Origin of the sequence: Halopseudomonas salegens, from assembly GCF_900105655.1 — a bacterium.
In the GTDB taxonomy this organism is placed as follows: Bacteria; Pseudomonadota; Gammaproteobacteria; order Pseudomonadales; family Pseudomonadaceae; genus Halopseudomonas; species Halopseudomonas salegens.
In genome coordinates, this window is the sequence record NZ_LT629787.1 from 3,618,266 (window position 1) to 3,675,936 (window position 57,671).

At 57.8% G+C, this 57,671-nt stretch carries 49 protein-coding genes (2 of these 49 running past the window's edge); 26 read left to right on the forward strand and 23 right to left on the reverse strand.

The window, feature by feature from the left end; all coding sequences use genetic code 11:
• The 4 genes from BLU07_RS16730 to trkA form a co-directional block, all read left to right on the forward strand.
• Positions 1-1,162, forward strand: partial view of a TrkH family potassium uptake protein gene (locus tag BLU07_RS16730; protein WP_092389181.1) — the 3' portion only. It extends 287 nt beyond the left edge of the window; only the last 1,162 of its 1,449 coding nucleotides appear in the window; the start codon falls outside the window, past its left edge; its stop codon occupies positions 1,160-1,162.
• Positions 1,159-2,616: a sensor histidine kinase gene (locus BLU07_RS16735; protein ID WP_092389183.1), complete on the forward strand. Its 1,458-nt coding sequence runs from the start codon at positions 1,159-1,161 to the stop codon at positions 2,614-2,616. Before BLU07_RS16730 ends, BLU07_RS16735 begins: the two co-directional genes overlap by 4 nt.
• Entirely contained in the window at positions 2,613-3,299 is a 687-nt protein-coding gene (locus BLU07_RS16740) for a response regulator (protein ID WP_092389185.1), read from the forward strand. The genes BLU07_RS16735 and BLU07_RS16740 overlap by 4 nt, the downstream gene beginning before the upstream one ends.
• Positions 3,300-3,401: 102 nt before the next feature.
• Positions 3,402-4,778, forward strand: coding sequence for a Trk system potassium transporter TrkA (gene trkA / locus BLU07_RS16745; protein WP_092389187.1), 1,377 nt, complete (start codon positions 3,402-3,404; stop codon positions 4,776-4,778).
• On the opposite strand, the gene BLU07_RS16750 is transcribed toward trkA, so the two are convergent.
• Genes BLU07_RS16750 through BLU07_RS16785 form a run of 8 tightly spaced genes read right to left on the reverse strand, consistent with a single transcriptional unit; the run spans position 4,769 to position 12,485 of the window.
• Complete coding sequence (locus BLU07_RS16750; protein ID WP_092389189.1) at positions 4,769-5,488, reverse strand: HAD family hydrolase; 720 nt, start codon at positions 5,486-5,488, stop codon at positions 4,769-4,771. The genes trkA and BLU07_RS16750 overlap by 10 nt on opposite strands.
• Positions 5,485-6,402 carry a tyrosine recombinase XerC gene (gene xerC, locus BLU07_RS16755; RefSeq protein WP_157719240.1) on the reverse strand — a complete coding sequence of 306 codons (918 nt, stop codon included), beginning with the start codon at positions 6,400-6,402 and terminating at the stop codon, positions 5,485-5,487. Before xerC ends, BLU07_RS16750 begins: the two co-directional genes overlap by 4 nt.
• Positions 6,392-7,108, reverse strand: a complete 717-nt coding sequence (locus BLU07_RS16760; protein ID WP_092389191.1) for a DUF484 family protein — start codon at positions 7,106-7,108, stop codon at positions 6,392-6,394. Before BLU07_RS16760 ends, xerC begins: the two co-directional genes overlap by 11 nt.
• On the reverse strand, positions 7,105-7,935 hold the full coding sequence (gene dapF / locus BLU07_RS16765) for a diaminopimelate epimerase (RefSeq protein WP_092389193.1): 831 nt from the start codon (positions 7,933-7,935) through the stop codon (positions 7,105-7,107). Before dapF ends, BLU07_RS16760 begins: the two co-directional genes overlap by 4 nt.
• A 1-nt stretch (position 7,936) precedes the next feature.
• Positions 7,937-9,190 carry a diaminopimelate decarboxylase gene (lysA, locus tag BLU07_RS16770; protein WP_092389968.1) on the reverse strand — a complete coding sequence of 418 codons (1,254 nt, stop codon included), beginning with the start codon at positions 9,188-9,190 and terminating at the stop codon, positions 7,937-7,939.
• 8 nt (positions 9,191-9,198) lie between these two features.
• On the reverse strand, positions 9,199-9,342 hold the full coding sequence (lptM, locus tag BLU07_RS16775; protein ID WP_092389195.1) for an LPS translocon maturation chaperone LptM: 144 nt from the start codon (positions 9,340-9,342) through the stop codon (positions 9,199-9,201).
• Between the two features lie 55 nt (positions 9,343-9,397).
• Positions 9,398-12,238 carry a class I adenylate cyclase gene (locus BLU07_RS16780; protein ID WP_092389197.1) on the reverse strand — a complete coding sequence of 947 codons (2,841 nt, stop codon included), beginning with the start codon at positions 12,236-12,238 and terminating at the stop codon, positions 9,398-9,400.
• Positions 12,239-12,248: 10 nt separating this feature from the next.
• Positions 12,249-12,485: a TIGR02647 family protein gene (locus BLU07_RS16785; RefSeq protein WP_092389199.1), complete on the reverse strand. Its 237-nt coding sequence runs from the start codon at positions 12,483-12,485 to the stop codon at positions 12,249-12,251.
• Positions 12,486-12,698: 213 nt separating this feature from the next.
• Between BLU07_RS16785 and BLU07_RS16790 the strand changes: the two genes are divergently transcribed.
• Positions 12,699-13,364: a glutathione S-transferase gene (locus BLU07_RS16790; RefSeq protein ID WP_092389970.1), complete on the forward strand. Its 666-nt coding sequence runs from the start codon at positions 12,699-12,701 to the stop codon at positions 13,362-13,364.
• A gap of 247 nt (positions 13,365-13,611) precedes the next feature.
• On the opposite strand, the gene BLU07_RS16795 is transcribed toward BLU07_RS16790, so the two are convergent.
• From BLU07_RS16795 to BLU07_RS16805, 3 genes are all read right to left on the reverse strand, one after another.
• Positions 13,612-15,513: a beta-ketoacyl synthase gene (locus BLU07_RS16795; protein ID WP_092389201.1), complete on the reverse strand. Its 1,902-nt coding sequence runs from the start codon at positions 15,511-15,513 to the stop codon at positions 13,612-13,614.
• A gap of 155 nt (positions 15,514-15,668) precedes the next feature.
• Positions 15,669-17,165: a CoA-acylating methylmalonate-semialdehyde dehydrogenase gene (locus BLU07_RS16800; RefSeq protein WP_092389203.1), complete on the reverse strand. Its 1,497-nt coding sequence runs from the start codon at positions 17,163-17,165 to the stop codon at positions 15,669-15,671.
• A 209-nt stretch (positions 17,166-17,374) separates the two neighbouring features.
• Positions 17,375-18,712 (reverse strand): aspartate aminotransferase family protein, encoded by a 1,338-nt coding sequence (locus BLU07_RS16805; RefSeq protein WP_092389204.1) that lies wholly within the window; start codon positions 18,710-18,712, stop codon positions 17,375-17,377.
• Positions 18,713-19,025: 313 nt separating this feature from the next.
• Here BLU07_RS16805 and BLU07_RS16810 point away from each other — a divergent pair, with 313 nt between their 5' ends.
• Positions 19,026-20,669, forward strand: a complete 1,644-nt coding sequence (locus BLU07_RS16810) for a methyl-accepting chemotaxis protein (RefSeq protein WP_092389206.1) — start codon at positions 19,026-19,028, stop codon at positions 20,667-20,669.
• 78 nt (positions 20,670-20,747) lie between these two features.
• Positions 20,748-22,013 (forward strand): dicarboxylate/amino acid:cation symporter, encoded by a 1,266-nt coding sequence (locus tag BLU07_RS16815; protein WP_092389208.1) that lies wholly within the window; start codon positions 20,748-20,750, stop codon positions 22,011-22,013.
• Positions 22,014-22,060: 47 nt separating this feature from the next.
• On the opposite strand, the gene BLU07_RS16820 is transcribed toward BLU07_RS16815, so the two are convergent.
• Positions 22,061-22,528, reverse strand: coding sequence for an ion channel (locus BLU07_RS16820; RefSeq protein ID WP_157719241.1), 468 nt, complete (start codon positions 22,526-22,528; stop codon positions 22,061-22,063).
• 557 nt (positions 22,529-23,085) lie between these two features.
• On the opposite strand from BLU07_RS16820, the gene BLU07_RS16825 reads away from it, so the two are divergent.
• Entirely contained in the window at positions 23,086-23,502 is a 417-nt protein-coding gene (locus tag BLU07_RS16825; RefSeq protein ID WP_092389212.1) for a lysozyme inhibitor LprI family protein, read from the forward strand.
• Positions 23,503-23,715: 213 nt separating this feature from the next.
• Here the strand turns inward: BLU07_RS16825 and BLU07_RS16830 are convergent, their stop codons facing one another.
• From BLU07_RS16830 to BLU07_RS16850, 5 genes are all read right to left on the reverse strand, one after another.
• Positions 23,716-24,246 (reverse strand): IPTL-CTERM sorting domain-containing protein, encoded by a 531-nt coding sequence (locus BLU07_RS16830; protein WP_092389972.1) that lies wholly within the window; start codon positions 24,244-24,246, stop codon positions 23,716-23,718.
• Between the two features lie 146 nt (positions 24,247-24,392).
• A complete protein-coding gene (locus tag BLU07_RS16835; protein WP_092389214.1) occupies positions 24,393-25,778 on the reverse strand; it encodes a GGDEF domain-containing protein in 1,386 nt (461 codons plus the stop codon).
• A 170-nt stretch (positions 25,779-25,948) separates the two neighbouring features.
• Entirely contained in the window at positions 25,949-27,586 is a 1,638-nt protein-coding gene (locus BLU07_RS16840) for a methyl-accepting chemotaxis protein (RefSeq protein ID WP_092389216.1), read from the reverse strand.
• Positions 27,587-27,862: 276 nt separating this feature from the next.
• Positions 27,863-28,618, reverse strand: a complete 756-nt coding sequence (locus BLU07_RS16845) for an IPTL-CTERM sorting domain-containing protein (protein ID WP_092389218.1) — start codon at positions 28,616-28,618, stop codon at positions 27,863-27,865.
• A gap of 69 nt (positions 28,619-28,687) precedes the next feature.
• Complete coding sequence (locus BLU07_RS16850; protein ID WP_092389220.1) at positions 28,688-29,875, reverse strand: Kelch repeat-containing protein; 1,188 nt, start codon at positions 29,873-29,875, stop codon at positions 28,688-28,690.
• 375 nt (positions 29,876-30,250) lie between these two features.
• Between BLU07_RS16850 and BLU07_RS16855 the strand changes: the two genes are divergently transcribed.
• The gene (locus BLU07_RS16855; RefSeq protein WP_092389222.1) at positions 30,251-31,171 is read left to right on the forward strand and encodes a VOC family protein; all 921 of its coding nucleotides are present in this window, start codon (positions 30,251-30,253) and stop codon (positions 31,169-31,171) included.
• Here the strand turns inward: BLU07_RS16855 and BLU07_RS16860 are convergent.
• On the reverse strand, positions 31,168-32,313 hold the full coding sequence (locus BLU07_RS16860; protein WP_092389224.1) for a sensor histidine kinase: 1,146 nt from the start codon (positions 32,311-32,313) through the stop codon (positions 31,168-31,170). The genes BLU07_RS16855 and BLU07_RS16860 overlap by 4 nt on opposite strands.
• Before the next feature lie 281 nt (positions 32,314-32,594).
• Here BLU07_RS16860 and BLU07_RS16865 point away from each other — a divergent pair, with 281 nt between their 5' ends.
• The 3 genes from BLU07_RS16865 (at position 32,595) to BLU07_RS16875 (ending at position 36,876) form a co-directional block, all read left to right on the forward strand.
• Positions 32,595-32,831 carry a hypothetical protein gene (locus tag BLU07_RS16865; protein ID WP_092389226.1) on the forward strand — a complete coding sequence of 79 codons (237 nt, stop codon included), beginning with the start codon at positions 32,595-32,597 and terminating at the stop codon, positions 32,829-32,831.
• A 100-nt stretch (positions 32,832-32,931) separates the two neighbouring features.
• Positions 32,932-33,471: a zf-TFIIB domain-containing protein gene (locus BLU07_RS16870; protein WP_092389228.1), complete on the forward strand. Its 540-nt coding sequence runs from the start codon at positions 32,932-32,934 to the stop codon at positions 33,469-33,471.
• 198 nt (positions 33,472-33,669) lie between these two features.
• The gene (locus BLU07_RS16875; RefSeq protein WP_092389230.1) at positions 33,670-36,876 is read left to right on the forward strand and encodes a toxin-antitoxin system YwqK family antitoxin; all 3,207 of its coding nucleotides are present in this window, start codon (positions 33,670-33,672) and stop codon (positions 36,874-36,876) included.
• A 148-nt stretch (positions 36,877-37,024) separates the two neighbouring features.
• Here BLU07_RS16875 and BLU07_RS16880 read toward each other — a convergent pair whose 3' ends face one another.
• The gene (locus BLU07_RS16880) at positions 37,025-37,306 is read right to left on the reverse strand and encodes a hypothetical protein (protein WP_092389232.1); all 282 of its coding nucleotides are present in this window, start codon (positions 37,304-37,306) and stop codon (positions 37,025-37,027) included.
• A 172-nt stretch (positions 37,307-37,478) separates the two neighbouring features.
• Between BLU07_RS16880 and BLU07_RS16885 the strand changes: the two genes are divergently transcribed.
• The 3 genes from BLU07_RS16885 to BLU07_RS16900 all read left to right on the forward strand — a co-directional run bounded on the left by BLU07_RS16885 (position 37,479) and on the right by BLU07_RS16900 (position 40,203).
• On the forward strand, positions 37,479-38,006 hold the full coding sequence (locus BLU07_RS16885; RefSeq protein ID WP_197675034.1) for a L,D-transpeptidase family protein: 528 nt from the start codon (positions 37,479-37,481) through the stop codon (positions 38,004-38,006).
• A gap of 170 nt (positions 38,007-38,176) precedes the next feature.
• Positions 38,177-39,097, forward strand: a complete 921-nt coding sequence (locus BLU07_RS16890) for a restriction endonuclease (RefSeq protein ID WP_092389234.1) — start codon at positions 38,177-38,179, stop codon at positions 39,095-39,097.
• Positions 39,098-39,753: 656 nt separating this feature from the next.
• On the forward strand, positions 39,754-40,203 hold the full coding sequence (locus BLU07_RS16900; protein ID WP_092389238.1) for an RDD family protein: 450 nt from the start codon (positions 39,754-39,756) through the stop codon (positions 40,201-40,203).
• A gap of 117 nt (positions 40,204-40,320) precedes the next feature.
• Here BLU07_RS16900 and BLU07_RS16905 read toward each other — a convergent pair whose 3' ends face one another.
• The 3 genes from BLU07_RS16905 to BLU07_RS16915 form a co-directional block, all read right to left on the reverse strand.
• Positions 40,321-41,343 carry an NADP-dependent oxidoreductase gene (locus BLU07_RS16905; protein WP_092389976.1) on the reverse strand — a complete coding sequence of 341 codons (1,023 nt, stop codon included), beginning with the start codon at positions 41,341-41,343 and terminating at the stop codon, positions 40,321-40,323.
• 155 nt (positions 41,344-41,498) lie between these two features.
• The gene (locus tag BLU07_RS16910) at positions 41,499-43,568 is read right to left on the reverse strand and encodes a TonB-dependent receptor family protein (RefSeq protein WP_092389240.1); all 2,070 of its coding nucleotides are present in this window, start codon (positions 43,566-43,568) and stop codon (positions 41,499-41,501) included.
• Positions 43,568-44,119 carry a gamma carbonic anhydrase family protein gene (locus tag BLU07_RS16915; RefSeq protein ID WP_092389242.1) on the reverse strand — a complete coding sequence of 184 codons (552 nt, stop codon included), beginning with the start codon at positions 44,117-44,119 and terminating at the stop codon, positions 43,568-43,570. Before BLU07_RS16915 ends, BLU07_RS16910 begins: the two co-directional genes overlap by 1 nt.
• Before the next feature lie 121 nt (positions 44,120-44,240).
• Between BLU07_RS16915 and prlC the strand changes: the two genes are divergently transcribed.
• The 7 genes from prlC (at position 44,241) to arcC (ending at position 52,535) form a co-directional block, all read left to right on the forward strand.
• Positions 44,241-46,289: an oligopeptidase A gene (gene prlC / locus BLU07_RS16920; protein WP_092389244.1), complete on the forward strand. Its 2,049-nt coding sequence runs from the start codon at positions 44,241-44,243 to the stop codon at positions 46,287-46,289.
• The gene (locus BLU07_RS16925) at positions 46,286-46,555 is read left to right on the forward strand and encodes a YheV family putative zinc ribbon protein (protein WP_092389246.1); all 270 of its coding nucleotides are present in this window, start codon (positions 46,286-46,288) and stop codon (positions 46,553-46,555) included. The genes prlC and BLU07_RS16925 overlap by 4 nt, the downstream gene beginning before the upstream one ends.
• A 35-nt stretch (positions 46,556-46,590) precedes the next feature.
• Positions 46,591-47,487: a hypothetical protein gene (locus BLU07_RS16930; RefSeq protein ID WP_092389248.1), complete on the forward strand. Its 897-nt coding sequence runs from the start codon at positions 46,591-46,593 to the stop codon at positions 47,485-47,487.
• A 421-nt stretch (positions 47,488-47,908) separates the two neighbouring features.
• A complete protein-coding gene (locus BLU07_RS16935) occupies positions 47,909-49,354 on the forward strand; it encodes a YfcC family protein (protein WP_092389250.1) in 1,446 nt (481 codons plus the stop codon).
• 23 nt (positions 49,355-49,377) lie between these two features.
• Positions 49,378-50,607, forward strand: a complete 1,230-nt coding sequence (locus BLU07_RS16940) for an arginine deiminase (protein ID WP_092389252.1) — start codon at positions 49,378-49,380, stop codon at positions 50,605-50,607.
• Positions 50,608-50,626: 19 nt separating this feature from the next.
• Positions 50,627-51,628 (forward strand): ornithine carbamoyltransferase, encoded by a 1,002-nt coding sequence (locus tag BLU07_RS16945; RefSeq protein WP_092389254.1) that lies wholly within the window; start codon positions 50,627-50,629, stop codon positions 51,626-51,628.
• Position 51,629: 1 nt separating this feature from the next.
• The gene (gene arcC / locus BLU07_RS16950) at positions 51,630-52,535 is read left to right on the forward strand and encodes a carbamate kinase (protein ID WP_092389256.1); all 906 of its coding nucleotides are present in this window, start codon (positions 51,630-51,632) and stop codon (positions 52,533-52,535) included.
• Positions 52,536-52,583: 48 nt separating this feature from the next.
• Here the strand turns inward: arcC and BLU07_RS16955 are convergent, their stop codons facing one another.
• Positions 52,584-53,222, reverse strand: a complete 639-nt coding sequence (locus tag BLU07_RS16955; RefSeq protein WP_092389258.1) for a hypothetical protein — start codon at positions 53,220-53,222, stop codon at positions 52,584-52,586.
• A gap of 463 nt (positions 53,223-53,685) precedes the next feature.
• Between BLU07_RS16955 and coxB the strand changes: the two genes are divergently transcribed.
• The 4 genes from coxB to BLU07_RS16975 all read left to right on the forward strand — a co-directional run.
• A complete protein-coding gene (coxB, locus tag BLU07_RS16960; protein ID WP_092389260.1) occupies positions 53,686-54,813 on the forward strand; it encodes a cytochrome c oxidase subunit II in 1,128 nt (375 codons plus the stop codon).
• A gap of 10 nt (positions 54,814-54,823) precedes the next feature.
• Entirely contained in the window at positions 54,824-56,407 is a 1,584-nt protein-coding gene (ctaD, locus tag BLU07_RS16965; protein ID WP_092389262.1) for a cytochrome c oxidase subunit I, read from the forward strand.
• Positions 56,408-56,423: 16 nt separating this feature from the next.
• Positions 56,424-56,990, forward strand: coding sequence for a cytochrome c oxidase assembly protein (locus BLU07_RS16970; protein ID WP_092389264.1), 567 nt, complete (start codon positions 56,424-56,426; stop codon positions 56,988-56,990).
• 69 nt (positions 56,991-57,059) lie between these two features.
• Positions 57,060-57,671: the 5' portion of a cytochrome c oxidase subunit 3 gene (locus BLU07_RS16975; RefSeq protein ID WP_092389266.1), read on the forward strand. The gene runs 291 nt beyond the window's last position; only the first 612 of its 903 coding nucleotides appear in the window; it begins with the start codon at positions 57,060-57,062; its stop codon lies off the right edge, out of view.

Genomic DNA, 57,671 nt, shown 5'->3' on the forward strand with positions numbered 1-57,671 from the left:
GCTGAGCTTTACCGATGCGCTGTTCGAGGCGGTTTCCGGTATTACCACGACCGGCTCAACGGTGCTCAGTGGTATCGAGCAGCTGTCACCCAGTCTGCTGCTGTGGCGTTCGATGCTGCAGTGGTTGGGCGGGTTGGGGGTTATCGGCATGGCAGTGTCGATTCTGCCATTTCTGCGGATTGGGGGTATGCGCCTGTTTCATACCGAATCATCCGATTGGTCGGATAAGTCGATGCCGCGACTGCAAAGTCTGGCCAGGTTGCTGGTGCTGACCTATCTGGGGTTGTCGCTGGCTTGTACCGCAGCCTACTGGTTGGCAGGGATGTCAGTTTTTGACGCCGTGAACCATGCCATGACGACGGTATCCACCGGTGGGTATGCTACCGATGACCGCTCAATGGGTCGCTTTGGCGCGCCGATACTGTGGATTGCGATTGCCTTCATGTTGTTGGGGGCTATGCCATTTACCTTGATCATCAGCTTTCTGCGCCGGCCCCGCTGGCATCTTTTGCTGAACTCGCAGGTACTGACCCTGCTTGGTATCGTTGCTGCGGTGAGTCTGCTGCTCAGCAGTTTTCTGATTCTGGGTAACGATCAAAAACCGTTTCATGCCCTGACCCACGCCACCTTCAATCTGGTCTCGGTTATTACCACCACAGGCTATGCGTCCAGCGATTACACGCAGTGGGGCAACGTCAGTATCGCGTTGTTCTTCTTCGTGATGTTTATTGGCGGCTGCTCGGGTTCGACCAGTGGCGGCATGAAAATCTTTCGCTTTGAACTGAGTTACCGTTTTCTGCGCTCCCAGGTGCGCAAGCTGATTCATCCCAATGGGGTATTTACCACGCAGTACAACGGACGCACAGTGGATGACGACATCATGCATTCAGCGGTCGCGTTTTCCTTTCTGTTCTTCATTTGCCTGGCAGTTTTGACCCTGTTCCTGGCAGCGCTCGGGCTGGATCTGGTGACCAGTCTAAGCTCTGCTGCAACCGCCTTGACCAACGTGGGCCCGGGGCTGGGCGATATCGTCGGCCCTGCGGGCAATTTTGCGCCATTGCCTGACGCGGCTAAATGGCTGTTATGCTTCGGCATGCTGCTTGGGCGGCTTGAGCTGCTTACTTTGATGGTTCTATTGACCCCGGTGTTCTGGCGCGGATGAAAATACCTGACATGCACTCGTTTACTCGCCAGGATATTCTGGCATTCAGTTTGCCCTGGGTGGTGCCGCTGATCGCTACTGCGGTGGTTCTATCCTTGTTACCGGTGTTGCCGATTGCCAACCTGGTCATGGTCTACCTCGCTGGCGTTTTGCTGACTGCGGTTACCACGCGTATCAGACCGGCGCTGGTCTGTGCCGTGCTGAGCTTTCTGGCCTTCAACTTCTTTTTTACCGAGCCGCGCTTCAGTCTGCGGATGCTGCACCATGAGGATATTCTCACTGGCGCCCTCATGGTATTGATTGCCCTGGTAACCGGTCACGCGGCGGCGCGCCTGAACGAGAAGGTCAATGCACTGCGCGACAGCGAGCGCTGGAATGAACTGCAAATGGGCTGTGCGCGTGAGTTATCCGGGTGCATTGATGGGGCTGCCGTGGTTCTGTGTATGCGCGAGCAATTGGCGGAGTGTCTGGGCTGGCATGCGCGGATAAATCCCGCTGAGGTGAGCGGTCGCTTGCGCGGTCATCCGCGTGAAGCCAATTGGCAGGAAGACGAAGCCGGCATCAACGTCATTTTTGCTGATCAAACAGGCGCGGTGAGCGACAGTATCCGCTTGTCAGCCATGCAGCGTGTGTCGGACTGGCATCGTAGCCGCCTCGATGTGCTGGTCAGTCTGGGTAGCCTGGCGTGGGCGCGTGTGCAGTTGGCCGACTCGCTGAAACAGGAAACCCTCGACAAGGAGCGAGAGCAGTTGCGGTCTGCCCTGTTGTCATCGGTATCCCACGATTTGCGTACACCGTTGGCCACCATGATCGGTTCGGTAACCAGCCTGATTGACCTGGCTGATGCCCTCAGCGAGGCCCAGCGTGCCGAACTGCTGGCGAATACACTGACGGAAGCGCAACGGCTGGATCGTTATATCCAGAAGCTGCTGGATATGACCCGTTTGGGCCATGGAGAGTTGAGCCTGGACCGGGACTGGGTTGGGGTGGATGACATTGTCAGTGTGGTCATCAAGCGGATATCTCCCCTGCTGGGGTCGGTGCATTTGCATACCGATGTGCCTGACGGATTGCCCTTGCTGAATGTGCATGCGGCGCTGATCGAGCAGGCGCTGTTCAATGTGCTGGAAAATGCCCTGCGTTTTTCTCCACCCGATGGTGAAGTCTGGCTGGAAGCCTGCCATGAAGGGGAGTGGGTTTACCTCAGGGTGCGTGATAGTGGCCCGGGCATCGTCCCGGAAAAACGGGAACAAATCTTTGATATGTTCCATACCTTCAGTCACGGTGATCAGTACGCCGCCGGGACCGGATTGGGCCTGGCGATTTGCCGCAGTATTCTGGCAGCTCATGGTGGTCAGGTGACTGCGCTTGAGACTGAACCGGGGCATGGCGCTTTGCTGCAGTTGGCTTTGCCGGTCACGCTGCCGGAAGAACGCGGGGAGGGGAGTGAATGACCCGAATTCTGGTGGTGGATGATGAGCCGCAAATCCGGCGCTTTCTGCATATCTGTCTCGGCTCCCAGGGCTATGAGATGAGCGAGGCGGATACGGCGGCGACTGGATTGCAGGCGGCGGCACTCACTCAGCCTGATCTGGTCGTCATGGATCTGGGGCTGCCCGATATGGACGGTCAGCTGATGCTGCAACAGCTGCGCGAATTCTTTCAGGGGCCGGTGATCGTGCTGTCGGTACGCAATGGCGAGAAAGACAAGGTCCAGGCGCTGGATTCCGGCGCCAATGATTATGTCGAAAAGCCCTTTGGTGCCAATGAGTTGCTGGCGCGTATTCGCTCGGTATTGCGGACTTTTGGGGCGCTTGAAGTACCGGCAACCGGCTATGACGACGGTCATTTGCAGGTGGATTTGCGTGATCGGCGGGTGCGGCTGGCAGGTGAAGAAGTGCACTTGTCGAAGAAAGAGTTTGAATTGCTGCGCAACCTGTTGGCCCATCCCGGGCGCATCATTACCCAGCAGCAATTGCTGAAATCGATCTGGGGCCCCCACCACACGCACGACACGCACTACCTGAGAGTGTTCATCGGGCGCTTGCGCAGCAAGCTGGGTGAAGATCCCACGGCCCCCCGCTATATCGAGACGGAAGCTGGCGTCGGCTACCGGTTTATCGACCACTCCTCCTGAGCCGCGTTTACGATCTTTTTACGCGGCTCAAGCAAGCTGTACATGGAATCTTTACGCTGCTTCGTTGAAGAATGCAGGTGACAGAGTGCACGGGAGCAGTTTATGCGCATCATTATTCTTGGCGCCGGGCAGGTAGGTGGAACACTGGCAGGTCACCTGTCGGGTGAGGCGAACGATATTACCGTGATTGACAGCAATGCCGACCGCTTGCGCAATCTGCAAGAGCGCTTCGACATACGGACCATCTGTGGTTCGGCGAGCTTGCCGCAAGTACTCAGTCAGGCCGGGGCCCACGATGCCGATATGCTGGTTGCCGTTACCAGTAGCGATGAAATCAACATGATTGCCTGCCAGGTAGGCCTGAGCCTGTTTGCCATACCCAACCGGATTGCCCGGGTGCGTGAGCCGGGCTATTTGCAGAACCAGGAAAAACTCTTCAATCGTGATGCCGTTCCGGTTGATGTGCTCATCAGCCCGGAAACACTGGTAACCCAGGGCATTATCCGCCTGCTGGAATATCCGGGTGCCTTGCAGGTGCTGGACTTTGCCGAGGGGCGCCTGCAATTGATCGTGCTCAAGGTGCGTTTTGGTGGCGCGCTGGTTGGCCAGACACTGGCTACCCTGCACCAGCATATTCCGGATGCCGAGGCCAGGATCATGGCGGTGTATCGGCAAGAGCGGGCGCTGGACCCTGACCCGGATACCGTCATAGAAGCAGGTGATGAAGTCTTTGTACTGGCAGTCAAGGATGCGGTGCAGGCGGTAATGGCTGAATTGCAGCGCCTGGAGCCGCCCTATCGACGAATCCTGATAGCCGGGGGCGGCAATATCGGCGCTCGCCTGGCTGCGCAGGTCGAGCAGCATTATCAGGTCAAAGTGATCGAGCAGCGGCGTGTGCGCTGTGAACATCTGTCGCCCTTGCTTCCGGGTAGCATCATCCTGCACGGGAACGCCTCGGATCGGGATTTGCTGATCGAGGAAGGCGTGGGGCGCACGGATGTGTTTCTGGCGCTGACCAATGACGATGAGGCCAATATCATGTCTTCCATGCTGGCCAAGAAACTCGGCGCCCGAACGGTCATTACACTGATCAACAATCCGGCCTATATCGACCTGGTGCAGGGTGGCCTGATCGATATTGCGCTGTCTCCCCAGCAGTCAACGCTCAGCGGTTTGCTGAGTCATGTACGCCGTGGAGATATGGCGGCTGTGCATACACTCAGACGGGGTGCAGCTGAAGTGCTGGAAGTGGTGGTTCATGGTGACCCGAGTAATTCACGCGTGGTCGGCAAGTCAATCGCCAGGCTGTCATTGCCAGAGGGCACCCGGGTGGGGGCTTTGCTGCGCAATGACGAGGTAATGCTTGCCGATAGCCAGGCTGTTATCGAGGATGGCGATCACCTGATCCTGTTCCTGGCCGACAAGACGGCGGTCCGGCAGGTGGAAAAGTTGTTTCAGGTTGGTCTCGGCTATCTCTGAGTCCCGTCGGTGGTGTTGAACGCCGTCACCCAGCCGCCGATTTCACTCAGGCAATGCACCTCGCCATCCGGACGCTGGTGCTCTTCCGGCCAGGGTGTGCGGTGGCGGTTGAACCAGAGGCTGCCCATGCCGACGCTACGGGCTCCCAGCACATCATCGGACGGGTGATCACCGATATGCAGCGCATTGGCCGGCTCTACGCCGACCCGCTGCAGCGCGGCCAGAAAGGGCTCTGGCGCGGGCTTGCTGATACCCACTTCATCGGCCGACACAATCGCCTGAAAATACTTGTCCAGCCCCAGCCGGCGCACATCGGCATTGCCGTTGGAAATAGTCGCCAATGCAAAATGCCTGGACAGTTCAGCCAGCAGCGGCTCGGCATGCGGAAACAGCTCGACGGCATGGCGCGCTTCGAGAAATACGTCAAACCCCTGAAGTGCCAGGGCGCTGGCTTCGGCTTCGGGGTAGCCGGCCTGGCGCAGTCCGTGGCGCAACACGGCGATACGCAGATCAGTGACCCGGTGGCGCAGTTCGGGGTCGATTGCCAGTACCTGTTTGCGCAGGGCGCGGCGTGCATCGCTGTCCAGGTTGCGGGTAAACAGCGGCGCCTGCCGCTCCAGCCAGTCGAGCAGAATTTTCTCTGCAGCAGCCACCACGGGTTCGGTTTCCCACAGGGTATTGTCCAGATCAAAGGTCAACAGCTGAATCATGAGTCGCTCGGTTTGCGTTTGGCGCGGGGATGGGCGCGGTCATACACCTGGGCCAGATGTTGAAAATCCAGATGGGTATACACCTGGGTGGTGCTGATGTCGGCGTGCCCGAGCAACTCCTGCACCGCGCGCAGGTCGCTGGAAGACTCCAGCAGGTGGCTGGCGAAGGAGTGCCGCAGCATGTGTGGGTGCAGGTTCTGCCCCAGCATCTGCTGCCCGGCCTGGCGCACGCGCAACTGTATGGCGCGGTGCCCCAGGCGCTGGCCGCGCTGACTGACAAACAAGGGACTACCGGTGGCCTCCAGCCGTGGGTGCGCAGCCAGCCAGGTGTTCAGCGCTTCGCGCGCTTTGCGGCCGACCGGCAATATGCGCGTCTTGTTGCCCTTGCCGGTGACCCTGACTTCGCCCTGGCTCAGATCCAGATCCTGGGTATTCAGCGCGGCCAGTTCGGCCAGGCGCAGGCCGGAGGAATAGAAGAGCTCCAGCATGGCGTTGTCACGCAGGGCAATCCAGTCGGGCTCTGCGCTTTGATTGAACAATTGCGCGGCACGGTCGGTGTCCAGGGTTTTCGGCAATTTATGCCCGGCCTTGGGTGCCCGCAGATCCTGCGCCGGATTGTGTGTGCACTGTCCTTCACGTTGCAGGTAGCGATAGAAACTGCGGATCGCGCTGAGCCAGCGTTGCAAGCTGCGCGGAGACTGGCCGCGTTGGTGCCGGCGCGCCAGCATGGGGCGCAGATGCGCCTGATCCAGTTGCTGCCAGCTATCCAGATGCTGCTCGGCCATGGCGCTGGCCAGTGCCTGCAGATCACGCTGGTAGGCTGTGACGGTTTGTGCCGATACCTGTCGCTCGGTCTGCAAGTGATGCAGAAAGGCCTGCAGTGCCGGCAACAATGCTGTGTGCTCAGGCATCATTGGCCGGCGCTTCGTCGCGCAATTGTGGCGGATGCAGGAGCAGCCGACCGAGGGCGTCGGCAATGAAACCGAGGAACAGGGTGCCGCTGGCCTGTTTGTAATGGCCGGGGTCGCGACTGCCCAGCGCCAGCACACCGTGCAGGCCCTGATGCTGGATGGGTGACAAGGCGCAGGAGGCCACGTCCTTGCCGCCATCACCAAACAGGAAAGCGAGCTCTTCGGGACGCAGGATGCCGCTCAGGGTCTTGCCACTGTCGAGCAGATGCCCAATGGCTTCACGCGCGGCCTGATGGGTAACGCAGTGCGCATTGCTGAAACGTTCGGTTTCACTGAACAGGATCAGGCTGGCAAAGGGCACCTGAAAGTCATTGCGCAGGCTGTCTTCGACCTGGGCGATGATCTGCTCCTGGCTGTCGGCTTCCAGCAGATCGAGGATCAGGCGCCGGCTTTTCTCGAACAAGCGATCATTGTCGCGGGCCACATCCATCAGCTGGTTCAGCCGGTTGCGCATTTCGATATTGCGCTCACGCAGCAGCTTGACCTGGCGCTCGACCAGCGAGATTGAATGGCCGCGCTCATGTGGAATGATCAGTTCCGGCAGCAAGTCATCGTGTTCGGCGAAGAAGGCTGGATGTCGACGCAGGTAGCTGGCTACCTGCTCGGCGGTTGGCAATGGCTGTTCGGTCTTGGCGCGGTTGTCGCTCATACCCGTATCTGCCCCTCGTATACCCGTGTGGCTGGGCCGGTCATCAATACCGGTTTACCGGGTCCGGCCCATTCGATCAAGAGTTGCCCACCCGGCAGATCCACCTTGACCGGCGATTGCAGCAGGCCCTGGCGAATACCGGCGACCGCGGCGGCACAGGCGCCAGTACCGCAGGCGAGGGTCTCCCCGGCACCGCGCTCATACACGCGCAGGCGAATATGTTGCGGGTCCAGCAGTTGCATGAAGCCGGCATTCACCCGCTGGGGAAAGCGGGGGTGGTTTTCGATCAGTGGCCCCAGCTGCTCGACACCGACGCTGTCCAGATCATCCACCACGGTGACGCAGTGTGGGTTGCCCATCGACAGGGCGGCTACGTCCAGCGTCTGCTGGCCAACGCTCAGGGCGTAGATGTCTGCTTCGGCGTCAGCCTGAAAGGGAACCTCTGCCGGCGTAAACCGTGGTGCGCCCATATTGACCCGAACCTGACCGTCGCGGCGTACTTTGAGTACGATCGGGCCACCGTTGGTCTGCACGTGGATCTCGTTCTTCGCCGTCAGCCGCTTGTCCTGCACAAATCGGGCAAAACAGCGTGCACCGTTGCCACATTGCTCCACTTCATTGCCATCGGCATTGAAGATGCGGTAGCAAAAATCCATCTCCGGGTCGGTTGGCGGTTCGACCAGCAACAGCTGATCAAAGCCGATACCGAAGTGCCGGTCACTCCACAGGCGGATCAGTTTCGGATTGAGGCTGACGTGCTGGGTGATCAGGTCGATGACCATGAAGTCGTTGCCCAGCCCGTGCATTTTGGTGAATCGCAGCAACATGTCAGGCCTCGGGCAGCAGGCTTTCGCCGGCAAAGAGTTCGGCGATGGTTTCGCGCCGACGCACCAGGTGTTGCTGATTGCCGGCAACCAGCACCTCGGCGGCGCGAGGCCGGGTATTGTAGTTGGAGCTCATGACGAAACCATAGGCGCCCGCCGAACGCACAACCAGCAGATCACCGGCGGCCAGTGCCAGCTCGCGGTCCTTGCCGAGAAAATCACCGGTTTCGCACACCGGGCCGACCACATCCCAGACCTGAGACGGCCGGTCATCCCGCGGGTGCACCGAATCAATGCCCATCCAGGCGCTGTACAGGGCGGGGCGAATCAGGTCATTCATCGCCGCATCAACGATGGCGAAATTCTTGTGCGCAGTGGGCTTGAGGAAATTCACCCGGGTCAGCAATACACCGGCGTTGGCCACAATCGAGCGACCGGGCTCAAACACCAGCGACAGCTGGCGATCCCCCAGGCGTTCACGTACCTGGCCCAGATACTCGCCCGGACTCGGTGGCTGTTCGTCGTCATAGGTCACGCCCAGGCCACCACCCAGATCCAGATGCTGGATGCAGATCTCTTCCGCAGCCAGATCATCGACCAGTACCAGTAGGCGATCAAGCGCATCCAGAAAAGGGCTGACCTCGGTCAGTTGCGAGCCGATATGGCAGTCGACCCCTTTCACGTCGATATTCGGCATGCTGGCGGCGTGGCGGTAGACCGCTGCGGCATCGGCAATATCGATACCGAACTTGTTTTCTTTCAGGCCGGTTGAGATATACGGATGTGTACCCGCGTCGACATCGGGGTTGACCCGCAATGACACCGGGGCGGTGACGCCAAGCTCGGCAGCAACCTGTTGCAGGCGTTCCAGCTCGGCACTGGATTCGACATTGAAGCAGTAGATGCCCACTTCCAGCGCACGGCGCATTTCGGCGGCGGTTTTGCCCAGCCCGGAAAACACCACCCGGCCCGGATCACCACCGGCGGCCAGCACCCGCTCGAGTTCACCGCCGGAGACGATATCGAAGCCGGCGCCAAGGCGCGCGAGCAGATTCAGTACGCCAAGATTGGAGTTGGCCTTGACCGCAAAGCAAACCAGCCGAGAGCAATCTTTCAGGGGCTCATCCCAGGCCAGCCAGGCCTGTTCGATGGCATGCCGCGAGTAGACGAAACAGGGCGTGCCGTGTTGCTCGGCGACCTGGCGCAGGGCAACATCCTCGGCGAACAATTCGCCATCACGGTATTCAAAAGCTGACATGCGCTCACTCATTTCTGCGAGGGTTGCTGGATAACTTCTTCTTCAGCCCCGCTGGAGGGTTGTACCGTGCCCTCGGGCTGATACAGCGGGCCCTTCTGGCCGCAGCCGGCAAGCATGAGGATGAGGAAACAGGCAGCACTGAAAGTTTTCATGGGGCTTCCTTGATAAAGTTGGCATCGTTGCCAAGCAGTATACCAGCCCTTGCGATTACTGGCGCAGGCTGTCCATGGCCTGATTCAATGACTGTTCCAGTTGCTGGCGATAGCGCAGGTAATGGACGGTTTGCATCTTGCCGGCGGGATCGGCAGCAGAGAGATCAAGGTCGGTGATATAGCAGGGATAGCGTGAATGCTCGCGTCGCCGCTCCAGAATATGCCGGGCCACCGCTGAAAACAGCTGGTCTCCATGCTCGAGGGCGGAAAACTCACGGTGTTCACAGAAAATGCTGACTACCCAGCTGCTGTGCTGATCACTCGGTTCGGCAATCGCCTGCACCGCGTAAAAGTCCGCCTCCAGTTTTAATTCCGGGACCTTGCGCGGCACGACCCGGGTCGGGTGGTTGGCCCCGGCAGGCAGAATCTCGCCTATCTGCAGCTCGTCCTGATTGCGCTGGGCATCCAGTGGCTGGTTGATCTGCCGGCGCAAACGTACGCTGTAGAGAAAACGCAGCAGCGGCAGCAACAATGTTTGTTCGTCCTGATAGGCCGTGCGCTGGCGCCACAATGATCCACGCTCGTCGAGCACATAGAGTTCCGCCTGCTGGTTGCCGAGCAAGCGGAAAAAGACCTGCGTGCGGCCCGGTTGATCCTGGCGCAGAACCAGCGCAAGGTCCTGCCCTTGCAGCGCATAATTGTCCAGATGCAGTGCGGTATGCCGTGGCTTGCTGCGTCCCAGGTGCCGTTGCAGTGCTTCTTGGTCGTCCAGTGCGGTGACTTCGATGGCCCCGTTGCGCCGCTCGAGCAAACGAAAACCGGTCTGCACCTGCAGCAGAAACTGTTGTGCCGGCTCGGCCAGCAAGCGTTCGGCAGCATCGCGGAACAGGCTTTCGACCCGCTCGGCAATGGCGCTGGAGCGGTTGCGGCAATAACAGGCTACCTGCAGTTCCGGCAGGCGTTGATGGGCCTGGCCCTGATTGAGGAAGTCGCACAATGCCTGAATGCAGGCCTGTTCGCCGTCATAACGGCTGACCAGGATTTCATTCCAGCTGTTCAGGGTGATCTGGTCGATGCTCAGTATCAGGTTGTCACGCAGGCCGGAATAACCCAGAGCATCGGTATGGCTGCTGATCAGGTGCAAATTCTTCTGGCTGCTGGCGGGCAGCGGGTCCAGCCCGACATTCACCAGCAAGAGCACCTGGCAGGGTTGGCTGGCGCGTGACAGGGCGGCTTCGGTCAGGACCGGCATAGGCAAGGGAAAGCTCTGGCGCAGGCTGGTCAGCAGGTTATTCAATTCGAATTCGCTCAGCGCGCTGTCGCCAGGGTGCAATGCGAAACGGCTGGCGGCGTCGATCACGCCGTTGCGATAACCCCAGGTGAGCAGCTCCATCACATGCCGGGTGCGTTTCAGCGGCTTGTGCGCATCTATTTCGGTCAGGTTCAGCGAGCCGCGCAGCAATGCCCAGGAGGCTTGTCCGTCACGCTGTTCGGCTGCCAGCGTGAGCAGGGGTTCGGCCAGGTCCGGAGCAATGCCGGGGTTGATCACTTCGACCTTGCCGGCCTTGCGCTCAAAAGCCGCATGCAGGCGGCGGCCAAGCAACGACATGTCGCGGTTGTTGATCGCGTTGATGACATTGTGGCTACGGCCGAAATGCGACAGCAGTCGATAGCTGTGGGTCAGCTCGCTGACCAACTGGCGGCGTTCGCGGCTGACCTCTTCCACCCGCCACTGACGGCGGTTGTCCAGTTGCTGCAACTGGCGGGTATCCCACTGCCATTCGCGCACCAGTTTTTCCATCAACTGACGCTTCCAGTCGAGCATGCCGCCGCGCCGACTCAAACGCACATCGGCTTTCAGGTACAGGCAGCGGCGTACCAGATCCAGACGGTCCAGATCACCGCGTGCCTTGAGATAGGCTTCGACCTTGCGATACAGCATGATGTACGGGTCCAGCTCATCGGCATCCGGCTCGCCGGCATAGACCTCGCGCTTGAAACTCAGGCTCAGGCACTCGACATCCGGATGCTGGTTGGCATAGACCTCGGTCAGCAGCAGCTTGAGTACGGACTTGTAAGGCGAATCGATGCCCTTGAACAGTTGCCAGAGGCCGGCCCCAACATATTCGCCGGCAGGAATTTCGGCCAGATGGCCCAGATCGAGGGCGTCCCGCGCGCGCAGAAAGCGCTTGCCGAGCAAGGCTTTGGTGTACTCCGGATAGTTGTGTTCCTCGTACACCGGCACCATCCACCACAGCGGGTAGCGACCCGCAAGCAGGATGGCGGTACGGTAGAACTCGTCGAGCAGCAGATAGTGCTGTGAGCTGCCGCAATCCTCGGTGGTCAGGTCATTGTCGCGTTCGCCGCGACTGAAGCGTGCCGGATCGATCAGATGGAAGTGCGCTTCACAGTTCAGTGTGTCGGCCCAGTCGGTAATCAGCTGGCATTTGCTGGCCAGCTCCAGGCGTTCGGCCTCGTTCAGTGCCGGATCATGGCACACCCAGATATCCAGATCACTTTTATCCGATTGCGCAATGGTGCCCCCGCTGCCCATCAGATACAGAGCATGAATCTGTGGGTTGAAACCGGCCGGGTGTTTGCGCCAGCTGAAGCTCCGGGTCAGGCTTTGGGCGGCCAGCAAGGTCTCATTATCCGGCAGATAGGTGGCCAGACCGCGCGGCGTGTGCCCGGCAATGTAGCCGGGCAACAGCGGATGATTGACATCAAACAGCAACGGGATCAGTTGCAGCACCAGGTATTGCCGGCTACCCAGGGCCTGAGTGACACGACGCAGGCGGGTCTGGTTCAGTTGACTGAAGCGTTTGCGCAGGGTGGTCAGGGTCTTGCGATCAATACCCTCCTGCAGCTCCAGACGAATTTCACCCGATGCCGGCATGGCTTCCTCGTCAGGCCGTGCGCAAGATGGTCAGCAGCGTCTGGCTATGCTCGACGGCATCCAGACCCAGGCTGGTCAGATAACCACCATCGGCCTTGCTGGTCAGCCCCTTGCGGAACAGGCGCTCGGCAGCGGCAACTGCCTCTGGCGGGGCTTCGTGCCGGTGGATCTTCAGGCCTTCCTGGGTGTTGGCCAGGTTGTATTGAAGCAGCAGGTTGATTTCATCAATTTCATCGGAGCTGAGCATAGGCAGTTTCCTTCATCAGTACCCGGGAAGTGGGTGCCATCACAGTCTAGCGTGGAATACTGGCGTTGGGGTGTCCGGGATCAATACATGGCGTTTTTTCCATCTCGGGATGGTCTGGAAGCCTGTATTCAGGCCGGTGATGGCACTGGCATTTTTGTCGTCAAGGGGCTACAAGGGGAGCACATAACAATACGTCTTCAAGAGGTTTGCAGCATGCTTACATTGCACGGTTTTGCGGTCAGTAACTATTTCAACATGGTCAAGCTGGCGCTGATGGAAAAAGGTCTGGAATTCAAGATCAACACAGTGTTTGGCAGCCAGGATGAAAGCTTCCTGAAAATGAGCCCGCGCGGCAAGGTGCCCTGCCTGGAAACCGAGCACGGCTTCATCAATGAAACCAACGTGATTCTGGAATACCTGGAAGACACCCAGGGCGGCAAGGCACTGCTGCCGGCTGACCCCTACCAGCGTGCCGTGGCCCGAGCGTTGACCAAGGAAATCGAGCTGTATATCGAGCTGCCGGCGCGTACCTGCTACCCGGAAGTTTTCTTCGGTGGCAAGGTGTCCGATGAAGTGAAAGAGAAAGCCAGGGCCGACCTGTTGGCCGGCATCGCCACCCTGAAACGACACGCCAGCTTCTCGCCCTATGTCGCCGGTAGCGAAATGACCATTGCCGATCTGATGTTCCTCTACAGTATTGATCTGGCGATGGGCGTCGGCAAAAAACTCTTCGGTCTTGACCTGCTCGCCGAGCTGCCCGAAGCCAAGGCGCTGCTGGCCAAACTGGCGGAAAACCCCAACGTGCAGTCAATCGAAGCCGACAAGAAAGCCGAGATGGCCGCGTTTATTGCAGCGGCACAGGCGAAGGTGAAGAAGTAAGGTTTCGTTGGGTTGAGATCTTTCCACTCACCCCGTCAGGGGAGAGGGGTGACTGTTAGCTCGTTATTTCCTGGCTTTCAGGACTGCAATTACTTCTCGGGCGCACTATCAAAGCCCCTCTCCCCTGGCGGGAGAGGGGTTGGGGAGAGGGGGGTGACCGGATAATGCACGGTCTACGCTATCTTTAATCCCATCAATAAGCCGGAGTAATGGTTTAGCCAACCGCTAGACACTGACCACTCCGCCGTCACAACATATCCTTGAACCGCTCATCCACCTTGAAGCTCAGTGATTTGGCATAACCTGGCATATGAATGCCGCTGTCGCTCAGTTCGATGTCGGCATCGTTGAGCATGCCTTTGCCGAAATGGTACAGGGTGGCAAGCTGGCCCTTCAGTGCTTGCTGATCATAGCTGCGGGCTTTGCTGCGGGTGGCTTCACGGCGTTGGCAGTAGTCGGCAAAGACGGCTTCACCATAGCGCTTGGCCAACATCTTTTCGGCGACCTGCGGGGCCAGCACCACGGCACTGGCATTGTTGCCGCCAAACCCCTTGGAATTGATAAAACAGGCCTCCAGTGGCGTTTCTGACGCGCGGTCCTTGAGGCAAAAATCCAGGTGCTGATGGCGTACGTCAGGGGCGATTTGGTCGATGGTCTTGATGCCTGGCAGCAACTGGTACCTGAAGCTGCCGAGGGCAGAAATCAGTTGGTCGCCGCTGGCACTGGCCAGCGAGTGGCCGACGAAGGCCTTGGCGGCAACCACCGGCCAGCGCAGAATATCGAAAGCAGCGGCCACGCGGTCGAGCAGTTCGGATTCGCTGGTCCGGTTACCCGGCGTGCTCGAGCCATGGGCATGCACAAAACTGTTCCGGCGTACCCGATCGGGGCCGAGTATCTGCATGGCACTATGAACGGCCTTGGCCATGGTCAGGTAGTTGCCCGGGCCGGGCGCGGAAATGGACTTCTTGTAGCCATCGGCGTTGATAAACACATCGGTCACCGCGCCATGAATATCCGCCCCCAGCTGCAGTGCCAGTTCATCATCCATGAGCATCACGAACTGGCCGGACTCGGCCAGGGTAAAGCCGCAGTTCTGCCCGAAGGGGCGGCTGGCACGACGGAAGTCGACCTCATCGCGACCTTCGATGGCGCGCAGGCCGTCTTCGGTCGCCAGTGCGGTCATGGCGCCATAGCCCTCGATGCACTCCTGGGTGATCGGCGCCTCGGCACTACCCACCAGCACCACGCGGGCGCGCCCGCTGGCGAGCATGTCGATGCCCTTTTGCAGGTTGTACAGAAAGCTGGCGCAGGCGCCGGTCACGGCTCCTGTGGTGCCGAAGCTGCCGAGGACGTAAGCGTTGATAAAGTCGGCCGGCATGCTGTTCAGGCCCAGTGGCAACTGTTTGGCCGTTACCCGGCCACCCTTGAGACGTGACTGCATCAGGCCGGCAAAACTGTTGTCGTCGACCTGACTCATGATGCTGCTGGCAAATACCGCTACCTGATCGGGCTCGATTTCTGCCATCACCGCATCCCAGTTCAGCCCGCTGCTGTGCAGGGCGTCGCTGGCGGCGGTGATGGTCAGCTGCAGGCCGCGAGGGTGAAAACGCGAAGGGTACAGTTCACCAGGCTCAAAACCGCTGGGTAACTGGCCGGCTGATTTCACCGCCAGTGAGCGATAGCTGTCGACCTTGAGGTCGCAGCCGTCGTACACGGTGACCATGACATCGGTAGCGTTCAACGGCTCGACCACCCAGTCGGTCGGCAGCGGTTCGGGCAGTTGTTTGGCCAGGGTCATGAAAGAGAAAGGCTTGCCGGCTTCACCGGTCACGGTAAGATTCTTCTGCCAGTGGGCGGCGTCCACATCCAGATGACGTTTTTCAATACGACGTACCAGGGTGCCATCGAGGATCTGCTGCCCAAAGCGCTGTTCAATCTCGGCCAGCGTCAGTACCTGGCCTTCATCATCCACGTAGCAATCATTGCTGACCTTGACCAGTTGCATCAGCACAGCCAGCCCGGCCAGCGTTTCCTGCCTGTCTGCCGCGGGCAAAGACTCCAGGACGGTGCGGCGAAAACCGTGATGACCGGAACTGCGGCCAGCGGCATTGAAACCGCCAAAACCGACAATGACTGGCAAACGTGACATCGGGCAAGACTCCTAGCATGGCTCGCAAGCCCGTCAAAAGCGGGCGCTGTAATACCGTGCCGGTCCAGTGGCCGACACGGGAGCATTCTTGTGGACTGCAATACATGACGAGGAATGTAACCGATGGGTCACGTTTGGACCACCCCGCGAAGGCCTTACTTCATGGTTGGCATGCTGAAATCAGCGCCACTGCGGATACCTGTGGGCCAGCGTGCAGTGATGGCCTTGCGCCGGGTATAGAAGCGCACCCCATCCGGGCCATGCATGTGCAGAGGGCCAAACAGTGAGCGTTTCCAGCCACCAAAGCTGTGGAAGGCCATGGGCACCGGGATGGGGACATTGACGCCAACCATGCCAACCTGGATTTCGTTGCAGAACTGGCGGGCGCTGTCGCCGTCGCGGGTAAAGATGGCAGTGCCGTTGCCGTATTCGTGGGCATTGATCAGTTGCACCGCGCTGGCGTAGTCCGGTACGCGCACTACGCACAGCACCGGACCAAAGATTTCTTCGCGGTAAATGCTCATCTCGGCGTTGACCCGATCAAACAGACAGCCACCGATGAAAAAGCCATCCTCCAGGCCGGCGACGCTCACCTCACGACCATCCACCACCAGCTCGGCGCCTTCACTGACGCCGGCATCCACATAGCCTTTGACCTTGGCCAGGTGCTGTGCGGATACCAGTGGGCCCATTTCCATGCCGGGATTCATGCCATCGCCGATTTTCAGGGCGCGGACTTTGGGGGCGAGCGCGGCGACCAGTTGATCAGCGACCTCATCACCGACGGCGACGGCCACCGAGATGGCCATGCAGCGTTCGCCGGCACTGCCGTAGGCGGCGCCCATCAGGGCATTGACGGCCTGATCCAGGTCAGCGTCGGGCATGATCACCATATGGTTTTTTGCTCCCCCCAGCGCCTGTATGCGCTTGCCGTGGGCGCTGCCGGTGGCGTAGATATATTCAGCGATCGGTGTGGAGCCAACAAAGCTGACGGCTTCGACATCGGGGTGGGTCAGCAGCACATCGACGGCTTCCTTGTCGCCATTGACCACGTTGAATACGCCATCGGGCAGGCCGGCATCCTTGAGCAGTTCGGCGAGGCGCAGGGGGACGCTGGGGTCTTTTTCCGAGGGCTTCATGATGAAGCTGTTGCCGCAGGCCAGGGCGATGGGAAACATCCACATGGGTACCATGGCGGGGAAGTTGAACGGGGCGATGCCGGCCACTACGCCCAACGGCTGGTTGGTGGACCAGGCATCGACACCGCCGCCGACCTGTTCGCTGTGCTCGCCTTTGAGCAGGTGCGGAATGCCGCAGGCAAATTCGACCACTTCGAGGCCGCGGGTGAGTTCGCCCTTGGCGTCGTCAAAGACCTTGCCGTGTTCACGGGTGATGAGTTCAGCAAGTTCGTCGGCGTGCTGTTCGAGCAGGGCCTTGAATCTGAACAGGACGCGGGCGCGGTTCAGTGGGGTGGTGGCGGCCCAGGCGGGGAAGGCGGCCTTGGCCTGGCTTACAGCATTTTCTACTTCGCTGGCACTGGCCAGCGATACCTGGCCGCGCTGCTGTCCGGTAGCGGGTTCAAACACCGCCTGGGTGCGGGCGCTGGGGCCAGTGCGTTGGCCATTGATAAAGTGGGTCAATTGCAAAGTCATAAATCGTTTCCTGATAGTCCGTGCATTGCGTTGATCGTAGGGTTCAGTGTGTTGCGTCATGACGGGCCGCCGGGCGCGGACACGCGGCAAGTACGTCCCTGTAGCTCGTCGATGGCGTCCATGCCATCGACGGTCCGCGACCGGCGGCCCGTCACGACGCTCTGCCGAATCAAGTGTGCGATCTGTGCAACACAAGTTGGCAAGTTGAGTTAGTTGGCTTTGTTGATCACTCGCCCAAGGATCTCGATCAACTGATCAATATGTTCTTTTTCCGCAATCAGGGGCGGTGACATGGCGATGATGTCGCCGGTGCAGCGCACCATGGCGCCCTGCCAGAAGCATTCTTCGAATACATCATAGCCTCGGGTGCCGGGCGCGCCATCGCGGCTGGCGAGATGGACCGCACCGACCAGCCCGGTGTTGCGAATATCGATCACGTTGGGGTGGTCGCCGAGGCTGTGCAGGGCGTCTTCCCAGTACTGTTCAAGATCCTGCGCGCGGGTCAGCAGGCCGTCGCGCTGGTAGATGTCGAGGGTGGCGAGCGCGGCGGCAGCGGCAACCGGGTGGCCGGAATAGGTATAGCCGTGGAAAAATTCGATCAGGTTGTCCGGGCCGTGCATAAAGGCATCATGAATGGCATCGCTGACGAACACCGCACCCATGGGAATGGCGCCGTTGGTCAGACCCTTGGCGGTGGTGATGATGTCCGGGGTGACGCCCCAGCGCTGGGCGGCGAAAGGTTCGCCGACACGGCCGTAACCGGTAATGACTTCATCAAAGATCAGCAGAATGCCGTGGGCGCGGGTGATTTCGCGCAGACGTTGCAGGTAGCCCAGCGGCGGCAGGATGACGCCAGCAGAGCCGGATAACGGCTCGACGATCACAGCGGCGATATTCTCGGCACCGTGCAGCTGGATCATCCGCTCCAGGCTGTCGGCCAGTTCGGCCCCGTGTTGCGGCAGGCCACGGGTAAAGGCGTTGCGGCCAAGGTCGAGCGTATGCGGCAAATGGTCGACGCCGGGCAACTGGGCGCTGAAAGCCTTGCGATTATTGGCCATGCCGCCAACGGAAATGCCGCCAAAGCCGACACCATGGTAGCCGAGTTCGCGGCCAATCAGTCGTGTGCGGCTGCTGTCGCCACGGGCGCGGTGGTAGGCGAGGGCAATTTTCAGCGCGGTATCGACTGACTCGGAACCGGAATTGGTGAAGAACACCCGGTTCAGGCCCGCTGGGGCAATCTCGACCAGGCGCTCAGCCAGGGTAAAGGGCAGCGGGTGGCCCATCTGGAAGGTCGGGGCGAAGTCCATCTGCTGAATTTGCGTGCTGACGGCTTCGGCTATCTCCCGCCGGCCGTGCCCGGCATTGCAGCACCAGAGACCTGCGGTGCCATCCAGCACCTGACGGCCATCCACATCGACGTAATACATGCCTTCGGCGCTGGCCAGCAGGCGCGGGCGCTGTTTGTACTGGCGGTTGGCGGTAAAGGGCATCCAGAACGCATCCATGGATTCGGGGCGCTGGGCAGGGTAAATACGGTCAGATGACATGGTGCAGGCCTGCGGGCTGGGTGTGTGATATTTCGAGTGTATGTCAAAAATAACAAACAGAAAAGTGGCTGATGGGGGTGCACACACGCTTGTCGGGTTTGAAGAAAATAAAGTTGTCGTCCCGCTCGCCGATTATCATAAAGGTGACCAGGTTTCATCTGGCCAGTGCGGTTGAGCCGGCGAGATGGATTATTCGCTGCTGTCTTGATCCACGGCATGGAAATACCCTTGATGGCATTTTAATGTGCTACACCTGTTGATCCCGATCTGACCTGACAGGCTGCGTGAGTAGCCTTGGCCAAAGAGACGCTGTATGAAAAAGAATTTCTCGATCCGTTTTCTGTTGTTGGCAACCCTGGCCAGCGCCTTCACCCTGGTGTTGGCTTTCACCCTCCTGTATGCCAATTACACCCAGCGCGAGCACATGGAAGAGTATTCGAGCAAATACGTACACGGATTGCAGAAGTCATTTTTTGATGCCATCAACACCATGATGGTGACCGGCACCATCGGTCAGAAGGAAATGCTGCGTGAGCGGATGATGGCACCGGAATCGGTACTGGATGTGCGCGTGGTCCGCAGCGATGTGTTGAACGCACTCTACGGACCCGGTGCGGATTATCAGCAACAGCGATCAGAACAGGAAATGGAGGCCTTGCAGGGTGAGCGGCTGGAATTCTATTCCGAGAATGACCAGGGGCGGGTGTACACCCTGATCGAACCCATCGTAGCCATGGCAGACTATCAGGGGGTGAATTGCCTGATGTGCCACCAGGCTCAGGAAGGGGACATTCTCGGTGCCGTCCGGGTGGATTACTCCCTGGCTGAAAGCGATGCACGTCTGCAAGGCCAGTTGTTGACCAGTGGTGGCGTGCAGATCCTGATTTTTATCCTGGCCTTTGTGGCTACCGCCCTGGTGCTTGCCCGCCTGGTCATCTCGCGCCTGCGTCTGTTGCATGACCGCATGGAGTCGATTGCCGACAATTCCGATCTGACCATCCGCCTGGATGACTCGCGAGATGACGAGATCGGCTATGTGGCGCGAGCATTCAATCGCATGGTTGGTCAGATCAACGTCAGCATGCACGCAGTAATGGACAACGCCGGCAAGGTGCAGCTAGCCGCCCAGCAAATCGCCAGCAAGGCCCAGACCACGGTCCGCGAAGTGGTTGCGCAGAAAGACAATACCGATCAGGTTGCCAGCGCCACCACCGAGCTGGCTGCCTCAGCGGTCGAGGTGCGGGAAAACGCCATCAACACCAGCCGCAAATCGCAGGATACGGCGGATGCGGCCAGTAGTGGCGAACGCCAGGCGCACACCGCCGTTGCCGGTATCGAGCAACTCAACGGCGAGGTGCAGGAAGGCGCGCGGCGTATTGCCGAACTGGGCCAGCGCACCAACTCGATGAACGTGATGCTGACGGAGATTGCCAATATTGCCGACCAGACCAACCTGCTGGCACTGAATGCGGCCATCGAGGCGGCTCGGGCGGGTGAATCAGGGCGCGGTTTCTCTGTCGTGGCCGATGAGGTTCGCGCCCTGGCATCGCGGACTCAGGACTCTACCGAAGAAATTCGCCGCACCATCGAAAGCCTCAAGCGTGAAGTGGCCGAGTGCGTTGATACCATGGAACAGGCATCCTCCCGGGCCGGGCAGCAAGTCGAATCGATCCTGCAGGTTGAAAGTGAACTGCAGACCATCGCCACCGCCATTCGTGAAATTACCGAACTGAACCAGCAGATGGAAAATGCTGCTGACGAGCAAAGCAAGGTATCGGAAGCGGTCAGTGGCAACCTGGAAGAGATCAGTCAGTCGGCCGAGCAAACCGCGCAGGATGCCCGCGAAACCGAGCGTATTTCGGCCGACCTGCTGGCGATGGCGGAAGCCCTGCGAGAGACCATCAATCAATTTCGCCTGGATCAGGCAGGCAAAAGCGGTCAGCAGAAGGATAAGTGATCAGAGCGGCAGTCTGTATGCAGTGGCCTGAGCCTGATAGAGTTCAGGCAACGCAACTGATCTGCGGAGATCACCGTCATGCCCAGCCTGAATAAACAGATACTGATTGCAGCCTGCCTGGGCGTGCTGATTGGCTGGCTGGTCGGGGGCCTGCCGGTTGAGGCGGGGCTGCGCGAGGGCGTGCTCTACGCCAGTAGTCTGGTTGGTAGCGTGTTTGTCGGCATGCTGCGCATGATCCTGATCCCGCTGGTGTTTACCTCCATTGTGGTGGGCGTCGCCAACCTGCAGGCCCACCATCAGGTCAATCGGGTCTGGATGGCAACGCTGACCTATTTTGTCATCACCTTGTCGCTGGCCATGGGTGTGGCCCTGCTGGCGGCGAATATCTTCAAGCCTGGCGCCGGGCTGTCGGTCAGTCTGTTTGCCGATGCCATGGAGCAATTCGAGGCGCGGCAACTGAGCGTGCCGGAGTTTTTCCTGCATTTCTTTGCCAACCTGTTCCAGAACCCTTTTGCCGCGCTGGCCGATGGCAGCATTCTGGCGGTGGTGGTCTTTGCCCTGTTTATGGGCATCGCACTGGTCGCCGGGGGTGAGCGCTACCGCTCCATCCTTACCGTGTTTCAGGAGTTCCTCGAGCTGCTGTTGCAGATGGTTGGCTGGATCATGCGCCTGGCCCCGTTCGGTATTCTGGCGCTGTTGATCGGGCTGGTGGCCGAGCAGGATGCTGCCCTGCTGATAACCATGCTGGGCTTTGTTGTATTGGTGTTTGCGACCACGCTGCTGCATGGTGTGGTGGTGTTGCCGGGTATTCTTTATACCGTTACCGGCAAGTCGCCGCTGTGGTTCTGGCGCGGTTCCCGTGAAGCCTTGATTACCGCTTTCGCCACCAGCTCCAGTGCCGCCACACTGCCCATCTCCCTGCGTTGTGCCGAACACAATCTCAAGGTCAGACGCAGTGTCGCCGGGTTCGTGTTGCCGTTGGGGGCGACCATGAACATGGACGGCACCGCACTGTACGAAGCCGCTGCCGCGCTCTTTGTCGCCAACCTGGTCGGCATCGAACTGACCTTCGCCCAGCAAATGGTGGTGTTCTTCACCGCGATGATCGCCTCCACCGGCGCTCCGGGAATTCCCAGCTCCGGCATGGTCACCATGGTGATGGTCTTGCAGGCTGTTGGCCTGCCCGCCGAAGCCATTGCCATCCTGCTGCCGATCGACCGCCTGCTGGATACCGTGCGCACGGCAGTGAACGTCGAAGGTGATATTGTCGGTAGTCTGGTGGTGGACAAGATTGCGGGGAATGCGGAACCCGGGCTTGAAACCGGCCCTGAACACAAGGGGTAACGCCGGGCTAGCGCAACGCCCGCAAAGGCACAAGCCATGGCGCCAACTCAGTAATCCGCATTGCGTCCGAAAGTACGTTGCATGATCAGGTAGCCGAACGAGGCCGACCAGGTGATGATCATGAAACCGAGCAGAGCTTCGGTGCCGGCGAGAAAGCGTATATTGCCGGTAGCGTACATTTCACCCCAACCAACGGTAGTGTAGGTGGCAGCCGAAAAATAGACACAATCGAGCAGGTTGATATCACTGTAGCCAACAATAGCGCCATGCTGGCCTTCCTGCAGCAGCAGCCAGAAAGCCAGCCCGAACAGCCAGATTTCAAAAACATGTGCCAGCAACAGGGTAAACATGACCGCCAGAATGGTTGGGCGGTTTTTAAACGCAATATGCGGTTGGCGCTCCTTTCGGGTACACCAGCGATCCAGCAGCTGGATCACTTCGTAGTGAAAAACCACAGTAACGGCGACAACGACAAGGGTGGTCAGGGTAACGACCAGTTCCGGAGGATATTGCACTGCAGCTGGCTCCCGTCCTGAAATAGTTGTTCTGCTCTGCCCACGGAAAGGTGTCGCGGCTGTGAACATCGGTCTGGTAAAAATTATGTCATGCCACGCCGGTTCTTGCCCCAAAAATAGTGGCATCAAGATGGCAAGCGGGCTGTTTTGGCCACGGCGCAGACGGATGTCGATGCTGTTGTTGAATACGCCGGACTGTATTGGCTGGTTATCGCTATTGTCAGGCGCAATACACAGCTCGAAAGAGGTGCATCAATCACGCGCAATCAGATACCGCGCGGCTCTGGTCTTTCAACGCGTTGGCAGCATAACAAAATCTGAAGAACCCGGAAAAACCGTGAACTGCGTCCCATTGCTGACAATGCACTGACATCCCTGCTGTGACTTGTTGCTATGATTCCGGCGCGCATGCGCAGCAAGTAACATTGTTCGACAATATATACCCTGACTACGAAATCAGAGCCAAGCGGAACCATGCTAAATGGACCGCTGCTGAGCAATCCAGGGTTGAGTGGAACAGGTTAGATCAAGCCATCTAATAATACAGGGGCGAGCAAATGAAGCTTTTATACATGGCCATGCTTGTTTTCGCTGCTGGCGCTTGCATGGCTCACTCGCCTGATATTACCTCTCTGCCTGAAGAGCCCGATTGCGCAGATATAAGTGCGAGCGCTGAACTGGATGACTGTATGCATGAGGCGATAGAGACATCGCGAACCCTTCTTTCAGATGAGCTGGTGAGCTTTGAAAAACGTGCCAGGCACGTTTATGCCGCTGATCAAATGCTAGGGCAAGAATTCATTGATATGGTCCTTGAAGCACAAAATGCCTGGGTCGAGTTTCGTGATAAAAGTTGCAAGGTAGACGCTTTCGAGGTCGAGAAAGGTGCGCCGTCGTATGTGACTACGGTAAACGGCTGCATCATTCGAATGAACATGGAAAGAGTTGAAGTGCTTGAAAGTTTATTGCGTTGACAGAGTGATCTGAGTTCCAAAAGTGCTTGTAATATTGCTTATCCAATATAATGAAATTTGACGGCCCCGACAGCTTTCCAAATAGGGTTCACCTGCCGGCAGAGCCGTGTTGTACCGATATAATCACCGATTCTGATACTCGCAGCAGGCTGCCTGAACCCCGGGCAGCCTGTATCAACGTAAATTCAAATCTTCCGCTGGTTACTGCGCCGTTTAATGCCTGCGGCGAAGGTACATACCCAGCAACCCCATCATGCCTGCAAGCATACCGATGCCCCAGATGCTCATGGTCGGTACGGGGCTTACTTCGCCCGAGGCGGTAGTAAAGTTGTAGGTTGTGGGTGACGTTACCGGCGTTACCAGGTCCCCTGTGGCCTGGTCAATAATATCCGAACCTGACGGGATCAGTATGTAATATCCGGTACCCAGTATGAAATCCGCGCCGGGATTGAGTGTGATCGTATTATTTGAAATCGTCCCTGAACCTGAGTTACTTCCCCCAAAAGTAAATGGGCCATTTGCATTGAAGCTTTCAATCAGATTGTCTGAGTCATCATATAACTCAATGAGTGCAGAAGAAGAGTCGTTAACTACATCGATATCAAAGACGAGTACGATATCCGCATCGACAGCAACGCCTGTCGCATTGTCGCTTGGCACCGAGTTGACCGGGTCGAGATTGGGGTTGGCTGCATAGACAGTTACAGAAAAGAAGCAGGCAAATAGAAACAGGGCACATTTCATTGATGTATTCCTTCAATCGTTAATTTTTCGACAGTGGAGTTTAGACGTGTCATCAGAAGAAAAGGAAGCTTTAAAATGAATATACACAAGAAAATCACTGTCTGGCGTGGGACCTCTACCCGCATCAGCCCGCAGGCGTGACCAGATCATTCCCCTGTAGCGGCCTGGCCAAAAGCATTTGTGGCCAGAAAAAAGCCTCGACCACCACTGCGCTTGGCCACATACATGGCTTCATCCGCGTGCTGGACCAGTTGTATGTCGTCCTGTCCGTGGTCCGGGAAGAGAGCAATGCCCAGGCTGGGCGCGGTGTTCAGGGTTTCGCCGGCGAGCAGATAAGGGGCGCTCAGGGCGACAAGTATCTTTTCCGCGACCATGATGGCAGCGTCCTGCTTGCTGATGCCATCGAGCAGAATGGCGAACTCGTCACCGCCCAGGCGGCCAATGGTGTCCGATTCGCGCACACACTGGCGCAGGCGCAGCCCGACTTCACACAGCAATTGGTCGCCGATGGCATGTCCAAAGGTGTCATTGATCTGCTTGAAGTTATCCAGATCAAGATAAATCACTGCCAGTTGCAAGGCATCCTGCTGTGCCCGGCGCAGCGCCGTCTGCAGGCGGTTCAGGTACATGGCCCGGTTGGGTAGCTCGGTCAGTTGATCGTATTGCGCAAGGAACTCCAGACGCGAGTGAGCACGCTGCCGTCCTATGGCAGCAGCAACCTGGTTGGAGACAAACTGCAGCAGCTCCTTGTCCCGCTCGCTGTAGCGTACCGTCTCGGAATAGCTTTGCAGCACCAGCGCGCCAATGGTGACGTTGTCGGATACCAGTGGCACTCCCAGCCAGTCGAGGGCATGTTTGCCCATAACGGGCCCAATTCTGTCCAGCACCGCTCCGGCCGTTTCAGGTGTCAGCAACAGGGCTTCGCCCGACCGAATAACCTCGGCAGTCAAAGCAGCAGAGGCCAGCGGCATGGGGCCTGGCGCAGTATCATACTGATCGATGAAATAGGGAAAGCTGAGTTGATCGTTGGTTGCGTCGTACAGGGCAACCAGGAAATTGTCTGCCGGCAGCAACCGACCGATCACCCCGCGCACCAACTGGTACAGGGCCGGCAAATCATGCGCTGAGTGCGCCGCCTCGGAAATGGCATACAAGGCAGCCTGCACCGCCTCGGCTTGTTTGCGTTCGGTAATATCCCGGGCTACGCCAACACGCACCTGCTCGGCTTCCAGCCACTGGGTCGACCACATGATATGCACGACGCTGCCGTCTTTGCGAATGTAGCGGTTCTCATGATCAGTATTCGGCCTGCCCGCATTGATACCCGCAATAATGGCCTGGGTCGCGGCACGATCGTCCGGGTGCATCAGCTCAAAGGTTGTACGCCCGAGCATTTCCTCAGGCCTGTAACCGAAAACCCGCTCACTGGCTGCGCTGACGTAGAGAAAGCGAGCGTCTTTGTCCACAACACAGACAACATCGAGCAGCCGGTCGATCAGTTTGTCATGGGGCAGGTAGGCATTTGATGTCATAGTGGTGACTATATGCGGTGATTGATGCGTTAGCCAGCACCTTGGCGTGACGTACAGTAATGGCTGTCAGAGCAAAAGACATTGAAAGCCGGTAAGGCGTGGATGCAATCAAGCGACAGGGAGCCTCTGACAAACGCAGGTAGTTTTCAGAGGCTCCTGAACCCAGGCTGTCAGGTCTTGAAGCGGCCGACCTGGTCTTGCAGTGCGGATGCCAAACGAGCCATCGAGTCGCTGGCTTGACGGCTTTCTTCAGAGCTTTGTGCGGCCTGATTGGACAGATCACGAACGCCACTGATATTGCGCGAGATTTCTTCGGTCGTTTTGCTTTGCTCTTCGCAAGCGGCTGCGATTTGTGCTGCCATATCGTTGATGCGCACAACCGATTGCGCGGTTTCATTCAGTGAATGCTCGGCACCTGAAGCCTGCTCGACGCTTTGCGCTGCCAGTGCCGCGCCGCGTTGCATGACGCTGACGGCCTGGGCACTGCCGGATTGCAGGCTCTGGATCATCTGCTGGATATCCCGCGTGGAGTCCTGGGTTCGGGCGGCCAGCGCACGCACTTCATCTGCCACTACCGCAAAGCCGCGGCCCTGCTCACCGGCGCGCGCAGCTTCAATGGCAGCATTCAATGCCAGCAGATTGGTCTGTTCCGCAATCGCTTGAATGACGCTGAGAACGCCGCCAATATTATCGCTATCGGATTCCAGATTGTTGATGACGCCTGCCGCCTCTTCTACGTCGGCGGCCAGGCGCCGCAGGGCATCCATCGTTTGTCCCACCACTTCGGCAGCTGCATGGCCCTGCCGGTCGGCGGCGCTGGCGGCTTCGGCGGTACTGGTGGCATTATCGGCCACTTCATGAATGGCGGCGCTCATTTCGATAGCCGCTGTGCTGACCTGGTCAATAGTAAGGTATTGCTCGTTGACCAGCCGATCCTGGTTGGCGGCAATGGTGCTCATCTGCTCGGATGCCGAGGCAACCTGCAGGGTGGAGTCAGTGACTTGCTGAATCAGGGTCTGAAGCTGTTCGAGGAACTGGTTCAATGCCATGCCGACCTGACCGAGTTCATCACTGGATGTGACATGAATCCGTTTGGTCAGGTCTCCCTCGCCATCGGCCATGTCGCGGATACGGCGGAGAATGTCCTGCAGCGGTCTGGTGATTAGCCCCGGAAAAAAGGCAATGATCAGCGCACATAGCAGCAGCCCTACAGCAACCACCGTTAGCACGATTGCATCGCTCTTGTTGGCGACGACTTCAGCCAACGCTGTCTCGCTGGCGGCCTCTTCATCCACCAGTTGGGTCATTTGGTCAATCAGATCGCGCGCCTGGATAAACTGCTGGTAGCCACGTCCGTAACTCAGCGTTCTGGCCTCATCGCCATTATTGCTGCCGGCCAGTCTGACAATCTGGTCAGTGGTCTGTTTCCAGGTGTCGAAAGCGGCCTGGAAGTCGCTGCCCAGTTGTTGTCCTTTAGCGGATTGGGTTGAGTCGGCATAGACGGTGACCCGATCAATGGCCTGCTGCAAATTTTCGCTGTGTTCCGTGAGCAGTTGAGCCCGGTCGCGCGCACCGCTCTCAACCAGCAGCTCCCTTTCTGCCGTGAGGGCTTGATACATGTCCCGGTCGGCTTCCAGCAAGGTTGCGCTTTGCGGCAGCAGCTCATCGGTCATTCGCGAGAGCCTGAAATCAAGGCTGTTGACTGCCCAGAAGGCAGTGACTGCCAGGCCAATAAACAGCGTCGCTACCAGTAGCAGCGGCAAGGTCAACTTCCAGCGAAATCCCATATTTCTGAACAGGCTGAACATTTGGTAACTCCCTTCCCTACAGGGTCTGATGGTCTGTCAGGAGGAGGTGCTATCTCCATGCCAGGCCAGAAAAGTGACTAATGAGTCCTTATCGGCACTGTCAGTCAAAACATGAGAGCTCAAATACAGGAATATCTTGCCGGTTTCAGCGGTAGCAAGCCCGTTGGCTCTGCTTGTAGCCAGTACGCCTCCTCCGTAAAGCTGATGTTACAGAGGAGGACGCGACGAGCTGGCTGTCAACAAGAGCGCAGGGTGACGCTCAGGGGGCTGCCAGGTTCAAACGCTTGCAGATGAGCGCCGGTTGGCAAAGAAACCACCAATGCACAGCATGATCATGCTCATGGCCAGCAGCGACCAGGCCGACAACGTAGGTATGCTTGCGATGTTTTCACCGGCGTCGGCTCGGGTATCAGTCCAGGCATCAGACGCGGCCGCCGGGGTTGTGGCGAACGGGCCCAGCGCAATGCCTGAGCAGTCGGTGTTACCCGTACTGAAATCAAACCCTGCCTGGTCAATGTCAGGAATGGATAAGCCGCCAGAGTAGGTCTCGATGGAGTGTTGGTTTTCTGTAGGGCCAGTATCGGATTGGCGAATAAGCAACGCCCAGTCAATAATTGTACCAGTAGCATCTGTGGCGATGTCGAACCGGCACAATGTGCTGTCCGCCAGGGTTCTTACGGCCACACTGTCGTCGAAGCTGAGTGACGTTACCAAAGCAGTCGCATCACCAGAAAAATTCGGTGGAATCGGCGCAGCGGTTGAAAATGTGCCTGTCAGGTTGTCCGCTGTGGTGTACGGGGGATCTGCGTTAGTGTAAGTATCGCCAACATAGCTGTAGCTGACGGCTTGAGCCAAGGCTTTTCCGGAAAACGTGGCCAGCAAAACAACAATAACGCAGAAGAGGCGGGAAAGGGCTAAGGATGAATGACACCGATCCATGGGTTGATTCCTTTTCAGATTGATCAATCTGATAAAACTTAACAGCAGTGGTACATAAAATCCACTCGGCTGCAGTGTGTCAAAACGGTGCATATCCTTGCATTTGTTCCGTTTCCCGGGGGACAGTCACCGGCGGGGGCCGGCACTGATTGGTCATGTCGTTTAGCTGCGATGCCTGTTCGGCAGCCGGAAGCCCGCCATCGCGAACAGACCAAGCACCAGCATCAACAGGGTCCAGGTACTCAAGGTCGGGATAGGGCTTAGCCGAACGTGCCTGCCGGCAACGGTTTCGGCTGAATCGAGAAAGGCGCCAGCCCAGCCTGCGGCCGCGAACATCTGGCCAGTGACAGGATCCATAGCGTGGGCAAAGGTACGTCGGCCAGCATTCAAGGGTTCAGTAAATTCCCAGCTGCCGGCGGTTCCCTGGTTCAGGTTGTATCTTTCCACGCTGTTCAGATAACTGCTCCAGCCACCACCGCCGACATAGAGACGATTGTCTCGGATCCAGGCCGCCGCTCCAGCACGGGCATTTTGCAGTGCAGGGTAGGCAATCCAGCTATCTGTTGCCGGGTTGTAAGCAGCAACGGTATCAAGATCGGGGGTCGTATTGCGAAAGCCGGTTACGAAAATCAGGCCATTGTTCGCGGCAACTGCCGAGCCATAAGCATGGGTGAAAGGTGAGCTGCTGAGCGCGGACCAGCGATTCCCTGCACTTTGCTGTGGGTCGAAGACCCATGTGCTGTCAGTAATATTGTTCGTCCCACCAGGGGTGCCTCCAAAGAGATAGAGTCTGCCATCATGCTCGGTACAAGCCGAGTTAAATGCAGGTGCCGGCACCGGATCGGCAACAGCTGTTGTCCAGGTACCCGTGGCCGGATCCAATATCTGCAGGTCGGTGAAAGCTGATCCACCATCATAGCCGCCGGGCACATAGATCAGCCCGTCGACTGTTGCCGCGCAGAGATTCCAGCCCGGCGTTGGCATAGGGTCGGCACTGGTGTCGTCCCACGCATCGGTTTGGGGATCGTAAATCTGCACGATGCCGCTGGCAGCGCCACCGGACTGCTCGCCGCCAATGACATAGAACCGGCCATTTGCAAAAGCCCCGGCCGGGCGACTGACTGGAGTGGGTGCAGGGCTTATGACGGTCCAGGGGGTAAGACCGGGGCTAACGATTTTGTTGAACGACGTATTTTCCGGGGTGGTCTGCGGGGAACCGCTATCGCTGTCCGACGGGGCGGCAGAAATACTGCCCACAGTCGCCAGGCAGACGATGGCAAGCATCAAATTGAAGCGCAAGCGCGCAAAAAAAGAAATGAATTGCCAAAACTGCGAATGGCGGTAGTTCATGGCTAGCGGCTTCCCTGTCAGTTATTCGTACCAGAGTACTGGACGCTCTATTGGTCAAGCATACTATGTTGCAAAGACGGGCCAGTACAAGGCAAACAGGAACTCTCTAGTTCTGCGCAAAGCCTCAATTCTTGACGCCGGGAAACAGGCAGAAGTGATTGCGTGAGTTATCAGTCATTTGCGGCAGACACCGGGACCATCTTGCAGACAGTTGTCTGTTGCAACACAAGGCTTTTATCGAAAGCTCTGACCGGGCTAGAGAAAAACGCTTGCCGCAGTTATGCCCTGTTTGCTTGTCGATTTTCATTGGCATGCTACGACTACACTGTATGGCATTTCTGCCAGGATTGATGTCGCCCATACAGGAGGTTGCCAATGACTGCTGCACCACAAAAAATTGTCCCCCATCTCTGGTTTGATAAAGAGGCCAGGGAAGCGGCTGAATTCTATTGCTCTGTATTCCCGGATTCCTCCGTTACCAGCTCGACAACCTTGCACGACACCCCGGGCGGCGACTGTGATCTGGTGTCTTTTGAGTTGTCCGGGTATGTGTTTATGGCGATCAGCGCCGGCCCGCTATTTACCTTCAACCCGTCGGTTTCGTTCATAGTGAATTTTGACCCGGCGCGGGATAAAGACGCGCGCAGCAACCTTGATCTGGCCTGGGACAAGCTGGCCGAAGGCGGCAAGGTATTGATGCCTCTGGATAGCTATCCATTCAGTGAGCGCTATGGCTGGATTCAGGACCGGTTTGGCCTGTCATGGCAGCTTGGCCTGACAGGCCAAGCTGCCCCGCAAAGACCTTTTATCGTGCCCTCACTCCTGTTTGTTGGCGATCTGTGCGGCAAGGCGGAAGAGGCGGCACGTTTTTACCGGTCAGTTTTCAATAACACCCGGATTGGTGAAGTGGCGCGTTATCCAGCAGGGATGGAGCCGGACCGGGAAGGTACGCTGATGTACAGCGACTTCACTCTCGAAGGGCAGTGGTTTGCCGCGATGGATAGCGCACACCAGCATGACTTCGCCTTCAACGAAGCGGTGTCATTTTTGGTGAATTGCTCATCTCAGGATGAGATTGACGCCTACTGGCAACAACTCTCTGCCGTGCCGGAAGCTGAGCAATGCGGCTGGCTGAAAGACAGGTACGGGCTGTCCTGGCAGGCTTATCCGCAGGTGTTGACCCGTATGTTGCTGAGCCCGGACGCTGAGCGGGTGAAACGCGTGACGCAAGCCTTCCTGGGCATGCAGAAGTTTGATCTGGCAGCTCTGCACAAAGCCTTCGACCCGAACGACTAGATTCGGCTGGCCAGGTGCCTGGTCGCCAGCGCGCTCGCCTTGGGTAATTCGACCCGGAAAACGGTGCCAGTGTCAGCCGCGGACGTGACGCTGATATCGCCGTGATGAGCCTTCACCAGCTCGCGCACAATATAAAGGCCGAGCCCAAGGTTCTTGTTCGGGTTGCCCGCTTGATAGTGCTTGCGGTTGGCCAGCTCGAAAATCACTTTCTGGTTGGCAAGCGGAATCGGCTCGCCATCATTCTTCACGGTCAGTACCACAGCGTCAGGGGTGCCTTCACAGGTGACGCTGATCTCGCCCTGCTCGGCGCCATGCTGCAAGGCATTGCCGATCAGGTTCTGGCAGATCTGCCCGACGCGCAGGCCGTCCCAGTTGCCGGTACAATCCCCGTAGGCGTGATGCTGAAACCGGCAATCATCGTGTACGGAACGAAACTCGTCGACCAGGTTTCTGGTGATCTCCGCCGCATCCGTCTCACCGATGCTGATCCTCACGCCCTTGCCAATGCGGCTTTCGGTAAAGTCCATCAGGTTGTCCAGCATCATCTTCATGCGATACAGGCTACCGTTCACCACCGGCGCCATCTTGTTCGGCTTGTCGTCGGCATCTTCCAGCTTCTTCAGCTTGTCTGCCCCAAACTCAATGACTTGCAAGGGCGAACGCAGGTCATGGCCAAGCATGCCGACAAAAAGGTCAGAGTTCTCCAGTACGGACTCGGAATAGCGCGCCACCGACTCTGTCAGGGTGTGATCGAGGGCTTCGTTGAAGCGGACAATGTCATCGGCATTCTCGGCACTGAAGACCGTCGTATCGGAGAACCACAAGCGCAGTACGCTGGCACGCAGCGAGCGGTACTCGGCGACCAGCAAACTGATCGAAAAACCGGCGTCCAGACGCTCATCAGCATGTACTTCAGCGGCGGAGTCGGCGTCATCACGGCTGTCTGCCGGCTCTATGCTGTGATCCGGCAGGCTACGGCCCGCTTTCAATACGCCAGCAATATTCTCCAGCATGGCTCTGGCATGGTCGCGCAGCTCACGGGTTTTGAGATTGGCTTCGCTCGGCTGATTGGCGCGGGCAAAGTTCTCCCATTCCTTGAGAATGGTTTCCAGGTTGGCGGAAATGAATTCATGTAAACGCATGGCTTCGCTGCTCTGGTTGGGGCCCGGTTCCCTGGGAACGGCAGGTGGCCGTGTGATTGTCCGCTCTTCGGCCGCAGGTGTGGCTGGATGGGCTGGGGCGCTGACAGGGGATCAGCAGACTATACCGAGGGTGTTTGATCATTGCTATTCCAGATAGTTCATGCCGAATAGTCATCAAACCCCAGCGCACATTTTTGCCCAAAACAGTGGCATCAAAATGGCAAACGGGCTAAGTTGAATAAGGGCTCAATGCCCTATAAACCATACAACAAGGCCCACGGATGGCACGCAAACGCAGTTCCGGTCTGGAAGACCTGATTACCCTACTCGCTCGACTCCCCTGGCGGGTCAGCGCATTGATCGGTGTTGTCGGCTGGTTAGTCCTGCGCCAGATCGCTGCCAACCCCCCGACACCCGTCAACGCACTCAACACCGCCATCCAACCGGCACGCGCCATTGACGGTCTTAGTTGGCAGCAATATTCAACTGCATTCGAAGAGCGTCATCATGCTGTTTAAAAGCACAGTGAGGATATGCTCTCGCCGGAGCAGCAGGTGGAGTCCCTGGTTCGGGACGCAACCAAATAAGCTGAAAACCATTAATAACGGAGAATAAAAATTGAAATGCACGTCTTGTAAAGCAGGCAAACTAATCCCCAGTTTCCTGGAGCCTCAGTTTAGATGTCATACGTGTAATCACTGCGGCGGCAACTGGATACTGATCGAGGACTATATTGCCTGGAAGGAACGACACCCGGAATTTGAGTTTAATGCAGACAATATTGAGTCTATTGATTCAGAGGATACAAGCAAGGCGCTGTTGTGCCCTGTCACAGGCGGCATTATGAGCAAGTTCCGGATATCGAAAGATAGTCCGCATAGACTGGATTACAGCCCAAGAGTCGGCGGGGTGTGGCTCGATAAAGGCGAGTGGGAGCTTCTCGTCGCAGAGGGCTTGGCTGGAAGTTTGAACGCAATACTGACTGAGCAGTGGCAGCATAAAGTCAAGCTCGATAGCGCAAGAGACGCCATGGCGGCTCTGTATCGAAACAAGTTTGGTGACGTGGATTATGAGAAAGCGGTACAGATCCGGGATTGGCTTGATGCTCACGAACACAAGGATGAGCTGCGCAGGTTTATCATGTCACCTCAGAGTTGAGGCCTGTTTCACATAAAGCGGACCGCTCGGGTTAGACTAATTCTTTAACCACACAGCAGGTAGTCAGGCCCGCAGAGCAACAAGCCGTCATCCGCCTAACACGCACAGGGAGTGCGCTTGCATGGATAGCATCAAGATCCTTAAAGCCCTATTTTCTACAGTTGCTCATAGTAATAGTAGCAAACAGGAGGCTCGGGTATGTCTCGCATCCCGCAACGCCCACTGAATATACCGTCCGATGCACAATGGAACGCCAGCGATCAAATGTGGCAACTAGGGCAAAGCAGGCCTCGGGAAAACGATGATCCGGCCCTGGTGGGTGAGCGGCGCTATTGGTATGAAGATGGAAGCATGGCAGGTATCGAATATTTCGATGAGGAAGGCCAGCTTAACGGTACCTCAACCTGGTATCACCCCGACGGAACCTTGGCCAGCCAGGGTGAATTCCGAAATGGCTTGCGCTTTGGTCACTTCATCGAGATGCAAAGTGAGAATGAAACGCCCCATTACTACACTGAAGACGAACGCACCTGGCGGGTGGAATTCGATGCAACGAAGAATTGGTCGGAAGAGAACATAGTTTATTTTCTGAAAGATGGCACCGAGTGTACCTCGACCGGTCGCCCACTAACGATGGCCTTTGATCTCGATCCGATTTTCGATGGCGCGAGCCCGCACAACTTCATCGAAGGCGATGGGCTGCGCATATTACAGCTCCTCGCGGAAGAGAGCGAAAACCCCTCGAGCGAATTGCCGGAGACTTTGGGTCTGGATACGGTGTTCGGCTATAAGGATCAGCATGTCGCGCCATTCCTGCAGCTGATCAACACCGCTGGCGTCCATAAAACTTCACCTGAAGGCGTTAACAATACTGTGCTCGCTCCAATCCGCCTCCCCGGTTACGGCGCCTGGGGTACACAAGATGGCTCTACAAACCTCATGGAATGGTTCCTGCGAAATTGTGACGCCGGCATGCCGGGGATGGCTTTCAACGGTGCCTACTGGCTGGGGGGATCAGGCGACTGCAACGGTTGGTGCATCGGTCTCTTCGACCGCGACGCTGAACACGGTGGGTCCGGATCCAATGAGTGCAAGCCGCAGATCTACTTTTGGGATCACGACATCGACGGTTTTGAGCAACCGCAGTATGGCAGTCTGGATGATTTTTTATGGCACCTTTGCATCGAAGCCGCATGCTATCAGGAACGCCTTAGCGAAGAAGCGGCCAAACGCGCTCGCATGCAGCAGTTCGTAGAACCCCAGAAGAGCATGTCCGACACCTGCTTTTTCCAATTCCGCGCCTACTGGCTGACCGAGTTGATGAAATACACCGGCTCAACAGAGAGCCCGAAAAACCGGTTGCGCTATCTGAATACCTCTTTCAACAGCAACCTCAACAAGCCGATCAACGAAGAAGTGCATCAAGCCCGGCTCAGAACCGGTAAAGATCTGCCGCCGACCGCACTGTATACGCTATGGCGCTATTTCTGGTTCGGCCACGAAGCACGCCTGCGCGAGGCACTGGATGCGTATCGCGAAGCACCGGCAAAACTGACCCGTGATTGCGTGGCATTGATCGAAGAATTACTAGCAGAGCGCAACACACTGCCAGGAATACCCGATGTGCGCGCGCTACGCGCAGCTTTGCTGACTCTTGATCTGGACCCGGATCGCAAGTCCGAGCGCGAGGCTGAGCAAGCCGCGCTTGCTGAACAAAAGCTGGCGGCACTGACCGCCGAGATCCCCGCTCTGCAGCAGCAGGGGTTAGACGCACTGATCGAGCGCGCCTGGGATGTCGTAGACGACAAGCAGTCGCTACAGCTGCTTGCCAAAGAAGTCAGCAAGGATGCCCGCCTTGGGTCATTGTTTATCGGGCTGAATTGGATCAAGCGTCGCAAGCAAGCCGAGTACAATAATCCGCGTAGCCCGATCGATGACGCATACCATGCCGACCTGGGCTCCTGGCTCGAAAGCCAAGACCATCGCCCGGCTCAAGCCTGGATGTGGCCAACCGCTACACATTTGACCTTGGTGCTCAAGGATTGCGTACGCAGGCCGGGGGTTGCACATCCGCGTCTGATCGAGGCCGCGTTGCGGGAACTAGGTATCGCCTCGGAATACAACTTCTCACGCGAGCGGGCGGCTACGCTGCTTGGTTGCATCCAGGAGCAGCGCGCAATCCCTGCGCTGCTTGCACTGTTCGAGGAGTATCAGCTCAATACTGCTGATCTCAGCAATGATGAACTTCGCTCGGTCGCGAGTCGGTGGGAGGGTTGCCTCAGTGCTGCTGCGGAAGCCTTGTGCAAAATCCATCGTGCATATCCCAATCTGCCGGCCGCGGACACTGCCAAGCATATGCACGCCATTGCCAATGACCATTACACCGCTGCCAGCCTCTCCAGACATCACCGTATGGACAACGCCGCCATTGCTTGCCTGCGCACCCTCGGTAGCTTGGGAGACCCGCGAACCCTGATGGCCATGCCCTCGCTGTACGTGGCCAGAGGCGATGATGCCATTGGCCGGATGTTGGCGCTGCGCGAGCTGGCGCACAAGCATCCGGGAAGCCGCCGCGAGATAGCTGAAGGCCAGTCAGATGAGCGCTGCAGGGGTGTCATGCTTGCACATGCGCTGATGCTCAACGCGGCAATCAAGGGTTTTGACTTCAACAATGCGCTGGTTTTTATCGAAGACAACGGCTACCTGCGCTCTGATAGAAAAGAATGGCGGCTGTACTGGTTGTTGCTCTGTGAGGCGATTGCTGAAAGCACACTTCCAACTGACCTGATTGCAAATTTACTCTACTCGGGGGATCGAGATGTGCGTGAAGCGGCGCAAGCGGCGCTGCATGCACGTCAATCTGAAGTCCCAAGAATTCGCGCACTGTCGCCAATTGAAGCCGAAGACATCGTCATCACACAGGGAACCGAGGGTGCACTGCAACTCTTTTGTGATCCGCACACCATTGGCCTGCATTATGTGCTGGAAGCAATAAACCGGCAGCCGGCGCTCGTGGATATGGTAGATGATCGTGTCGTCGCTGCCCTGATCGACGCATTAGTGCGAGACCTGGATAGATTGCCCCAAGACGATAGTATCGACCTGGAGAAACAAACCAGCACCCTGCTGGAAGTACTAATGCCGCATAGCGGGCACTTGGCACTCATCGATCCGGTCGCACGCTATATTGCGCATCCGAGTGCAAACGTAGTGCTTGCTGTTCTGCCCCTTGCTCAACCACAGGCGCATGTAGCAGACGTGTTGAGCGCTTATGCAAGGCTGTATGAGTCATCCGCTTCAAAGCTGGCGCAATGGCTGTTGACACATGCCCAGTTTCCCGGGGTGCAAGCCACGATCGAAGCAGCGGGCCTGACTGTCAAAAAGCTTAGTAGCGTGGCACGTTGAAGAGGAGCTTATCACCTGCCACGAGTAAAGAGGTTCCAGGGTCAGACGTTAATCAAGACATGGCCCTGGAGGTTGTATTGTATGTTTACGAAAATAGTGCATGTCTAAAGCAAGCCTGTTGCACAGTATTTTATTGATGTCTGCCTCATTAGGCTGCCTTGCTGGTATGGCCGAAAGAGTGGCGCTTTAATTTGGTTTGCAATGCGCCGTTTCCTTTAGCAATTCCGATAATATCGAGCATCAAGAAATAAATGAAAAGGTCAGATTGACCGAAATAAAGCATAAGCGCGGTGGTCGAGCGCTTGTTGCGGAAACAGATACTTGTGACTTCAGAGTGATGGTGCATGGAGTGCAAACTATTAATGATCAGCGTTTTGTTAATGCCTTCCAGGTAGCCATCAAGCAAAAAGGCTGTCTTCTTTTTATGCATGCTTTAAGTGATAGCAGTCATTCCGGAGACGATTTACCAAGGCAATCCAGATTCTGCTTGGTGGGTTATCAGCCTGAGTCCTTCATGGAAAAGAAGAACTGATGTTTCAGTGCTGTTGGGGTCAGTGAGATCAGTCGTTCATTCAGTCTGATTATGTGTAAAGGCGGCGACATTGAGATATCGAGTAGTAGCAATCCTGTTGATTGTTCTGGCGCTTGGGGCAGGCGCCTACTTCGCAGATACCCGTCTGCCGGCGATGCTGGCTGCGGAGCTGCCAAAGGCAGAAGCGGTATTGGTCATCAAGGGGGAGCGGAAGTTATATCTCATGAGGGATGGCCAGCCCTACCGCGAATACAGGATTGCCCTCGGGGGTGATCCGGCTGGGCACAAGCGAGAAGAGGTTGATCAACGGACCCCGGAGGGCGACTACCTGCTCGACTGGAGAAACCCGAAAAGCGCGTTTCATCTATCTCTCCACGTCTCCTACCCCAACGAGAACGATCAGGCACAGGCCGAGGCGCGGGGCGTATCGCCTGGCGGCATGATTATGGTCCACGGTCAGAAAAACGGTCTTGGCTGGTTAGGTGGCCTGCTCCAGCGGTGGGATTGGACGGATGGTTGCATCGCGGTCACAAATGTCGAGATGGAGGAGATCTGGCGAGCTGTGCCGGATGGCACCCCAATCCGCATTGAGCCCTAAAGGCTTGACCACAGGCAGAAAATGGATTGCATGGGTTTCCGCCGCCAGCCATCACTTGAGTTGGATCAATGACCGGCACAACTTTGCCCGGAATAGTGGCAAGCAGGCGGCAAACGGGCTAAATTGGATCAAGGCACAGTGCCATATAAGCCATGCAATGGAGCCCACGGATGGCACGCAAACGCAGTTCCGGTCTGGAAGACCTGATTACCCTACTCGCACGACTCCCCTGGTGGGTCAGTGCATTGATCGGCGTTATCAGCTGGTTAGTCCTGCGCCAGATCGCCGCCAATCCTCCAGCACCTGCCAACGCACTCAATACCGCCGACATGTCCGGCCTCATGTTGCGCACCCTGGCGTATACCTTTGCCAACATCGGCCAGTACCTGCTTCCTGCGATATGCGCCATTGGCGCTATCGGTTCACTGGTGACACGCAGCAAACGGAAGAAACTGCTGCAACGCGTCAACACTGCCAGTCAACCAGCACGCACCATCGACGGCCTGAGTTGGCGGCAATTTGAACAGGTGATTGGCGAAGCCTTTCGTACCCAGGGCTACAGCGTCAGCGAAACCGGCAGCCAGGGCGCGGACGGCGGTATCGACCTGACCCTGCACAAGGATGGCGAAAAATACCTGGTGCAATGCAAGCACTGGCGCGCACAAAAAGTCGGCGTGCCAGTAGTACGCGACTTCCTCGGCGCCATGGCGGCAGAGGGCGCCGTCGGTGGTATGGTCATTACCTCCGGGCAATTTACCAGCGAAGCCAAAGCCTTTGCCGAAGGGCGCAATATTCAGTTGATTGACGGCAGCAAACTCAAAACCCTGCTGGCAAAACACAACCCCACAACTGAGCCCGAACAGCCAACATCTACAACCCCATTCTGCCCGCTATGCCAGAGCGCAATGGTCAAGCGCACAGCCAGGCGTGGACCGAATGCGGGGAATGCGTTTTGGGGGTGTTCGAAATATCCAGGGTGTAAGGGTGCGGTTAATGCAGCGTCGACCCCTGTAGGTGAGCCGGCGAATGACAGGCTTGAATCGCAAAGTGACAGTGGGCTTCAGAAAGCGCGAAATGGCGTTAATACATGAACAAAGGTTGCGCGTTGCAAGGGGGCAAAAGGCAAGACCCGCCCCTGATGCCGCTCTGATTAATGAATAAAATAACTGCCCACCTGGTGCTAGGCCTGTTTGATGTTGCTGCAGTTGCAGCGTGTGTTTATGTTTTCTCGAGTTGGACAAACATAGACGGCCAGCTCAGTCAAAATGTCGATAGTCTATCCGTGTCAAGCAACTTGAATCTGGCTGGGTTGATGGTCATCGTGCCCGTTACGCACAGTATGGCCTTATTCAACTGGAAGGAATCAATCCAGAAATGGGGTAATCGATGCTTGATTGGCCTGTTTCTTTTTTTGCTTGTGGGCGCCTTTATCATGGACTCATATCTGGAAAGCAAGATTCTTGCTGCAGGCTACGAGTACTGTGCAGGCCAAAGTGAAAAAATGACCTTTTCGGAGTACCGGACTTACGTTGGTGAAAATAGGGCTTGTTTAAAGTAAGGGGGTGCTCGGCCTTTTGTTGGTGTCAGTTTCATTTGGGACAGTTTGAACAAGTCTACAAAACGGAGGCTCTGGAGTCAGGGCTTTCGCTAACTCATGAGTAGCCAAAGCAAGAGGCAATACAGCTTCATGCTCCCCTGTATGCCGTGCTAGAGTTTTGTTTTGACATTGAACCCTAAGGAAAAGCACATGAAGGATGTGGAATACGCTGGTTTTTGGGTCAGGGTGGGTGCGGCTTTGATCGATACGGTACTGATGATGATCATTATTGCGCCTGCGTTGGCTCTGATATACGGCAAAGACTATTGGGCAGGTGACTCATTTTTCCTTGGCTTCTGGGATTTGATGTTTAATTACATTCTGCCCGCCGTGGCTGTCATTCTTTTCTGGGTCTACAAGGCAGCAACGCCAGGTAAAATGGCCCTGCGTCTGAAGATTGTTGATGCGAAAACCGGTGAACCGGTACCAACCGCGCGGTTGATCGGCCGTTACCTTGGTTATTATGTGTCTATCATCCCGCTACTTCTTGGCATTTTCTGGGTCGGGTTTGATAAGCGGAAACAGGGGTGGCATGACAAGCTGGCAGGTACCGTCGTTATTCGGGATACGAAAAAAGAGCCTGTGCAGTTTGATTCCTAGCCTTGAGCCAGTCCTGAGCTGCATGCGGCAATCAGCCTGATAACAGGCAACTCAAGCACAAAAAAATCCCGCAACCATCACTGGCTGCGGGATTTTTGTTTACCGGGCTAACATCCCTCAGTCAGCAATCTTCACCAACTGCTTGCCAAAGTTCTTGCCCTTCAACATACCCTTGAAAGCTTCCGGGGCGTTTTCCAGGCCTTCGGCGATGGTTTCGCTGTACTTGAGCTTACCACTGGCGACCTGTTCGGCGAGCAGGGCGGTGGTTTTCTGGTGCTGGTCCTGCCATTCGGTGACCAGGAAGAAACGGTGCTCGGGTTTCGGGTCGAGCTTGCCGAAGATGTGGAAGGGGGTTTCCACTTTGCTCTGGTCTTCGGCGTTGTAGGCGGAGACGTAACCGCAGATCGGTACGCGAGCGCCGGGGTTGATCAGTTTGGCGACTGCGCGGGCGACATCGCCACCGACGTTTTCAAAGTAGACATCGATGCCTTTCGGGCAGGCGGCGGCCAGGTCGGCATCGAGGTTGCCGGCCTTGTAGTCGATGCAGGCATCAAAGCCCAGTTCGTCGACGACGTATTTGCACTTCTCCGGGCCACCGGCGATGCCGACAACGTGGCAACCGAGTTGCTTGGCGGTCTGGCCTACGACGGTGCCGACCGGGCCGGAGGCGGCGGCGACAACCACGGTTTCGCCGGCTTTGGGTTTGCCGACGTGAACCAGGCCGTGATAACCGGTACGGCCCGGCATGCCGGCCACACCCAGGTAGGTTTGCAGCGGTGCGCCAACATCCTTGATCTTGTAGACCATCTCGGCCTTGCCGGGGATGATGCAGTATTCCTGCCAGCCGGAGTACACGGTGACCAGATCGCCGACCTGATAGTTGTCGGACTTGGATTCAACCACGCGACCGACGCTTTCGCCGACGATGACTTCACCGATGCCGATCGGGTCCATATAGCCTTTGCTGTCGTTCATGCGCGGGCGCATGTAGGGGTCGAGTGACAGCCAGAGGATTTGCAGCAGGACTTCGCCGTCCTTGATCTCGCGGACCGGCTCTTCAACCAGTTTCAGGTCGCCGTCCTGCAGCTCGCCCTGGGGGCGCTGGTTAAGGACGATCTTGCGGTTGGTATATTGGCTCATGCTTACCTCATTTCTGGTGTGGCGGCGGGGCCGCGCTGTGTCAATGAACATGGCCGCAGCCATGGAAACCTGTTGATGGTAAACCAGACGCTGCTGTGTGCAGCGCTTATTCACCAGTGTGATTGCATGCTAGCAGGCGCAGCGAAATCTGCTTTTCAACGCCATTGATATTCCAGACTCAGGCCGGCCAGCCAGCTGCGCTCGGCAGCGGGTTCGTAGAAACGCCCGCCGGGGCCGTTGACGATCAGCGAGCTGACGTATTCCCGATCAGCCAGGTTATTGACCCGTACAAAGGGCTCAAGGTTCAGGCCGCCGATGCTGTGGCGGTAGCTGGCGTGCCAGTTGAATACGGCATAGCCAGAGGCGGAGTCGGCGTTTGCATCATTGGCGTAACGCTGGCTCATGCCCTGGGCTTCCAGCGCGGTACGCCAGTTGCTGTCGGGGACTTGCCAGGCCAGTTCGCTGAACAGGCTATGCCGGGGTACGCCGGGTAGCCGGTTACCGGAAAAGTCATCGCCTTCGCTCTGGTAGCTGTCGAAACGCGCCTGCACGTAGGTATAGGCGGCGTAAAAGCTCAGGCCGTGGTCAAGCTGCTGGTTCAGGCTGAGTTCGAGCCCGCGCCGGGTGGACTCGGCGGCGTTGATAAAGGTGTTGCGCCCGGTCACTGCCTGGTTCGGTCCGGTGACGATTTCATCGCTGACCCGGGTATCGAACAGAGCGGCGGTGACCTCGGTGCGCGCCTGACGCAGGCGCAGGCCGAGTTCGCGGTTGAATGAACGGGCAGCGCCCAGATCCAGATTCAGCCCGCTACCGGTTGGCCGGTAGGCCAGTTCCTGCGCGGTGGGGGTTTCAAACCCCTTGCCGATGGCGGCATAGAGGCTGAGTGCCGGGGTCCATTGGTAGCTCAGGCCGAGGGCCGGGTTGGTCTGGCTGAAACGGCTGCTGCCGCTGTCATCATTGCTGTCTTGCAGGTAGTCATCATCCGAGCTGAAGCGTACCTGGCTGTGCCGCACGCCGGCGGTCAGGGTCCAGTCCGGGTGCAGGGTCCAGGTGGAGATCAGGTAGGCATCGCGGCCCTGTACGCGGTTGAATTCATCGCGCTGCAGGTTACCTTTGCGACCCTGTGCGTTGACAAAACCCAGGCGCTCTTCGCCCTGGTAATCCCAGGTCAGGCCAGCGGCCAGTTCGACCGGCAAGCCAAAGGCGACGGTCTGGCGTTGCCAGCCCAGTTCGGCACCGCCGAAGCGGCGATCCAGTTCGATCACGCCGCCACCGGAAAACTGACCGCTACCCGGAAAGGCGAGGAATTGCTGCACCTCGCGGGTGCCGCCGTAGATCATCAGGGTGATTTGGTCGGCATTGCTCAGCAGGCGCTGGTAATTCATGCCACCCTGTTGGTGTCGCACGCTTTTACGCGTATTGAAAACCTGGCTGCCAGCCACGGCCTGGCGGCGGTCTGCACGCAGTTGATCGGCGGTCAGGCCCAGCGGATCCTGGGTGTCGGGCTGGTCGAGGGCATTGAACAGCAGGGTCAGGCTGGAGACGTCATCAATATCAATACCCAGGCGCAGGCTGCCAGTATCGCGGCGGGTGGCGCTGTGGTCGCGGTAGCCGTCGGTTTCCAGCCGGGCCAGGCTGGTCTGGATATTGACTGCATCATGTTGGGCGCCGTAGCGCAGGCGCGAACGCCAGAGGCCGTCATTACCGACGGCCGTGCGGTTTTCCAGCGTTGGATAAAACGGGCCTTCGCCACTGAAACCCTGGATCACGCCACCGGAGGCATTGCCATAGAGGGCGGCCAGCGGGCCACGCAGTACGTCGATGCGGTCCAGCGTATCCAGATCAAACAGCGCCGGCTGGCCCTGGCCGTCGGGCATGGTCAGCGGAATACCGTCCTGCACCAGGCGTACGCCCCGCACACCGAACTGGGCGCGGGCGCCAAAGCCGCGGGAGGAAATCTGCAAATCCTGGGCGTAGTTCTCACGGTTGAGGGCCAGGATGCCGGGCACCCGTTGCAGGCTTTCCGAGAGGTTGGCGCCGAGTGCGTTGGGTTGCAGTTGCGCGCCGCTGACGGAGTCGCGGGTCAGTGGCAGGCGGGCATCGGGCTGGTTCTGTTGACTGCCGAGTACGACCTGGGTCGGCAGGCTGAGAGGCGTGCTGTCGGCATGGCTCAGATGGCTGGTCGTCAGGCAGGCGAGGGACAGGGGAAGCAGCAAGACTCTCATCAAGTGGCCTTGTGGGTGGGCTGTTCGGCGAGGTAGCTGTCTTTCAGGCGTACGTAATTGGCGGCGGTATAGGCGAAAAATTCCCGTTCGCTGGCTTTCAGTTCACGCACCTGGCGCGCCGGGCTGCCCATGTACAGATAGCCGCTGGCCAGGGTCTTGCCGGCGGGCACCAGGCTGCCGGCGCCGATGATGACGTCATCTTCCACCACGGCGCCATCCATCACGATGCTGCCCATGCCGATCAACACGCGATTACCGATGGTGCAGCCGTGCAGCAACACTTTGTGACCAATGGTCACCTCGTCACCTATGGTCAAGGGAAAGCCATCCGGGTTGAATGGTCCGGCGTGGGTGATATGCAGCACGCTGCCATCCTGCACGCTGGTGCGCGCGCCGATGCGAATGCGATGCATGTCGCCGCGAATCACGGTCAGCGGCCAGACCGAGCTGTCGTCGCCCAGGGTTACGTCGCCGAGCACCACGGCGCTCTCGTCGACCATCACGCGCTGGCCAAGTTGCGGCTGCTGACCGCCGTAGGATCGAATGTGCATTGTTGTCACCTTGAAATTTGCCGGAGTGGCGCCACATCTATGGGATAATGCCGCACCACGGTTAATGTGCCGGTCATTGTAGCCAACCGGCGACTGCTGACCAGATACCAGGATATGCCCGATGAGTAACAACCCGCTGTTGCAAAACTACGATCTGCCACCCTTTCAGGCCATTCGCCCCGAGCATGTGCAGCCTGCCGTCGAGCAGGTGCTGGCAGACAACCGGGCGCAACTGGCGGCCTTGTTGCAATCGCCGCCCGCGCAGTGGGACTGGGCCAGCCTGATCGAGCCACTGGACGAAATGGGCGAGCGCCTGACCCGCGCCTTCTCCCCGGCCAGCCACCTGAATGCGGTGGTCAACAGCCCGGACATGCGCGCCGCCTATGACGCCTGCCTGCCGTTGCTCAGTGAATACTCCACCGAGATGGGGCAGCATGCCGAGCTCTATGCGGCCTATCAGCAACTGGCTGAAGGCGAGGCCTTTGCCGAGCTGGATCAGGCGCAAAAAACCATTATTGAACATGCCCTTCGTGAGTTCCGATTGTCCGGGATTGCCCTGCCGCCAGCGCAGCAAAAACGTTACGGCGAGTTGCAGAGCCGGATGTCCACGTTGCAGAGCCAGTTCTCCAACCAGTTGCTGGATGCCACTCAGGCCTGGACCAAACTGATTACCGATGTTGCACAACTGGACGGCTTGCCGGAATCGGCGCTGGCCCAGGCTGCTGAAGCGGCCAAGGCCCGCGAGCTGGATGGCTGGCTGATTACTCTGGATTTCCCCAGTTACTACGCAGTGATGACTTACGCGCATGACCGCGCTTTGCGTGAAGAGCTGTACACCGCTTACTGCACCCGCGCGTCTGACCAGGGCCCGCAGGCCGGGCAGAATGACAATGGTCCGTTGATGGTCGAGATTCTGCAATTGCGTCAGGAGCTGGCCGAGCTGCTGGGTTTTGCCAACTACGCGGAGCTGTCACTGGCGACCAAGATGGCCGACAGCACCGATCAGGTGCTGGGCTTCTTGCGTGATCTGGCAGCGCGTAGCCGCCCGCATGCGGAGCGTGACCTGGCCGACCTGCGCGCCTTTGCCGCCGAGCACGGCTGCGATGACCTGCAAAGCTGGGATATGGGCTACTACGCTGAACAGCTGCGCCAGCACCGTTATGAGCTGTCACAGGAAGAGCTGCGCCCCTATTTCCCGGTTGATAAAGTGATTACCGGCATGTTCGGTGTGGTTGAGCGCTTGTATGGTATTGAGTTGCGTGAGGTCAACGAGTTCGAGCGCTGGCATGCTGATGCCCGCCTGTTCGAGGTGCTGGAAGGCGGTGAGGTAATTGGCCGCTTCTTCCTTGATCTGTATGCCCGCGCCAACAAGCGCGGCGGGGCCTGGATGGACGGCTGCCGTGACCGCCGCCGCCTGCCCAATGGTGAGTTGCAACGCCCGATTGCCTATCTGGTGGGTAACTTCACCCCGGCTTCCGGGGGCAAGCCGGCGCTGCTGACCCATGATGAAGTCACCACCCTGTTCCATGAGTTCGGTCACGGCCTGCATCACCTGCTGACCCGGGTGGATTACCCGTCCGCGTCGGGTATCAATGGTGTTGCCTGGGATGCGGTCGAGTTGCCGAGTCAGTTTATGGAAAACTGGTGCTGGGAGCCGGAAGGTCTGGCGCTGATTTCCGGCCACTATGAAACCGGTGAACCGCTGCCGCAGGATCTGCTCGACAAGATGCTGGCGGCGAAGAATTTCCAGTCCGGCCTGGGCATGCTGCGCCAGATCGAATTCTCCCTGTTCGACTTTGAGCTGCATGCGCGGCGCCATCCGGAGCGCAGCGTGCAGCAGGTGCTGGATGCGGTGCGTGAGGAAGTGGCGGTATTTATTCCGCCGGCCTTCAACCGCTTCCAGAACGGCTTCGGGCATATCTTTGCCGGCGGCTACGCGGCCGGTTACTACTCCTACAAGTGGGCCGAAGTGCTCTCTGCCGATGCCTTCTCGCGCTTTGAGGAAGAGGGCGTGCTGAATGCCGACACTGGTCAGGCCTTCCGCGACAGCGTGCTGGCGCAGGGTGGCAGCAAGGAGCCGATGGATCTCTTCGTTGAATTCCGTGGCCGCGAGCCCAGTGTGGATGCACTGCTACGCCACAGCGGGCTGCTGACCGGAGAGGCAGCATGAGTGAGCCGGTAAAACGCTTTATCGCCGGGGCGGTATGCCCGGCCTGCAGTGCCATGGACACCATCCGCATGTTCGAGCTGGATGGCTTGCCGCAGCGCGACTGTGTCGCCTGCGGTTATGCCGACAGTCTGGATATTCGCGGCAACGTGGTGCCCAGGGAAATCCCCACCCGGGTCAACAAAGACAAGCCCGCCAAACCGGCCGCCCAGGCGCAAACGGTGCAGTTTTTTCCCAATCCCAAGCTGAAGAAGAAACGCCCTGAATAAGCAAGGAGGGCCGCTTGACCATCGAGGGAAGAAGAATGCGCGGTCATGCTGCTCTGTCAGTATTTGAAAAAATCACTGCTATTGTTTTGTCTTTGGGCGTCCTGCTGCCCTGTGTGGGTAACACTGCTGCCGAGGGCAGTGGCTCGGTTGCCGTCTATATGCCGGATGGCAGTGAGCTTGAATACGAGCGAAAAGCGGAAAACAGGGAATTCATCTCGTTCTCGGGAGACGTCGAGCTGACAGGGGTCTTGCTGGCCTACTGGCAGCTGGATTATCTGGATGCCACTGCGGAATCCCTGGCAGAAGCAGGCACTGAACATTCCTTGCTGCTTCGCTTCTATCCGGATAGAGGCTCGGCTCGGTTATTGCCGCGCTTTGCTGAAGGCGGGCAGGGTGAACAGAAGCCGGTCCAGCGGATATTTCTCTACCACACGCGAGAAGAAGATACATTCTTCGATGGTTTCGAGATGAGCTACGGTGCAGAAGACTCGGCCAAGATCCGGAATATTGTCAGCTATTTCACCGAGCTGCCCGAGGGCTTTCTAGAGGACCACGAGGGCAAGGCGGTACAGCCGGTCAGTATCCTGGTAGATGGGTTGGCGAGCTTTATCGAAGGCAATCACCGCTTCATGTTTGGCAAGTCGCAAGCCATACGCGCAATCTCGCTGACCGAGTACAGCCTCGCGCAGATTCCCGATGCGCAGCCTGATGGTTATCTGAGCCGCCCATGGATCCATTACCTCTATCTTGTAGAGGATGCTGCCATACTGGATGCGCCCGGTGGTGAGCAGTTGCTGATGCTTGAGGCAGGTACGCATCGCCTGGAACGACTTGGGCCGCCTCAAAATGGCTGGGTAAAGGTGCGCTACGCTGAAGAGGCGAATGTGCTCCGAGGCTACATCAATGCGGCTGTGCTCAAGCCCGTTAACTAGTAATTGACGGCGCTTTTTGCGAGTTGCAAATGGTGCAATTCTTCTCGTGTCCTAAACAAAAGTAAGTGCGCTCCAGGTAGGGGCGTTTTTTGTCTCCAGGACGCCAACAATGAACTGCTCTGGCACCTTGGCAAGCAGAGACATTACAGCTCTTTGCTTGTGATTTGGACCTTCAATATTTTGGTATCGACGTTTATGCGGGCACTGGGCGCGCAAATGTTAAACAGGCCAATGCGCGGCACCGAACAGATGCCCTTCTGCCGTCTCAATTAGTCTTGACTCAGATCAGCTGACAGCTCTCGAGGCTGTCCTATGCTGACTCAGTGCGCTTGGTCTCGGCTTGCCCTCACTTGCGCACCACAGGCTGACAATTCCCGAATGCAGCCTGCGCTGAGGCGCCATGGATAAACGGAGCTTCCTTATGGCTGATGACAGCAAAACCGCACAACCCCCCGAAGATGACCTGAGTAGCCGTTTCCCCACGGCTTACAGCATTCTGTTTCTACTTATCATCCTGGTCGCCGGGCTTACCTGGATTATTCCGGCGGGCCAGTATGAGCGGGTGATGAACGACGAGATAGGGCGTGAAGTGGCCTTGCCGGGTACCTACGAGGTGGTCGACCCCAGTCCGCAGGGCATCGTAGACGTGTTGATGGCGCCTACGGCGGGCTTTTATGATCCGGACAGCTATGCCGCCAATGCGATTGATGTGGCCCTGTTTGTACTCTTTCTGGGGGGCTTTCTGGGTGTGGTGAATGCCACTGGGGCCATTGATACCGGCATACGCAGCGCCATGCACCGGCTGGAGGGGCGAGAGATCTGGATGATTCCGATCCTCATGGTGTTGTTTGCCCTGGGCGGCACGACCTATGGCATGGCCGAGGAAACCCTGGCCTTCTACGCCATTCTGATCCCGATCATTATCGCGGCCGGCTACGACTCGGTAACCGGCGTGGCGATCATTCTGATCGGCGCGGGTATCGGCGTACTCGGTTCCACCATCAACCCCTTCGCGACTGTAATTGCCTCCAATGCTGCCGGCATCCCCTTTACCGATGGCATGGCCATGCGCCTGGTGCTGTTGATCGGTGGTCTGGTGATTTGCTGTGCCTATGTGATGCGTTATGCCCAGCGGGTCAAGAAGGATCCGACGGAATCGGTGGTTGCCCGCCAGCGCGACGCACACCGCAAACTGTTCTTGCAAGGTCACGATGAATTGGGAAATGTCACCCTGTCGCTTACCCAAAAAGTGGTGCTGGCGGTCTTTGTACTGACCTTTATCGTCATGGTCTGGGGGGTGTCAACGCAGGACTGGTGGATGGCCAGTATGGGCTCGCTGTTCCTTGGCGCAGCGATTGTGGTTGGCCTGATTGGCCGGCTTGGTGAAAAGCGCCTGACCGGCAGTTTTGTCGACGGGGCCCGTGATTTGCTGGGTGTCGCACTGGTTGTTGGCCTTGCCCGTGGCATCGTGGTGATCATGGAGCAGGGCATGATCGCTGACACCATTCTGCATAGCGCCGAGTTGACCCTGGGTGGCTTGCCAGCGCTTGGGTTCATCAATCTGATTTTCTGGATTGAGGTGGGCATGAGCTTCTTCGTCCCGTCCTCGTCCGGGCTAGCGGTGCTGTCGATGCCGATCCTGGCGCCCTTGGCGGACTTTGCCAGTGTCGAGCGTGATCTGGTGGTAACTGCCTATCAGTCGGCCAACGGGCTGGTGAATCTGATCAACCCGACTTTTGCGGTGGTGATTGGCGGTCTGGCTATCGGTCGGGTGTCCTATGACCGCTGGCTGGTCTTTATCTGGCCGCTGCTGCTGATCCTGACTCTTTTCATCAGTCTGGTCATCAGCGTTGGTGTCTTTCTGTAACCCACCGGCAAGAGGAGTTTCACATGACAGAGCATACATTGGGTGTGCATTCCGAAACCGGGGTACTGCGTCAGGTGATTGTTTGCCGCCCCGGGCTGGCCCATCGGCGGTTAACCCCGAGCAATTGCGACGCGCTGCTGTTTGACGATGTTTTCTGGGTCAAGCAGGCACAGAAGGATCACGATGTGTTCGCCAGCCTGATGCGCGCGCGTGGCGTTGAGGTACTTGAGGTTCACGACCTGCTGGCGGACACTCTCGACAATCCCGAGGCACGGGCCTGGATTCTGGATAACCGGATTAACTGGGATCATATCGGCGTGGGTATGATTTCTGATCTGCGGGCCTGGATGGATGAGCTGCCGGGGCCTCGTCTGGCCGAGTTCCTGATCGGCGGTCTGCAGGTCAACGATCTGCCGTTTGACCCGACCGGGTTGTTCGGTAATCACCTGGGACCATTTGGCTTTGTGCTGCCGCCGTTGCCCAACTTCCTGTTTACCCGCGACAACAGCGCCTGGATATACGGTGGCGTGACGCTTAACCCAATGTTCTGGGCGGCGCGCAAACCGGAAACCCTGTTGATGGCGGCTATCTACCAGTTTCATCCCAAGTTCGCAGGGAAGGTCGAGGTGCTTTGGGGTGATCCACTCAAGGATCAGGCCCTGGCTACCCTGGAAGGCGGCGACATCATGCCGGTCGGCAATGGCGCTGTGCTGGTGGGTATGGGCGAGCGTACCTCGCCGCAGGCAATTGGTCAGTTGGCAACTGCCCTGTTCGAGCGCGGTACGGTCGACCGGGTGATTGCCTGCCAGATTCCCAAGACCCGCTCAGCCATGCACCTGGATACGATCTTCACCTTCTGCGGTGGCGATGTGGTCACCAGCTTTACCGAAATGGCCGATCAGATGGTCTGCTATGACTTGCGCCCGGGTGCGGGCAGCAAGCATCTGACGTTCACTCAGGACCCGCGAGCGATGTTCGATGTGGTGGCCGATGTGCTCGGTTACAGCAAACTGACCATAGTGCCCACGGGGGGCGACAACCCGGCCGAACGCGAGCGCGAGCAGTGGAACGATGGCAATAACGTGCTGGCGCTGAGCCCGGGTGTGGTGGTCGGTTATGACCGCAATGATGATACCAATGCTGCCCTGGAGGCAGCGGGTATCGAAGTGCTTGCAGTCCCTGGCGCTGAGCTGGGTCGAGGCCGGGGTGGTGGCCGTTGCATGAGCTGCCCGACCATTCGTGACGCAATCTGATCAGCAAGGAAGAGTTACCATGGCTTTCAATCTGAAAAATCGACACTTTCTCACCCTGCGGGATTTCTCTCCGCGGGAAATTACCTTTTTGCTCAAACTGGCGGCTGACCTGAAAACGGCCAAGTACGCCGGTACCGAAGTACCCCTGTTGCAGGGCAAGGACATTGCCCTGATCTTCGAGAAAGATTCGACCCGTACCCGCGTCGGCTTCGAGGTGGCAGCCTTTGATCAGGGCGCGCGGGTGACCTATCTCGGGCCAACCGGCACCCATATCGGCCACAAGGAGTTGGTCAAGGACACCGCGAGAGTACTCGGCCGGGTGTATGACGCCATCGAGTATCGAGGTTTTGGCCAGAACATCGTTGAAGAGCTGGCTCAACACGCCGGAGTGCCCGTCTACAATGGCTTGACCAACGAGTTTCACCCGACACAAATTCTCGCCGACTTTCTCACCATGCAGGAAAACGTCGAGAAGCCGCTGCGCGATGTTTCTTACGTGTTCATCGGCGATGCCGCCAACAACATGGGTGACAGTCTGCTGATCGGCGGTGCCAAGATGGGGATGGATGTGCGCTTGTGCGCACCCAAAGCCTGCTGGCCGCATGCCGATATCCAGCAGGAGGCGCAGAAGATTGCCGAAAGCACCGGCGCGCGGATCACCATCACCGAGAATATCGACAATGCCGTGGCCGGCGTCGATTTTATCTATACCGACGTTTGGGTTTCGATGGGTGAGCCGAAGGAAAAGTGGGCCGAGCGGATCAAGTTGCTGCTGCCCTATCAGGTCAATACTGCTTTGATGGAAAGAACCGGCAACCCGCGAGTACGCTTTATGCATTGCCTGCCTGCCTTTCATAACACCGAGACCGCGGTAGGCAAGGATATTCAAGAGAAATTCGGCATCGATGCCATGGAAGTTACCGACGAGGTATTCGAAAGCCCGGCCTCGATTGTCTTCGATCAGGCGGAGAACCGCATGCACACCATCAAGGCGGTACTCGTCGCCACCCTGGGGGCCTGAGGTGCTGGTCGTCGCTGCCCTGGGCGGCAATGCCTTGCTCAAGCGTGGTGAGCCACTGACTGCGGGCAATCAGCGGGCCAATGTCCAGATTGCCGCCAGGTCACTGGCCGCCATCGTGAGGGCAGGGCATGATCTTGTCGTAACCCACGGTAACGGGCCTCAGGTTGGCCTGTTGGCTCTGCAGGGGGCCGCTTACAAGGCCGATGAGGCCTACCCGCTGGATGTGCTGGGTGCAGAAACCGAAGGCATGATTGGTTACATCATTGAGCAGGAGCTGGAAAACGCGCTGAACCACGACCGTCCGGTAGCGACCCTGCTGACTCAGGTAGTGGTGGATCAGCATGATCCGGCCTTTGCCAAACCGACCAAGTTTGTTGGCCCGGTGTATACGCAAGAAGAGGCCGAAACCCGAGCCGAGGCCGCTGGCTGGCATATTGCCCGGGACGGGGACAAGTGGCGCCGGGTGGTGCCATCACCCAAACCACTGGAAATCCCCGATATGCGGGTCATTGGATTATTGCTGGAACAGGGCGTGGTAGTGATCTGTGCCGGGGGTGGCGGCATTCCGGTATTGCGGCGTGACGACGGTGGCATGGTGGGTGTCGAAGCGGTAATCGACAAGGACGCAGCCAGTGCTTTATTGGCCCGACAACTTGAGGCTGATGCTTTGCTGCTGCTGACCGATGTTGATGCCATTTACCGCGACTTCGGCACTGACAAGGCTGCTGCCATAGAGACGTTGACGGTAGAGCAGGCCCGCAGTCTGGACCTGCCTGCCGGTTCAATGGGCCCCAAGCTGAGCGCTGCTGCTGACTTTGCCGCCACCGGTGGCATCAGCGGTATCGGACGGCTGGAAGATGCGCTGGCCATCCTTGACGGCAAAGCCGGTACCTGTGTGCTTGGTTAGATAGCGCCCCGGCGCGCGAGTAGTTGCGCTAACCTAATTTACCGGGCTTCATCCGCCAGCCAGGCGAATATCCATCCCCAGGCGACTGGACAGGCAGGGCCATTGATCCCAGAGTTGCTGGCGCTGGCTGGCATCCAGCTGGTTGAGGTGCTGCTGGAATTCTTCGCTGGCAAACAGGCTGGCGGGTAGCAGGCCGGTGACGGCTTCTTCCACGGCTGAATCCAACTGATTGGCAAAGGGCTCGCCGAGCAAATGATGCACGATCAGGTTGGCGCGAGTGGTATCCAGTGGGATCAGCGGCGTTCCCCCATGGTTGGCATAGCGATCATTGATCTCTTCCACCAGACGATGCGCCAGATAGGCTTCATCGAGCAGCGCCAGCAACCCCTGATGTTCGGCCGGCAACTCCGGTGGTTGCAGGAAAAAGTCAGCTGCCACCCGGAGTACCGGTAACAACAGTGTTTCCAGGTTGGCCTGGCGAGCGACACTCTGGGCTGCTTCCAGTACGTCCGGCACTTCCTGGATATAGGCTTCAACAAAATGCAGCAGACCATCGACCCCATCGCTGGGAGGGACAATACTGCTGTGCAGGCTCGGCAAGCGCTCGGCCAGCCATTGGCGCAAGAGCTGCTGTTGATCCTGTTGGTGCGCGCGCTGCACGGTGTCGCGCAAGGCAGTGATATTCATCGGACAGACTCCGTAGTCGCCGGATTGACCGACGGCCATGGCGATACAACGCCGGTTGCGGTGGGTGAGCAAAGATTTTATGCCCAAATGTTTCAATGAAATCTAGCAGACAATTCAGAAAATGCTAGCAAGACGACAGCATTGGGTCTGAATGCCTCGAGATCGAGGCAAAAACCTTTTCAGATTACGCCTGGGCTCTGGATCAGGTGTTTCAGGAAATATTCTTTAGCAGAATCCGATTTTGGTCGTCTTGACATCGATCAAAAAAAGCAAATTATCCGTTGCCATGTGACGACTCAGGACTATACTCGACGGGTCTGGTCGCTTTTTGGGGGCGGTCCGTGGATTGGAACGACCGGGAATCCGGCTTTGCCGTGTCTCGCGATTCTTCGCAGAGCAGTAGCTTTTTGCCTGCACGCCCACCTGCCAGAATGCATAACAACAATAGTATGGGGAACCGGGAATGTTGCGATTAGCAAGTACCTGGCTGGTGGCCCTGAGTGCGCTCGTGGCCAGTTCAGTGGCCAGTGCCGATTGGGGGTTCAATATGACGCGGGGGGTGACGGAAGTCAGCCGCTCGGTCTTCAGCCTGCATATGATCATTTTCTGGATCTGCGTGATCATCGGCGTCATCGTCTTCGGCGTGATGTTCTATTCGATGTTTGCGCACCGCAAATCCAGAGGTGCCGTGGCGTCCAAGTTTCACGAGCATCTGGGGGTTGAAGTCCTCTGGACCGTGATTCCGCTCCTGATTCTGGTCGTCATGGCCGTACCGGCCACCAGGGTCTTGATTGATATCTACGACTCTGAAGATGCCGACATGGACGTGCTGATCACGGGTTACCAATGGCGCTGGGGCTACGATTACCTGGGTGAAGATGTCAGCTTCATGAGCAACATGAGCACCAGTGACGATGAGGTCTTCAACCTGGTCGACAAGGGCGAAAACTATCTACTCGAAGTCGATAACCCCCTGGTGGTGCCGGTCGGCCAAAAGATCCGCTTCCTGATTACCTCCGCTGACGTCATCCATTCCTGGTGGGTGCCGGCCTTTGCCGTGAAAAAAGATGCCATTCCCGGCTTTATCAATGAAGCCTGGACCCGGATCGAAGAACCGGGCGTCTACCGTGGCCAGTGCGCCGAACTCTGTGGTATCGACCACGCCTATATGCCGATTGTCGTAGTGGCCAAAGAACAGGCCGAATACGACGAATGGCTGGCCGAGCAGAAAGAAGCTGCGGCCCTGGAGCGTGAGTTGGCCTCCAAAGAATGGACGCTGCCGGAGTTGATGGAGCGTGGCGAAAACGTTTATGCCTCTGCCTGTGCTTCCTGTCACCAGTCCGACGGTCAGGGTTTGCCACCGACATTCCCGTCACTGGCGGGCACCGACATCGTGCTGAACGATATGCAAGGGCACATCGATAAAGTGGTCAACGGGGTGAGTGGCACGTCCATGGCGGCCTTTGGCAGTCAGTTGTCTGAAGTCGATATAGCAGCTGTGATTACCTACGAGCGTAATGCCTGGGGCAATGACACTGGTGACATCGTCACTCCGCTGCAGATTCTCGAATTCAAACAGGCCCAGGAATAGGAGACCCGTCATGAGTACAGTGATTGATCATCATCACGATGACCATGCGCACGGTCCGGCCAAGGGCCTGTCGCGCTGGTTGTTGACTACCAACCACAAGGACATCGGTTCGATGTATCTGTGGTTCAGCTTTGCCATGTTCCTGATCGGTGGCTGCATGGCCATGGTCATTCGTGCCGAGCTGTTCCAGCCCGGTCTGCAACTGGTTGACCCGAACTTCTTCAACCAGATGACCACCATGCATGGCCTGATCATGGTCTTCGGGGCGGTGATGCCGGCCTTCGTCGGCCTCGCCAACTGGATGATCCCGATGATGATCGGGGCGCCGGACATGGCTCTGCCGCGAATGAACAACTTCAGTTTCTGGTTGTTGCCGGTGGCTTTCGGTCTGCTGCTGTCTACCTTGTTCATGCAGGGCGGCGGGCCCAACTTCGGTTGGACTTTCTATGCGCCGCTGTCGACCACCTACGCGCCTCCAAGCGTCACTTTCTTCATCTTTGCCATTCACGTCGCCGGTATCAGTTCGATCATGGGGGCGATCAACATCGTTGCCACCATTCTGAACATGCGCGCGCCGGGCATGACGCTGATGAAAATGCCGCTGTTCGTCTGGACCTGGCTGATCACCTCCTTCCTGCTGGTGGCCGTGATGCCGGTACTGGCTGGGGTGGTGACCATGATGCTGATGGACGTGCACTTTGGTACCAGCTTCTTCAACGCTGCCGGCGGCGGTGATCCGGTGATGTTCCAGCATATTTTCTGGTTCTTCGGGCATCCCGAGGTATACATCATGATCCTGCCGGCCTTCGGTGCAGTGAGCATGATTATTCCGGCCTTCAGCCGCAAGCCGCTGTTCGGTTATACCTCCATGGTGTATGCCACTGCAGCGATTGCCTTCCTGTCCTTCGTGGTCTGGGCGCACCACATGTTTACCGTTGGCATTCCGCTGACCGGTGAGCTGTTCTTCATGTATGCGACCATGCTGATTGCGGTGCCGACCGGGGTTAAAGTGTTCAACTGGGTTACCACCATGTTCCGGGGGTCGTTGACCTTCGAGGCGCCGATGCTGTTCTCGATTGCCTTCGTGATCCTGTTCACCATTGGTGGCTTCTCCGGGCTGATGCTGGCCATTGCCCCCGCGGATTTCCAGTATCACGACACCTACTTCGTGGTTGCCCACTTCCATTACGTGCTGGTGCCGGGGGCGATCTTCGGGATCTTTGCCTCGGTCTACTACTGGCTGCCGAAGTGGACCGGGCATATGTATGACGAAGTGCTGGCCAAGACCCATTTCTGGGTGTCTTTCGTGGGTATGAACCTGGCCTTCTTCCCGATGCACTTTGTCGGCCTGGCCGGCATGCCACGACGGATTCCGGACTACAACATGATGTTTGCCAACTTCAACATGATTTCGTCCATGGGCGCGTTCATGTTCGGGGCAACGCAGTTGTTGTTCCTGTTCATCGTCATCAAGTGCGTGCGCGGTGGCAAGAAAGCCCCGGCCAAGCCGTGGGAAGGTGCCGAAGGCCTGGAGTGGACTGTGCCTTCGCCGGCGCCTTACCACACGTTCACTACCCCACCGGAAGTGAAGTAATTACAGGAGCACGGTCATGACCGAAGCGATGAGCACCAAACGATTGGTAACCTGGCTGTTTGTGCTGGTCGTTGGCATGTTCGGCTTCGGTTTTGCCCTGGTCCCCATCTATGACGTCATCTGTGATGCCTTTGGCATCAACGGCAAGACCAACAGTTCTGCCTATGCAGGTGGCGACGAGGTGGTGGATGAAACGCGGGACATTCGCATTCAGTTCATTTCCAGCAATGCCGAAGGCATGGTCTGGCGCTTTGGGCCGGAAACCAGCGAGCTGGTGTTGCATCCGGGTGAACCCCAGGTGGTGAACTTCACTGCGCATAATCCGACCAGCAAGCCCATGGTGGCTCAGGCCATTCCCAGCGTAGCGCCATCCACTGCGGCGGCCTATCTGCACAAGACCGAATGCTTTTGTTTTGAGCAGCAGGTGTTGCAGCCAGGGGAAACCGTGGAAATGCCGGTGCGTTTCATTATCGACCCGGGCCTGCCGCGTGAAGTGCGACGCATGACCCTGGCCTATACCCTGTTTGATGTTACCGAGCGTATGAGTGATTTGATTGAAGTCGCCGCGCTACAAACGAATTGAGCCGACGCGATATAGCGTGAGTTGTGTCGCGGCTGCTTGGTGATGGCTGCCGGACAAGGAGAACTAGAGATGGCAAGTCAAGATTCAACGCATGAAGAATATTTCGTACCGGCCCAGAGCAAATGGCCCATTGTCGCTTCGATCGCCATGTTGTTTACCGTGGTTGGTGCCGGCAAGCTGCTGAATGCCCTGAGTGCCGGGAATGGTACCGGTGTATCGATCATTGTGTTGCTGATCGGTCTGGGGATGCTGACCTGGATGTTCTTTGGCTGGTTCGGCAATGTAGTCAGTGAAAGCCGCCAGGGTCTGTACAGCCCGCAGATGGACCGTTCCTTCCGCATGGGAATGGGCTGGTTCATCTTTTCCGAGGTGATGTTCTTTGCTGCCTTCTTTGGTGCGCTGTTCTACATCCGCATGTTGGCTGGACCCTGGTTGGCTGGTGAAGGCGACAAAACGATGACCGGTGAGCTGCTGTGGCCGAACTTCGAATTTGCCTGGCCATTGATGAGCAACCCGGACCCTCGCGCTTATGCCGGCCCGCAGGAAACCATCAGCCCCTGGCAATTGCCGCTGATCAATACCCTGCTGCTGATCACGTCCAGTGTTACGCTGACGATTGCTCACCATGCGCTGCGTGCCGGGAAGCGGGCGGCGACCCGCAACTGGCTGGCTCTGACCATT

Bases quoted from the DNA above. Each gene is read 5' to 3' on its own strand.
- BLU07_RS16890 (WP_092389234.1), top strand. From the start codon at position 38,177: ATGGCACGCAAACGCAGTTCCGGTCTGGAAGACCTGATTACCCTACTC.
- BLU07_RS16840 (WP_092389216.1), bottom strand. From the start codon at position 27,586: ATGTTCAGCCTGTTCAGAAATATGGGATTTCGCTGGAAGTTGACCTTG.
- BLU07_RS16905 (WP_092389976.1), bottom strand. From the start codon at position 41,343: ATGAGCCAATATACCAACCGCAAGATCGTCCTTAACCAGCGCCCCCAG.
- BLU07_RS16850 (WP_092389220.1), bottom strand. From the start codon at position 29,875: ATGAACTACCGCCATTCGCAGTTTTGGCAATTCATTTCTTTTTTTGCG.
- BLU07_RS16925 (WP_092389246.1), top strand. From the start codon at position 46,286: ATGAGTGAGCCGGTAAAACGCTTTATCGCCGGGGCGGTATGCCCGGCC.
- BLU07_RS16865 (WP_092389226.1), top strand. From the start codon at position 32,595: ATGGCACGCAAACGCAGTTCCGGTCTGGAAGACCTGATTACCCTACTC.
- BLU07_RS16915 (WP_092389242.1), bottom strand. From the start codon at position 44,119: ATGCACATTCGATCCTACGGCGGTCAGCAGCCGCAACTTGGCCAGCGC.
- BLU07_RS16780 (WP_092389197.1), bottom strand. From the start codon at position 12,238: ATGCCGGCATCGGGTGAAATTCGTCTGGAGCTGCAGGAGGGTATTGAT.
- trkA (WP_092389187.1), top strand. From the start codon at position 3,402: ATGCGCATCATTATTCTTGGCGCCGGGCAGGTAGGTGGAACACTGGCA.
- BLU07_RS16800 (WP_092389203.1), bottom strand. From the start codon at position 17,165: ATGACTTTGCAATTGACCCACTTTATCAATGGCCAACGCACTGGCCCC.
- coxB (WP_092389260.1), top strand. From the start codon at position 53,686: ATGTTGCGATTAGCAAGTACCTGGCTGGTGGCCCTGAGTGCGCTCGTG.
- BLU07_RS16930 (WP_092389248.1), top strand. From the start codon at position 46,591: ATGCGCGGTCATGCTGCTCTGTCAGTATTTGAAAAAATCACTGCTATT.
- BLU07_RS16760 (WP_092389191.1), bottom strand. From the start codon at position 7,108: ATGAGCGACAACCGCGCCAAGACCGAACAGCCATTGCCAACCGCCGAG.
- lptM (WP_092389195.1), bottom strand. From the start codon at position 9,342: ATGAAAACTTTCAGTGCTGCCTGTTTCCTCATCCTCATGCTTGCCGGC.
- BLU07_RS16880 (WP_092389232.1), bottom strand. From the start codon at position 37,306: ATGCATAAAAAGAAGACAGCCTTTTTGCTTGATGGCTACCTGGAAGGC.
- BLU07_RS16835 (WP_092389214.1), bottom strand. From the start codon at position 25,778: ATGACATCAAATGCCTACCTGCCCCATGACAAACTGATCGACCGGCTG.
- BLU07_RS16735 (WP_092389183.1), top strand. From the start codon at position 1,159: ATGAAAATACCTGACATGCACTCGTTTACTCGCCAGGATATTCTGGCA.
- BLU07_RS16740 (WP_092389185.1), top strand. From the start codon at position 2,613: ATGACCCGAATTCTGGTGGTGGATGATGAGCCGCAAATCCGGCGCTTT.
- BLU07_RS16970 (WP_092389264.1), top strand. From the start codon at position 56,424: ATGACCGAAGCGATGAGCACCAAACGATTGGTAACCTGGCTGTTTGTG.
- ctaD (WP_092389262.1), top strand. From the start codon at position 54,824: ATGAGTACAGTGATTGATCATCATCACGATGACCATGCGCACGGTCCG.
- BLU07_RS16945 (WP_092389254.1), top strand. From the start codon at position 50,627: ATGGCTTTCAATCTGAAAAATCGACACTTTCTCACCCTGCGGGATTTC.
- BLU07_RS16875 (WP_092389230.1), top strand. From the start codon at position 33,670: ATGTCTCGCATCCCGCAACGCCCACTGAATATACCGTCCGATGCACAA.
- BLU07_RS16955 (WP_092389258.1), bottom strand. From the start codon at position 53,222: ATGAATATCACTGCCTTGCGCGACACCGTGCAGCGCGCGCACCAACAG.
- BLU07_RS16935 (WP_092389250.1), top strand. From the start codon at position 47,909: ATGGCTGATGACAGCAAAACCGCACAACCCCCCGAAGATGACCTGAGT.
- BLU07_RS16750 (WP_092389189.1), bottom strand. From the start codon at position 5,488: ATGATTCAGCTGTTGACCTTTGATCTGGACAATACCCTGTGGGAAACC.
- BLU07_RS16785 (WP_092389199.1), bottom strand. From the start codon at position 12,485: ATGCTCAGCTCCGATGAAATTGATGAAATCAACCTGCTGCTTCAATAC.
- BLU07_RS16830 (WP_092389972.1), bottom strand. From the start codon at position 24,246: ATGAAATGTGCCCTGTTTCTATTTGCCTGCTTCTTTTCTGTAACTGTC.
- prlC (WP_092389244.1), top strand. From the start codon at position 44,241: ATGAGTAACAACCCGCTGTTGCAAAACTACGATCTGCCACCCTTTCAG.
- BLU07_RS16940 (WP_092389252.1), top strand. From the start codon at position 49,378: ATGACAGAGCATACATTGGGTGTGCATTCCGAAACCGGGGTACTGCGT.
- BLU07_RS16795 (WP_092389201.1), bottom strand. From the start codon at position 15,513: ATGTCACGTTTGCCAGTCATTGTCGGTTTTGGCGGTTTCAATGCCGCT.
- BLU07_RS16900 (WP_092389238.1), top strand. From the start codon at position 39,754: ATGAAGGATGTGGAATACGCTGGTTTTTGGGTCAGGGTGGGTGCGGCT.
- dapF (WP_092389193.1), bottom strand. From the start codon at position 7,935: ATGTTGCTGCGATTCACCAAAATGCACGGGCTGGGCAACGACTTCATG.
- BLU07_RS16790 (WP_092389970.1), top strand. From the start codon at position 12,699: ATGCTTACATTGCACGGTTTTGCGGTCAGTAACTATTTCAACATGGTC.
- BLU07_RS16810 (WP_092389206.1), top strand. From the start codon at position 19,026: ATGAAAAAGAATTTCTCGATCCGTTTTCTGTTGTTGGCAACCCTGGCC.
- BLU07_RS16825 (WP_092389212.1), top strand. From the start codon at position 23,086: ATGAAGCTTTTATACATGGCCATGCTTGTTTTCGCTGCTGGCGCTTGC.
- BLU07_RS16845 (WP_092389218.1), bottom strand. From the start codon at position 28,618: ATGCACCGTTTTGACACACTGCAGCCGAGTGGATTTTATGTACCACTG.
- lysA (WP_092389968.1), bottom strand. From the start codon at position 9,190: ATGTCAGCTTTTGAATACCGTGATGGCGAATTGTTCGCCGAGGATGTT.
- BLU07_RS16805 (WP_092389204.1), bottom strand. From the start codon at position 18,712: ATGTCATCTGACCGTATTTACCCTGCCCAGCGCCCCGAATCCATGGAT.
- xerC (WP_157719240.1), bottom strand. From the start codon at position 6,402: ATGATGCCTGAGCACACAGCATTGTTGCCGGCACTGCAGGCCTTTCTG.
- BLU07_RS16855 (WP_092389222.1), top strand. From the start codon at position 30,251: ATGACTGCTGCACCACAAAAAATTGTCCCCCATCTCTGGTTTGATAAA.
- BLU07_RS16815 (WP_092389208.1), top strand. From the start codon at position 20,748: ATGCCCAGCCTGAATAAACAGATACTGATTGCAGCCTGCCTGGGCGTG.
- BLU07_RS16860 (WP_092389224.1), bottom strand. From the start codon at position 32,313: ATGCGTTTACATGAATTCATTTCCGCCAACCTGGAAACCATTCTCAAG.
- BLU07_RS16910 (WP_092389240.1), bottom strand. From the start codon at position 43,568: ATGAGAGTCTTGCTGCTTCCCCTGTCCCTCGCCTGCCTGACGACCAGC.